We start from the raw sequence: 54,183 nt of genomic DNA, 5'->3' as shown, positions 1-54,183 counted from the left end.
GTCGCGGCGCAGGTTCTCCGCCTGCGAGGCCAGCCCGCCGGCCGCACCCAGCACCTGATGGGCGGCGGCCCCGGTGGTGCCGGCGGCCTCCGTCACCTGGGCGATGTTGCTGGACACCTCGCGCGTGCCGATCGCCGCCTGCTGGACGTTGCGCGAGATCTCGTTGGTCGCGGCGGACTGCTCCTCGATCGCGGCGGCGATGGAGGTGGAGATCTCGTTGATCGCCGCGATGGTGCGGCCGATCCCCTCGATGGCGCCGACCGAGCCGGCGGTGGCCTCCTGGATCGCCTGGATCTGAGAGGCGATCTCGTCCGTCGCGCGGGCGGTCTGGTTGGCGAGCTGCTTCACCTCCGACGCGACGACGGCGAAGCCCTTGCCGGCCTCACCGGCGCGGGCCGCCTCGATGGTGGCGTTGAGCGCCAGCAGGTTGGTCTGGCCGGCGATGTTGGTGATCAGCTGCACCACGGCGCCGATGCGGTGCGCGGCGTCGGCGAGCCCGCGCACGGAGTCGGTGGTGCGCCCGGCCTCCTGCACCGCCTGTCCGGCGATGCCGGTGGAGCGGGTGACCTGCGAGCCGATTTCCCCGATGGAGCTGGACATCTCCTCCGCGGCGCTGGCCACCGTCTGCACGTTGGCGCTGGTCTGCTCCGCGGCGGCGGCGGCGTTGGCCGCCTGGTCGTTGGTCTGGCGGGCGGTGACCGCCATGCTCTGGGCGGTGGTGTCCAGCTCGGTCGCGGCGGCGGCGACGTTGCGCAGCGCGTCGGCGACCTGCTCCTCGAAGGAGGCGATCAGCCGCTCGACCGCCTCGGTCCGCCGCAGCTTGGCGGCCTGCTCGGCGGCCTGTTCGGCGGCCAGCCGCTCGGCCTCGATCAGCCCGTCCTTGAAGACCTGGACGGCGGTGGCCATGGCGCCGATCTCGTCGCCGCGGCTGGCGAAGGGGATCGCCGTCGTCTTGTCGCCGCCGGCCAGCCGGCGCATCGCCTCGGTCATCGCGCCGATCGGGGAGGAGACGCCGCGGATCATCATCAGCGCGCCGCCCAGGCAGACGGCGACGCCGATGAGCAGCGCGACGATGAGCATCGTGCTGGATTGGGCGTAGACGGCGTCGGCGTCGTCGCTCGCCTTGGCGGCTCCGCGGTTGTTGTGGTCGATCATGGAGTCGAGCGTCCGCCCGACCTCCTGGAAGCTCTTGTCGGCCGCGTCGCGGAACAGGGCGTTGGCGGCGGCGTTCTCGCTGCGGCGCGACAGGGCGACGATCTGGCGGTGCAGGGTGAGATACTGCCCCCACTGCTGTTCGAATTGGGCGAACAGCCCGCGCCCCTCGGCGGTGCGCAGCGTCGCCTCGTAGGTCCGGCGGGCGTTGACGATGCTGGCTTCCATATCGTCCATCCGCTTCTCCACCGCGGCCATCTCCGTCTCGGTGGCGCTGAGGATGTGGGCGCCCTGCAGGATGCGGAAGTTCGACACGGCGTCGTTCACGGTGTTGACCTGAACGACCCGCGGCATCCAGAAGCTGGCGATTTCCGTCGATCTGTCGTTGACCACCGACAAACGGTTGATTCCCAAGGCACCGATACCAGCGAGAAGCAGGGATAGAAACGCAAAAACAGCGAACGTTTTTGTTCTGACGCTGATGTCATTCATGACGTTTTTCACTTTTCTGTTGTTTTGGTGGTCGGTTTCCTCGCGTGCTCACCAAAGAACGATTTTTATTTTTTCTTGTCTTCGTCGCGAATTACGATTCTGGCAATGAACCGGTTGCGGCAAAATTGTTCATTGTGTGACAGTGAGGCGATGCCTCACACGCTCCGCGCGGCCGGCCGCATGGGCGCGCGGATGGGCAATGCAAAAGCCCATATGTTCTGCGATAAGTTGAAGAATTGGTCGGCGGCCATGGGGCGACCATGCGGAGGGATTCGCGGGACGCTTCCGAAGATGTCGGTCCGGAAGGAATTGGCGTCCCACAGTCATTATGGCCGCCGTGCTCCCGCGGGCGGTGAAGGAGACTTCGCTACTCTACCGATGCAGAACCTGAACGCCTTTCGGGCATACACGGTTTCTAGTGTCGCGTGCAGGCGCTGACCGGCGGCCCCGCGGAGCCCGGACCAAAGGTGGAATGAATGGAGCGCACACCGAGAATGGCCATGTCGTATCCATGCGTAAAAGTGCTGCGCACCGCGTATCCCAGTGTTTTCTACACGATAATACGTATCGTCGCAACATGAGAAAACGTGCAACCGACGATCGGCCTCGTCGCGAGCGGGGCGCCGTGGGAAGCAAATTCACCTTGGAAATGGAGGCTTCCTCTCCAGGCCTGGGAGAAACCGGCGTGGTGCAGCTCGGGGATCGGCTCAAAACCGTGCGCGAATTTCTTGGTGAGACACAAAAAACAATGTCTCGCCGATTCCGTCTCGGGGAGAACACATGGCAGTCCTATGAGTTGAACGGCAAGCTGCCGAAGGGGGAGACCCTGTCGGAACTGGCCGCCCTCGGCATCGACATGAACTGGCTGCTGACGGGACGGGGCAACATGCGGACGGCGGCCGGCCGGCCGGAGTCCGGCGATGGTGACCCTCCGTCACCGCCGCGGGAGGCCGCCGCCTCCCGGCCGGTGCTCGATCTCGCGCTGCTGAGCGAGGCGACCGCCCTTGTCGAGCAGGGACTGGCCGACCGGGGGCGCCGGCTGTCACCCCGCGCCAAGGGCCATCTGGTGGCGGCCCTGTACGGCCTGACGGTGGAGAGTGGGGGCGGTTCCCGTCCGGCCGGTGTCAGCCCGGCCGCGGCGGCTCATCTGCTCTGGCTCGCCCTGCAGATGGAGGATGGGGCGCAACAGGCGCTGAGCGGCGATGGGGCGGTCAGGCCGCCGTGATGGCGGCCGGCCGGTCCGCGCCGATGCGCGAGAGGTCGAAGGGCGTCGTCTGGTAGATCTGGTTGATCCAGTTGGCGAACAGCAGATGGGCGTGGCTCCGCCACCGGTTCTCGGGTGGGCGGCTCGGGTTGTCGTCGGGGAAATAGCCCTGGGGAACCGGCGTGGCCGCGTCCTTGGCGACGTCCCGGACATACTCGTTGCGCAGGGTATCCGTGTCGTACTCGATGTGGTTGAACATGTGCAGCGAGCGGTGGGCGGCATCCTCCAGCAGGCAGGGGCCGGTCTCCGGGGAATCCAGGAGCACGCGCAGGCCGCTTTCGGGGGGGATGTCCTCCTCGCGCACCTCGGTCCAGCGCGAGACCGGGATGGGCACGCCGTCGGACAGGCCGCACAGGTAGGGCGAGGCGGGGGCACGGTTGCGGTGCCGGTACACGCCGGATGCCTTGCGCGACAGAAGATGCTTCGGCACGCCGTGGAAATGATGGACGGCGGCCTGCGCCGCCCAGCAGATGTTCAGGCAGGCATGGACGTGGCTCTGCGTCCAGTCGAAGACCGAACACAGCTCGTCCCAGTAGGAGACCTCCTCGAAGGGCATCGTCTCGACCGGGGCGCCGGTGATGATGAAGCCGTCGAACGTCTCACGGCGCGCGTCCTCCCACGACCGGTAGAAGGCGCTCATGTGGTCCGCCGCGGTGTTGCGCGGCACATGGTTGGTGATCCGGATCAGCGACAGTTCGACCTGGAGCGGGGTGTTGCCCAGCAGGCGGGCGATCTGCGTCTCGGTCCGGATCTTGTCGGGCATCAGGTTGAGCAGGCCGAAGCGCAGGGGCCGGATGTCCTGCCGGATGGCGTCGGCCTCCTGCATGACCATGACGCCCTCGGACTGGAGGGCGGTGAAGGCGGGAAGATCGTTGGGGATCCTGATGGGCATGACTCGTCCGGCTCCGCTGTCGGTGCATCGGTCGGAACAGACGTCATGGCGAACCCCGTTTGATTGCCGGTCCGGCCACATCCCCCTTCGGGACGCCACCTTGCTCGGGTAAGCAGGTTGGCGTTGAGCGTCCGCTCAACTCTTGATGCGCGGTGCACATTATACGGGCAGCGGCGGCTTGGCAACAGCGGCGGGTCCGTGGTGACGGGGCCGCGATTCCGTCAGGCGGGAGGGGCCGGGTAGAACCACGTGTTGAGCAGGAGCAGGAACGCCCAGAAGCCGATCTCCAGCGTCTCGGTGATCGGCTGGATGCGCCGTATGGCGCCGTAGACATGGACCGCCAGCATCAGCCCGAACACGGCGAACAGGACGTCGAAGGCGTAGGCGGTCGCTTCCACCGTCGTCGCGCCGCGCAGCATCAGGAACTCAACGATCAGGATGAACGCCCCGAGGCAGCGGCCGAAATAGACGGCGAGGTCGGTGTCCTGCGGGATGCGCCACAGCATCAGTCGTGCCCAGGCGAGCGGCGCGATGAAAATCGGCAGGGCAAAGAAAAGCGTCGTGCTTGTCATCAGGACAAGCAAATAGGTCTGCGCGTGCTGCGCGTAGAGGCCCAGCATGGCGACTCCTCCATTTTGTACTTTTGATGAGACAGTGACCGGTGACGGCCATGGAGTGCCGGGACAGCCGCCGGTTGTCAAACCGATTGCCGCGCGCTTCTTCGAAAGTATGAGGGGACGCGGGATGCCGTAGCCCATGCCGCGGCGGGGCTGCCGGTGGACGGTCCCGCTACCGCCCACCGGTCCTGTCTTGCGGCCCTCAGGCGGCCTTGATGGCGACGAGGAAGTTTTCCACCTCGCTCTTCAGGCGCATCGCCCCCTGGTTCAGGTCGCCGGAGGCCGACATCACTTGGCTCGCGGCGCTGCCGGTCTCGGTCGCGGCCTGCGACACGCGGCCGATGTTGCTGGTCACCTCCTGGGTGCTCTGCGCCGCCTGCTGGACGTTGCGGCTGATCTCCTGGGTCGCCGCACCCTGCTCCTCGATGGCGGCGGCGATGGAGGAGGAGATGTCGTTGATCGAGGAGATGGTCGCCCCGATCCCGCGGATAGCGCCGACCGCCCCGCCGGTGGCCGCCTGGATGGCGCCGATCTGCTGGGCGATCTCCTCCGTCGCCTTGGAGGTCTGGTTGGCGAGGCTCTTGACCTCGCTCGCCACGACGGCGAAGCCCTTGCCGGCCTCGCCGGCGCGGGCGGCCTCGATGGTGGCGTTCAGCGCCAGCAGGTTGGTCTGGGCGGCGATGTTCTGGATCAGGTCCACCACGTCGCCGATGCGCTGGGCCGCTTCCGACAACCCCTGCACGGTGGCGTTGGTGCGGTCGGCCTCGTCCACGGCCTTGCCGGCGATGTTGGCCGACTGGGACACTTGCTGGGAGATTTCGGTGATGGAGGCGGCCATCTCCTCCGACGCGGCGGCGACGGTCTGCACGTTGGCGGAGGTCAGTTCGGCCGCCGCCGCCGCGCTGCCGGCCTCGGCGCGGGTGTGCTCGGCGATGTCGGTCATGCTGCGGGCGGTGGTGTCGAGCTGCGACGCCGCGGCGCCCACGGTTTGCAGGACGCTGTGCACCGCGCCGTCGAAGTTGCGGATCAGCGAATCGATCCGCTCGGTGCGGCGGCGCTTGTTCTCCTCCTCCGCGGCCTGGGCGGCGGTCAGACGCTCCGCCTCGATCAGCCCGTCCTTGAAGACCTGCACCGCGCGGGCCATGGCTCCGATCTCGTCCTGGCGGTCCCCGCCCTCCACGGCGACGCCGAGGTCGCGCTTGGCCAAGCGGTCCATGATGGCGGTCAGGGCGACGATGGGCCGGGCGACCGACTTGGTCATGGCGATGCCGGCGAACAGGCAGAGGACCGCGACGAAGGCGATGGCACCGAGGATCCAGCTCTGCGCCCCGACGTAGGTGGCCCGCCCCGAGTCCGCCGCCTTCGTCGCGTTCTCGACGTTGGATGCGGTCAGCTCGTTGACGAGCGCGCTGCTCTCCTCATAGGCCTTGCGCGACTGCTCCCGGTAGATGCCGGTGGCCTTCTCGTTCTCGTTGGCGCGGGACGGGGGAAGAAGCGTGTCCCGGCTGATCGTCATGTAGCGGTCCCACGAGGCTTCCCAGCGCTTGAAGGTCTGGGTTTCCCAGCCGGTGGTCAGCAGAGGCGCGTACTTCCGCTTGGCCTCCGCCAGCCGATTCTGGACGGCCGCCATCTCCTTTTCGACCTCGGCCATCTCCGCGGGGTAGAGGGCCAGGATGTGGGAGGCCTCCAGGATGCGGTAGTCGCTCATCGCGCCGTCGATCTCGCCGATGGCGGTGACGCTGGGCAGCCAGTTGGAGCGGATGTCCTCGGCGGCCCGGTTGACGGTGCTCAGCCGGTCGACGGCGAACAGTCCCAAGGCGATCGACATCAGCAGGACCGCAACGGTGGCGGCGACCACCTTGGTCCGGATGGTCATGGAACTCAGCATGGACATGGCGCGTATCTCTTTCCCCCGAAACGATGCGGCGGCGATTGATTGTTTTGAGTCTGAACGAAAGGAAGCGGCAGACCAGCCGCCCGTGCGGTGGGCGTTGGATTTGCCGTGATCAAATGATTGAACAACAGATATTAAGAAAGACGCAAGAATGACGCAGGGAGGGCTGCCTCCCGTTTTTCAAATGGTTTCTTTCTTTTAAGAAAGATGAATGTCTGAAGAGGCGAATGCGACCGGACGACCGCAAGCCAAGGTTCAGAGGGGCGGCGCGTAGGTGGCCAGCAGGAAGGACAGGGTGACCACGCTGGCGATGGTGGACATCAGGATGGCGGCGGAGGTGCGCTCCACATAGACGCGGTACTGGCTGGCCACCACGAAGGTCAGGGCGCCGGTGGGAAGGCCGGCGAGGATGATGGCCGACCCGGCCCAGAAGGGGTCCAGCGGGAACAGCGTCTGGATGAGGAACCAGGCCAGCGCCGGCTGAACCACCAGCTTGCACGCGCTGATCCAGCCGGCCTCCATCAGGTTGGCCTTCAGGCTCTGGGTCGCCAGGAACAGGCCGATGGCGAACAGGGCGCAGGGTCCTGCGGAGGCGCCCATCAGGTCGCAGTAGATGGCGATCGGGCGCGGCACCGGCACGCCGGACAGGAAGACCGACCAGGCGAGCCCAAGGGCCGTGGAGATGATCAGCGGGTTCTTGACCAGCGCCCGGCCGACGTCGCGCAGCGCCTTGCCGATGCCGCCGCCCTGGCTGTTGGCGAACTCCAGCCAGATCACGGCGATGCCGACCATGATCGCGCTCATGATGACGGTGGCGAGGATCGCCGGGGCCAGACGGTCCGGGCCGAAGGCCGCCAGGAACAGCGGAATGCCCATGTAGCCGGTGTTGGAGAAGCAGGCGTTCAGCCCCTGCATGCACTGGATCTGCGTGCGCTCGCGGTGGATCAGCCAGCCGAGCAGGGCGCCCAGCGCGTAGACCGCCAGCATTGAGCCGAGGAAGGCGCCGATGAAGGGGCCGTTGAAGATCTCCGGCAGCGAGCGCTTCGCGGTGCCGAGGAACAGCACCGGCGGCAGGGCCATCCAGTAGACGAACTTGTTCAGCGCCTCCGACGAGGCGGGACCGAGAAGCTTCGCCTTACCGGAAAGGACGCCCGCCAGGATGATGGCGAAGACCGGGAGCGCCACATTGAAGACCACCGACATGGGGGCCGACCTTAAGGGGCAACCCGTCCCCTGTCGAGGGACCCACCCGTCCGCCCCGGGCATAGCTCCCTTGACGGCGCTCCCTCCCTTGACGGCGCGCGGGGGGCGGGCAAGATTGGGCGGGGCCCTTTTTCCGCAGGAGTTTCGATGATCAACCATCACAGCGCGCTCATCTACGTCATGGTGCTGGTGTCGGCGTGCGACGGCGACATGACGGACGCGGAGCTTGAGGCCATCGGCGAGAACGTCCGCTATCTGCCGATCTTCAAGGATTTCGACATCGACCGGCTGACCGACGTGACCCGCGAATGCTCCGGCCTGCTGGCCGACGCTGACGGGCTGGAGACGACGCTCCAGATCGTCAAGGAGGCGATTCCGTCCAAGCTGTCCGAGACCGCCTACGCGCTCGCCTGCGACATCGCCGCGGCGGACCCCGCGGCCTCGCAGGAGGAACTGCGGATGCTGGAGCTGATCCGGCACAAGCTGGGCGTGGACCGGCTGTGCGCCGCCGCCATCGAACGCGGCGCGCGGGCGCGCCACACCCGCCTGTGACGGCCGGTGACATGACCGGACAGACAGGTCTGGCGGGGCGGACGGTCGGCGTCATCGGGCTGGGCCTGATGGGCCGGCCGATGGCCCGCAATCTGGCGAAGGCCGGTGCTGCCCTGGTGATCAGCAGCCGCAGTCCCGGCCCGGTCGAGGAACTGGCGGCCGAGGGCATGAGCCCGGCCGCCAACCCCGCCGAGGTCGCGGCCCGCGCCGATTCCATCGTTCTGATGCTGTCGGACACGGTGGCGGTGGAGGCGGTGGCCACCGCGCTGATCGACGCGCTGCGGCCCGGCCATCTCGTCATCGACATGGGCACCACGGCGGTCGGGGCGACCCGCAAGCTGGCCGAGGCCGTCCGCGCCAAGGGTGCCGACTGGGTCGACGCCCCGGTGTCGGGCGGCACGGTGGCGGCGGAGGCCGGCACCCTGACCATCATGGCCGGCGGCACGGAGGAAGCCTTCGCCCGCGCCCTGCCGCTGTTCCAGGCGATGGGCCAGCGCATCACCCATGTCGGCGACAGCGGGGCTGGGCAGGTCGCCAAGATGGCCAATCAGGTGATCGTCGCGCTGAGCATCGGCGCGGTGGCCGAGGCGCTGGCGCTGGCCAAGGCGGCGGGGGTGGAGCCGGGCAAGGTCCGCGACGCCATCCGCGGCGGCTTCGCCGAGTCGCGCATCCTGGAGCTACACGGCCAGCGCATGGTCTCCGGCGACTTCACGCCGGGCGGCCGCGTGGTCACCCAGATCAAGGATCTGAAGCAGGCGGAGGAGTTGGCGGAGCAGTCCAGCATGCAGCTTCCCGCGCTGGGCCTCAGCCTGGAGCTGTTCGAACTGCTGGCCGAGCAGGGCGACGGTGGGTTGGACCACTCCGCCTTGTACCGGCTGTTCGTCAAGTAAGCCCTTCAGGCGCCGGTCGGGTCGCCTTGGCCGGCGCCATCGAGGGCCAGATGCAGCAAGGGGAACGGGCGGCCGCTGTCGTCCAGCGCGGAGCGCCCGACATCCCGGAAGCCGAGGCGCCGATAGAAGGCCCGGGCGGCGTTGTTCTGCTCGTTCACGTCGACCGTCAGCTCCGGCCCGCCCTCCAGGGCGCGGGCGACCAGGGCGCGGCCGATCCCCCGGCCGTGCCACGCCGGATCGACGAACAGCGTGTCGATCTTGGACCCGGTCATGCCCAGGAAGCCGACCGGCCGGTCGTCGCCGTCCACCGCGACCAGCAGCGCCGCCGCCGGAAGATACTGGTCGCGCACGAGGCCGGCGTAGAAGCCGATGTCCTCCTCGTTCAGGAAGTCGTGCGTGCTGCGCACCGCGGCGAGCCAGACCTCAAAGAGGACCGGGGCGTCGTCCGGGCGGGAGGGACGAAGCGGGATCACGCGTCCAGATACTCCTTCACCAGCAGCTCGGCGATCTGCACGGCGTTGAGCGCGGCGCCCTTGCGCAGGTTGTCGGTGGCGGCCCAGAAGGACAGGCCGTTGTCCACCGTGTAGTCCTCGCGGATGCGGCTGACGAAGACCGGGTCGTCGCCGGCGACCTCGACCGGGGTGATGTAGCCGTCGTTCTCCTGCTGGTCGATCACCTGCATGCCCGGCGCCTTGCGCAGGATGCGGCGGGCCTCCTCGGCGGTCACCGGCTCCACGCATTCGACGGTGATCGCGGCGGAGTGACCGATGAAGACGGGGACGCGGACGCAGGTCGCGCTCACCTTGATCTTGGGGTCGAGGATCTTTTTCGTCTCGACGTTCAGCGCCCATTCGTCCCGCGTCGTGCCGTCCTCCATGAAGGGGCCGACGTGGGGAATGACGTTGAAGGCGATCTGCTTGGAGAAGACGGACTTCTGCACCGGATCGTTCACGTAGATGGCGCGGGTCTGGCCGAACAGCTCGTCCATACCCTCCTTGCCGGCGTCCGAAGCCGCCTGGTAGGTGGAGACGACGACGCGGCTCACCGTGACCTGCTCGTGCAGGGGCTTCAGCGCCATGGCCAGCAGGATGGCGGCGCCGCCGGGGCTGGCGACGATGTTCTTCTTCGCGTAGCCGGCGAGCGCGTCGCCGTTGACCTCGGGAATCACCAGCGGGACGTCGGGGTCCATGCGGAACTGCGGGCTGGCGTCGATCACCACGGCGCCCGCGGCGGCGGCGCGAGGCGCATGGGCCGCCGAAACCTTGGCGTCCGCGGCGAACAGCGCGATGTCCACGCCCTTGAAGTCGAAGCGGCCGACGTCCTCGACCTTCAGCACCGCGTCCTCGCCGAAGGACACCTCCTTGCCGACCGCGCTGTCGGCGGCCAGGGCGATCACCGCGTCGGCCGGGAACCGGCGGTCGGCGAGGGTGGTCAGCATTTCCCGTCCGACGTTGCCGGTGGCGCCGACGACCGCGACTGTGTAGCCCATGGCGGTTAATCCCTGTGATCTGCGGTGCGAAGAGGGCTTGAGGTATGCGGTTCCCATTGGAATTGCAACAGCGCCCGCGTTGTGACACCGTGTCCGCCCTATCACGAACGACCGCGACCGGCACACCGGGGCATGGCCACTCCGCTCGAAGACATCATCGCCAAGGCGATCAAGGACGCGGACAAGTCCTTCTTCAACGAGGACTACACCAAGCAGGCCCGTTCGGTGATGAACGCGCTGAAGAAGGCCGGCTACGAGGTCGCGCCGGTCCGCCCGCCCGAGGGGCTGGTGGAGTGGGCCAAGGAGAACATCCCCTTCGGCCGGCTGCGTCCGGCGGAGCTGATTACCCAGATGTATTCGATGATGGTGGAGAATGTTCGCCGCTTCGACAAGTAATAGGCTGAACGGCAAAACCGCGTTTTGGCCCTGGTAATACCAGCTGCAGCAAAGCCCGTTAGTTTTCAGGCACTTCCCGCGGTGCGCCATTTTGGCCACGGCCAAGTCCCTGCCGTTGACTCGTGTGCGGTAGAGGCGTAATTCAATCGCCAAACACAGCAGGGCTTAAAACTTTCGGTCTCGCATCACCCGCCGTCGCGGCAACAGCCCTCCTTGCCGCGACCGGTCGCCGAACTGAGGACGACGCAATGGCAAACGGCAGCGGTCGGCCGCTCTCTCCGCATCTGCAAGTCTACAAACTCCCCAGGACCGCGCTCCTGTCCATCACGCACCGCATCACGGGCGTGGGGCTGGCCGTCGGGACCCTTCTGCTGACCTGGTGGCTGGTCGCCGCCGCCACCAGCCCCGCCGCGTACGAACGCGCGCAGCACTTCATCGGCTCGTTCTTCGGGCTGCTGCTGATGTTCGGCTGGTCGCTGGCGCTCTACTATCACCTGTGCAACGGCATCCGGCACCTGGTGTGGGACGCCGGCAAGGCGTTCGAGCTGAGCGAGGCCGACCGCGGCAACCAGATCGTCATCGGTGCGGCGGCCGTGCTGACCGTGCTGACCTGGGTCATCGGCCTGGCCGTGTGGTGAGGAGAGAAGACATGGCGTCCAACAGCAAGACCCTCCGCTCGCCGCTGCAGATCGCGCGCGGCCTGGGCTCCGCCAAGCACGGCACCGAGCATTGGTGGCACCAGCGCGTCACCGCCATCGCCCTGGTTCCGCTGACCATCTGGTTCGTCTTCGGGGTGATCCGCCATCTGGGCGCCGACCACGCGGCCTTCGTCGCGTGGCTGCAGTCGCCCTTCTCGGCGCTGATGATGGTGCTGACCGCCGTGGTCACCTTCCACCACGCCCAGGCCGGGCTGCAGGTGGTGATCGAGGACTACGTGCACAACGAGATGGCGAAGATCCTGAGCATCCTGGCCGTGAAAGCCCTGTGCTTCGTGCTGGGTGCCGCCTGCGTCATCGCCGTCCTCAAGATTTCGTTCGGAGCCTGACGAGCCATGGCCGCCTACGATATTATCGATCATTCCTATGACGTCGTCGTCGTCGGTGCCGGCGGTGCGGGCCTGCGCGCCACCTTCGGCATGGCCGAGAAGGGCCTGAAGACGGCGTGCATCACCAAGGTCTTCCCGACCCGCTCGCACACCGTGGCCGCCCAGGGCGGCATCTCGGCGGCGCTCGGCAACATGAGCGAGGACGACTGGCGCTTCCACATGTACGACACCGTCAAGGGGTCGGACTGGCTGGGCGACCAGGACGCCATCGAGTACATGTGCCGCGAGGCCATCCCGGCGATCATCGAGCTGGAGCACTATGGCGTGCCCTTCTCGCGCACGCCGGAAGGCAAGATCTACCAGCGCGCCTTCGGCGGCATGACCGCCCATTACGGCAAGCAGCAGGCCTACCGCACCTGCGCCGCCGCCGACCGCACCGGCCACGCCATCCTGCACACCCTCTACCAGCAGTCGCTGAAGCACGAGGCGGAGTTCTTCGTCGAGTATTTCGCGCTGGACCTCATTATGGAGGACGGCGTCTGCAAGGGCGTGGTGGCCTGGAACCTCGACGACGGCACCATCCACCGCTTCCGCGCCCAGCTCGTCGTTCTGGCGACGGGCGGCTACGGCCGCGCCTACTTCTCCGCCACCTCGGCCCACACTTGCACGGGCGACGGCGGCGGCATGGTGCTGCGCGCCGGCCTGCCGCTGCAGGACATGGAGTTCGTGCAGTTCCACCCGACCGGCATCTACGGCTCCGGCTGCCTCATCACCGAGGGCGTGCGCGGCGAGGGCGGCTACCTCACCAACTCCAACGGCGAGCGCTTCATGGAGCGCTACGCGCCGTCGGCCAAGGACCTCGCCTCGCGCGACGTGGTGTCCCGCTCGATGACCATCGAGATCCGCGAGGGCCGCGGCGTCGGTGAGCACAAGGACCACATCCACCTGCACCTGGAGCATCTCCCGCCGGAGATCATCCACCAGCGCCTGCCCGGCATCGCCGAGACGGCCAAGATCTTCGCCGGCGTGGACGTCACCAAGGAGCCGATCCCGGTTCTACCGACGGTGCACTACAACATGGGCGGCATCCCCACCAACTTCCGTTGCGAGGTGGTCAACCCGACCGCCGAGGACCCGGATCGCGTGGTGCCCGGCCTGATGGCCATCGGCGAGGCGGCCTGCGTGTCGGTGCATGGCGCGAACCGCCTGGGCTCCAACTCGCTGCTCGACCTCGTGGTGTTCGGCCGGTCGGCGGCCATCCGCGCCGCCGAGATCGTCGAGAAGGGCAAGTCGGTGTCGTCGTCCGCCGCCGCGACCGACGTCGCCCTGGAGCGCTTCGACCGCATCCGCAACGCCAAGGGCTCCATCAAGTCGTCGGAGCTTCGCCTGGAAATGCAGCGGACCATGCAGAACAACTGCGCGGTCTTCCGCACCGGCGAGGTGCTGGAGGAGGGCGTCAAGCTCATCGACCAGACCTTCGCGAAGAAGAGCGACATGGCGATCAGCGACCGTTCGCTGGTCTGGAACTCCGACCTCGTCGAAGCCATCGAGTTGGACAACCTGCTGTACCAGGCTGTCGCCACGCTCCACTCGGCGAAGAACCGGCCGGAGAGCCGCGGCGCCCACGCCCGCGAGGATTATCCGGACCGCGACGACGAGAACTGGATGAAACACACCGTCATCGAGGTGTCGGACAAGGGCGAGACGAAGATCGGGTACCGCCCGGTCCATCTCTACACCCTGACCGACGAGGTGCAGGTGTTTCCGCCCAAGGCCCGCGTCTACTAAGGCGGCAAGAGCAAGGCAAGGATACGAACCATGGTCGAATTCAACCTGCCCGCCAATTCCAAGGTGGGCGTCGGCAAGACCATCAACGCCGCCAGCGGCGCCAAGCGGGCGAAGACCTTCAAGATCTACCGCTGGTCGCCGGATGACGGGCAGAACCCGCGGGTCGACACCTACGTCGTCGACCTCGACAAGTTCGGCCCGATGATCCTGGACGCGATCATCTACATCAAGAACAACATCGACTCGACCCTGACCTTCCGGCGCTCCTGCCGCGAGGGCATCTGCGGGTCCTGCGCGATGAACATCGACGGCACCAACACGCTGGCCTGCCTGAAGGCCATCGAGGAGGTGAAGGGCGACGTCAAGATCTACCCGCTGCCGCACATGCCGGTGGTCAAGGATCTCGTCCCCGACCTGAAGCACATCTACGCCCAACTCGCCTCGATCAAGCCGTGGCTGCAGTCGCAGTCGCCGGCCCCGAGCCGCGAGCGCCTGCAGTCGCCGGAGGACCGCGCCAAGCTGGACGGCCTCTACGAGTGCATCCTGTGCTTCTGCTGCTCGACCTCCTGCCCCAGCTACTGGTGGAACGGCGACCGCTACCTCGGCCCGTCGATCCTGCTCCAGGCCTACCGCTGGATCGTCGACAGCCGCGATGAGATGACGGGCGAGCGCCTCGACAACCTCGAGGACCCGTTCCGTCTCTACCGCTGCCACACCATCATGAACTGCACCAAGGCGTGCCCGAAGGGCCTGAACCCGGCCAAGGCCATCGCCGAGATCAAGAAGCTGATGGTTCAGCGCCGCTGATCCGTCCGTTTCGGTTCACCGATGAAGAACGGGGCGCCTCCGCAAGGGGGCGCCCCGTTTTCTTTGGCCGTTCGGCGGCGTCGCGGCTCAGGCGAAGTCCGGGTCGGTGGGCCGGGACGGCGGCAGGTCGTCGTTGGGCAGGGGGGAGGGTATGTCCTCCTGCGGGCCGGGGGTCGGCAGGTCCGGGTTGTCGGTCAGGGGGCCCGGGGTGGGAACGTCCTGGCCCGGCGGCGGGAAGGGCGGGGCCGCGCGCAGCGGCTGCGGAAAGGCGCTCGAATAGGTCCAGCCCATGGGTCGGTCGCTCCCGGTGTGGTGAGGGTGTCCTGCATCAACCGTCCGGCTGGCCCGTCTGCGCAGGTTGACCGGCGGCGATGAGGGGGTATGCTTTTCGAGGGAGCGAACCATCCGGATAGAACCAACCCGAAGCCAAAAAGGGAGAAGATCATGGGCAGCACGGCCGGTCAGGCGTTGAGCTACATCCAGGGCGAATGGATCGCGGGCAACCCCGCCATCGTCGGCCCGATGACTCACGCGCTCTGGCTGTCTTCGGTCGTTTTCGACGGCGCCCGCGCCTTCCAGGGCGTGGCCCCCGACCTCGACCGCCACTGCGCCCGCGTCGTGCGCTCCGCCCAGGTGATGGGCCTCGCCCCCATGCTGACCGCCGGGGAGATCGAGGAGCTGTGCTGGGACGGCATCCGCCGCTTCCCCAAGGAGGCCGAGCTGTACATTCGGCCGATGTTCTACGCGGAGGAGGGCTTCGTCGCGCCCGACGCCGAGAGCACGCGCTTCGTCCTGTCGGTCTACGAGGCGCCGCTGCCCAGCGCCGCGGGCTTCACCGCCGGACTGTCCAGCCGCCGCCGCCCGGTGCCGGACATGGCGCCGACCGAGGCCAAGGCCGCCTGCCTCTACCCCAACGCCGGGCTGGCGCTGAAGGAGGCGCGGGAGCGCGGTTTCGACAACGCCATCATGCTCGACCCCATCGGCAACGTGGCGGAGTTCGCGACGGCCAACCTGTTCATCGCCAAGGACGGGGTGGTGCGCACGCCGGTGCACAACGGCACCTTCCTCAACGGCATCACCCGCCAGCGCGTGATCGCCCTGCTGCGCGACGACGGCGTGGCGGTGGAGGAGGCTAGCCTAAGCCCCCGCGACGTGCTGGAGGCGGACGAGGTGTTCTCGACCGGCAACTACGCGAAGGTGGTGCCGGTCACCCGCGTCGAGAAGCGTACTCTGCAGCCCGGTCCCCTGGCGGCGCGGGCGCGGGCGCTCTATTGGGAGTTCGCCTTCCGCTGATCCGCTTCGGATGACCCGGAACGCCGGTTTTTGGGCGGTATGCGGCCCGAAAACCGGCTTGATAGGCGGTCCGTTCCGCGGCATGATTCCTTCGAAACGGTGAATCGGTCCATCGAAGGACTCATGTTGAGGGGGGAGATGATGCAATTCCGCGAACGGCGCCGCGTGATCCAGGTGATCCGCACCGTCTACGATCCGGAGCTGAAGCGCGGCCGCTCGGAGCTGGTCGGGAAGATCGACAAGGCCGCGCCCGCGGTCACCGACAAGCTTCAGAAAAGCTGCACGCCGGAGGAGCTGTCGGACATCCTCACCTATCTGGACGAGCGCCACAACCGCCTGCGCAACGAGGCGGTGCGCGCCGGGGCGGAAACCCTGCCAGCCCAGATGCGCGCGGCGGCGGAGTATTTCCGCACCCACCGCGACGGCGACGCGCGGGCCTTCGCCACGGACATTCGCTTGGCGTGGGAAGAGTTGAAGACGGCCCTGCGCGAGGCCGGCTTTTCAAAGGGCAAGGTGCTGAAGAAGGCCGCGGAGCGGGCGGAGACGCCGGCACCCTCCGAGTCTTTGGCCGCGGAGGACACGGCTGCGCCGGCGGTGTCCCCGTCTGCCGCTGCACCGGTTCGCAAGCCGCGCGCAAGGAAGGCGCGGACCGCGCCCGCCGCCATGGAGGGCGCCGTGGACGGGGCGGTCTCGGCTCCCGGCGGGACCGGCACTCCTCCGGCGACCTGAGAGCCGCGCCGCCGGTTCACCCCAGGCTCAACCGCCGTCGCGGACCAGCGCGCTGGCGGCGTTGCGGTGATGGGTCAGCGACGCGGCGAGGCGGGCCAGCCAGACGTCGCTGGCGGTCCGGCCGGCGGGCAGGGTGCGGCGGCGTTGTGCCGTGCCGCGGCGGGCCTCCGCGGCCAGACGGTCGTGCAGGCGAAGCGCGGCGGCGTGGGTCAGCGTGGCGCAGCGCTCCACCCCATGGAGAACCGCCGTCCGCAGCGCACCACGGGGCGGTGCGTCGTCGTGACGGCGTTCCAGCTCTTCCAGAAGCGACGGACGAGGATGTGATCTTGCGATTCCGGTCATGGCCGGACGCTAAACCCTTCCGCCAATGCTGTAAAGGAAAAGTATCCTAGGACGGTGTGCCGCGCGGCTGGCTCTTACTGGCTCGCCCAGACGATGCGGGCCATCCAGGCGACCTCGGCGCGCGGGATGCTGCGGTCCGGATGGGCGCGGTTGATGGAGATCAGCTCGATCTTCGTGGCGGTTTCGCGGACGAGTTGCTTCGCCATCACCTCGCCGCCCTTGGTGCGGACGACGACGCGGTCGTTGCGCCGGATCTGTGCGGCGGGCGAGACGATGATGGTGTCGCCGTCGCGGTAGACGGGGTCCATGCTGTCCCCGGCGATCTCCAGCGCGTAGGCGTGCGGATCGCCGATGCTGGGGAACAGAAGCTCGTCCCAGCCCACGCCCGAGGGGAAGCCGGCATCGTCGAAGAAGCCGGCGTTGCCCGCCTGCGCGTAGCCGATGACCGGCACCCGCTGCAGCGAACCCGCGCCGGCGGAATCGCCGACCAAGCTGACGAATTCCGACAGCGACGCGCCGGTCGCCTCCAGAACCTTGGACACGCTCTCCGTCGAGGGCCAGCGGAGCTTGCCGTCGCCGGTGGTCCGCTTGCTCTTGTTGAAGGTCGTCGGGTCCAGCCCCGCGCGCCGCGCGAGCCCGGAGGCCGACAGCCCGTGCTGGGCCGCGAGGCGGTCGATCGCCCGCCAGATGTCCGCATGTTTCAGCATGGGAGGATAATCACATAATCACGGAAAGCCGTCCCTAGGAACCTATTCATATTTTCCTTGACGAAGGACTTCAATCAGTACATAACGTGAACATGTGTTCGCCAGCCGCGCGCGCCGCGGCCCATCCGGCGCTCCGCCCGAGAGCGAAGCTGCGCCCGCGAACGCAAAAGCTGCAATTCCGAGGGAGGCCCGCGCATGGTCCAACGCCGCAACATGTCCATGGTCCTGTCCGACGCCGTCGGGGAACCGTTCGGCAGCGCGGAGGAGGCGTGGTTCTGGTCGGTCCAGGCGCAGGACGCCAAGGCCGCCGGGGCGCGCATCGCCGCCGGGAAGGGGCTGGTCCAGCGCCCGTGCGAGCCCGGCGACGTGCTGAGCGCGGTGGACCGGCTGTACCGCCGCCGTCTGCTGATCCGCGATCACCTGCATGTGCTGGTCCATTACGGGCGTCGCCTGATGGCGCCGGACCCGGCGCGGTATCGCGAACAGCGCGCCCACACCCTGTGGCGGGAGGCGTTCGAGCGGCTCCGCCCGGTGCTGCGCGAGAAGGGCATCGTCCAGTGAGCACGCCGATGCCGCCGTCGTGCCATATGGGGCCCTGCCGGACGCAAGGGGACTCGCCGCGCGCCTGGGTGGTCTTCCGTGGCGAGGCGGAGCTGTGGTGGCTGCGCCTTCTGAAACCGGGATTCCGCCACTGCTTCGCGCTGCTGCACGACGGGCGCCGCTGGGTGATCGTCGATCCGCTGTCGCCCTTCACCGACGTGTCGGTCCTCGACCTCCCCGCCGCCTTCGACCTGCCGGGCTGGTACCGCGGGCTGGGCATGGCGGTGACCCCGGCGCCGGTGCGGCGCGGCCTGACCCGCCCGGCCCCCTGGGGGCCCTTCACCTGCGTTGAGGCGGTCAAGCGCCTGCTGGGTCTCCACGCACCCGGCGTCCTGACGCCCTGGCAGCTCTACCGGCGGCTGACACGGCCCGCCGCATCCTGATCCGCGCCGCCGCGTCCTGCTTCCCGCCGCCCCGTCCCGTCACGACCGAGGAACCCCCGCCCATGGCGAACCTGTTCAAGGCGCCGCGGCCATCCGCGCCGTCCGCCCCTGCTCCGGAGCCCGCTCCCGTCGTCGCCGCTCCACCCCCGCCGGCGCCCGCCCCCGAGCCCGCACCGACCCCGGCCCCGCCTCCCGTGGAGACGCCGGCGCCCGTCACGACGCCCTGGTGGAACACGGCTCCGCTTCCCGAACCCGCCGCCCCGGTGGCGGAAGTGCCCGCCCCCCCGCCGCCCCCCGTCGTCGAGCCGGCCGACCCGGCTCCGGCGACGGAGGAGGAAAAGGACCCGGCCAAGGCCGCCGAGGCGCTGATCCAGCGGCGCAACCGGGGACGGGCGGGGACGGTCCAGACCTCCTGGCGGGGCGCGCTCGACGTCGGCGCGCTGGTCCCGCTGCGCAAGCGCCTGCTGGGGGAGTGATGGGATGAGCGACACCCTGAATGACAGTGTGAGCGGCCGGCGGCGCGGCAAGACCTCCGCCCCGCCGAACGGGCCGGAGCGGTTGCTGGAGCGCTACCGGGCGGCGCGGGAGCGCCGGTCGGTCTGGGAAAGCCACTGGCAGGATTGCTACGACCACGCCCTGCCCAACGGGCAGCCCTTCCGCGGCGGCGGTACCCCCGGCGAGCGGCGGGTGGACCGGCTGTTCGACGGGACCGCGCCGGACGCCGTGGAGCAGCTCGCCGCCAGCCTGCTGGCCGAGCTGACCCCGCCCTGGTCGCGCTGGTTCGGGCTGCAGCCCGGCCCGTCGCTGCCGGACGGGGAGCGCGACCGCGTGGCCCCGATGCTCGACCGCGCCGCCGGCATCCTGCAGGCGCATGTCGACCGCTCCAACTTCGCCGTCGAAATCCATCAAGCCTTCCTCGATCTGGTGACGGTGGGCACCGCCTGCCTGCTGATGGAGGAGGCGCCGCCCGGCGGTGCGTCCAGCCTGCGCTTCACCGCGGTGCCGCTGGCCGAGGCGGTGCTGGAGGAGGGGGCGGACGGGCGGCTGGACGGCACCTTCCGGCGCAGCGAGGCGACGCTGGCCCAGATCGAACGCCGCTTTCCCGGAGCCGCCCTGCCGGACGAGGTGCGGGAACGCGGCGCCGCGGAGCCGGACAGCCGCTTTCCGCTCGTCGAGGCGGTGCTGCCGGACGGGCTGGCCTACCGCTGGACGGTGGTGCTGGACAGCGGGCTGGCCGATCCCGCCACGCTGGCCGAGGGGCGCTTCGCGCAATCGCCGTTCATCAACTTCCGTTGGTTGAAGGCACCGGGGGAGACCTATGGCCGGTCGCCGGTGATGAAGGCGCTGCCCGACATCAAGACCGCCAACAAGGTGGTCGAGCTGGTGCTGAAGAACGCCTCGGTCGCCGTCACCGGCATCTGGCAGGCCGACGACGACGGCGTGCTGAACCCCGCCACCATCCGGCTGGTGCCGGGGACGATCATCCCCAAGGCGGTGGGCTCGGCCGGGCTGACGCCGCTCGCCAACCCCGGGCGGTTCGATGTGTCGCAGCTCGTGCTCGACGACTTGCGGGCGCGCATCCGCCACGCGCTGCTCACCGACCGGCTGGGGCCGCTGGACCAGCCGCGGATGACCGCCACGGAGGTCGTCGAACGCTCCGCCGAGATGGCCCGGCTGCTCGGCGCGACCTACGGGCGGCTGCAGGCGGAGCTGCTGACCCCGCTGGTGCTGCGCGCCGTCGGCATTCTGCGCCGCCGTGGCGAAATCCCGGACATCGCGGTGGACGGGCGCACGGTCGCGCTGCAGCACCGCTCCCCGCTGGCCCAGGCGCAGGCGCAGCGGGACGTCCAGGCGACGCTGCGCTGGCTGGACACCGCGCGGCAGCTCGGTCCGGAGGCGCTGTCCACGGTCGACGTCGCGGCGACCGCGCGCTGGCTGGGCGAGGCCTTCGGCGTGCCCGCCAAGCTGGTGCGGGCGGAGGCGTCCCATGGCTGATCCGGCGGACTGGAACACCGGCGGGTGGGGCTGGCTGGAGGGCGTGCCGCCCGCCGGGGCCGTCCCGGCCGGCGACCCGGCGCCCAGCTTCGCCCGCTGCTTCGCCGGGCCGGACGGGGCGCGGGTGCTGGACACGCTGAAAGCCATGACGCTGGACCGCACGCTCGGCCCCGACGCCTCCGACGCCGCGCTGCGCGACCTGGAGGGCCAGCGCCGTCTGGTCGCCCTGATCCTCGCCCTGGCCGCCCGCGGGCAGGGCGCCTGAGTCTTTCATCGATAAGGAGCTATCCATGGCCGACAATTTGCTGACCTCGCCCGTTCCCGGCGCCTTACCCGCCGCTCCGGCGGTGCCTGAGAAGTTCCGCGATCCGGGGACCGGTGCGGTGCGCGTCGAAGCGCTTCTGAAGTCTTATCTGGAGCTGGAGCGCAAGCTGTCCGCCCCCGCTTCCGGTGATGACGAGCGGCCCGACCTGCTGAGGGCGCCGGGCGTGCCGGATGGGCCGGAGGGTTATTGCATCGCCTGCGACCACGGGCTGTTCGAGCCGGATCCGGCGATCAACGGCCGCCTGCATGGCGCCGGCTTCACGCCGGAGCAGGCGCAGCTCGTCTACGACCTCGCCGCCGAGCGGCTGGTCCCGCTGATCCAGGAACTGGCCGCCGAGTTCCAGGCGGAGCGCGAGGTCGAACGGCTGTCCGCCCAGTTCGGCGGAGCCGAGCGTTGGCGGGAGGTGTCGCGGCAGCTCCACGCCTGGGCGGTGAAGAACCTGCCGCCGGCCGCGGTGGAGGGGCTGTCGACCACCTATGAGGGGGTGATGGCGCTGCACCGGATGATGACCGGCGGCGAGCCCGCCGCCCTGTCCATGCCGGCCGGCGCACCCTCCGCCGGCGGGGAGGCGGAACTGCAGGCGCTGATGCGGGACCCCCGCTATTGGCGTGACCGCGATCCGGCGGTGGTGTCGCGGGTGACCGACGGGTTCCGGCGTTTGTATCCGACGGCCTGATTGTTGGGCCGGCGGCGCGGCGTGGCTTCGCGGAAGGACCGTCGAGGCCATGCCGCGTCGGATGGGCGAAATGTCGCAGCCGGTTTCAAACTGGTCGGGGAGGGCGGGGACGGCCAACTTGGACGTTGCGTGTTTGAAATAAAAAAGCGACGCTTTCGCGCAGAATGACCGCCGCCCGGAAGAAGCCGGGTGCGACGACTGCCGCCGGGACCGTGATGACGCTGCGCCGCAAGATCCGCTGGCTGACCTGGATCGGCCTGATCGGCTGCCTCATGGCGGCAATACCGGCGCTTTACCTGCTGCGCAGCGGTTTGATCACGGAGCGGGAACGGCTGACCCACGCGCTGGTCGGGTCGGCGCACGCCATGCTTGGCGAGATCAACGCGTCCATCGAGGCCGGTGCCCTGGCGCGGGACGAGGGGCAGGGACAGGCGCGGCTGGCGCTGCGGGCGCTGGGGCGCGATCCCTTCCATGTCAGCGTGTTCACCGACGGGCGCGTGCCCGAGGGGTGGATGGGCGAGGGCCGTTCGGTCCGCGCCAGCCTGACCTTCGAGCCCTGGGGCTGGACCATCGCGGCGGCCAGCGGGACCGACGACCTCGATCGCGAGTTCGCCATGGAGGCCCTGGCCTTCATGCTGTTCATCGCCGTCCTTCTGGTGCTGAGCTGGCCGCTCTCGGTGTTCCTGTCGCAGCATGTGCTGGGTCCCATCGAGGCGCTGTCAGAGCGGATGGAGCGGCTGACCGAAGGGCAGACCGGCATCGACATCCCCGGCCGCGACCGCAAGGACGAGTTCGGCGCGATGGCCCGCGCCATGGACTATTTCCGGCAGGCCGCCGAGGCGTTGATCGTGCGCGACGAGCGGCTGTTCGGCATCATGAACAACATCGGCGAAGCCATCGTGCTGGTCGGCGAGGACGGTCTGGTCGAGGAGCACAACCCCGCCGCCGTCGCGCTGTTCGGCGTGCCCGCGGAGCGGCTCGACGGCCATCGCTTCGCCGACCTGTTCGCCGAGGAGGACCGCGAGCGCGTCGCCCGGCTGCTGGGGTTGGGGGCGCCGGCCGACGGTGCCGTCGCGGGGGTGGGAACCGGCGGCCGCAGGGAACGTGCCGAGGAGCTGGTGATCGAGCGGGCGGACGGGCGGATCGACGCCTCGCTCTCCCTGTCCTGCCTGGACGTGCAGGGGCGGCGCAGCTACGTCTGCGCGCTGGCCGACATGACGGAGCGGCTGCGCCACGAGCGGGAACTGCTGCGGCTGGCCACGCGCGACCGGCTGACCGGCCTGCCGAACCGCGCCCTCATCGAATCGCTGCTCGACACCTCGATCGAGCGGGCGCGGCGCCACGGCCGCCGCTTCGCGGTGCTGTGCCTGGACCTGTCGCGCTTCAAGCTGATCACCGACACGCTGGGCCACCACGCCGGGGACCTGCTGCTGCAGGAGGTCGCCTCGCGGATCGTCCTCACGGTCCGGGCGAGCGACACGGTGGGGCGCATCGGCACCGACGACTTCGCGGTGATCCTCGACGAGGTCGGCGAGGCGCAGGAGGTGGAGATCGCCGCCCAGCGGATCCTGGCCGCCTTCGACGAGCCGGTGCTGCTGATGGGGACCGAGCATTACGTCCGCCCGTCGATCGGCATCGCCCTTTTCCCCGACCACGCCGATAGCGCGCAGGAGCTGGTCCGCTCCGCCGACACGGCGCTCTACGCGGCCAAGCGGGCCGGCGGCAAGCGCCACGCCTTCTTCCGCAAGGAGCTGGCCGACCAGGCGCACCGCCATCTGGCGCTGGACCGCGACCTGCGCGCGGCGCTGGCGCGCGGCGAGTTCCAGCTTCACTACCAGCCCAAGGTGTCGCTGATCGACCAGTCGCTGGAGGGGTTCGAGGCGCTGCTGCGCTGGGACAAGCCCGGCTTCGGCATGATCCCGCCCGGCGAGTTCATCCCGGTCGCCGAGGACACCGGCTTCATCGTGCCGCTCGGTGACTGGGTTCTGGACGAGGCGTGCCGACAGTTGCGGGAATGGATCGACCATGGGCTGGAGCCCGTGCCGGTGGCCGTCAACATCTCGCCGCGCCACCTGCGCCAGCGCTCCGCCGAGGACTTCCGCCGCATCATCGACCGCCACCGCCTGTCGCCCGATCTGGTCGAGCTGGAAATCACCGAGGGTGCGGTGATGCAGGACATGGACCACGCCCTGTCGGTGCTCGCGGCGCTGAAGGCCATGGGCATCCGCGTGGCGGTGGACGATTTCGGCACCGGCCATTCCTCGCTGAGCTACCTGAAGCGGCTGCCGGTGACGACTCTGAAGATCGACCGCTCCTTCGTGAACGGCGTGCCGAGCGCGCGGGAGGACAACGGCATCGTCTCCACCATCATCGCCATGGCCGACATGCTGGGGCTCGACGTGGTGGCGGAGGGGGTGGAGAAGCAGGAACAGGCCAATTTCCTGCGCCACCACAATTGCACCCTGGTCCAGGGCTGGCTGACCGGGCGTCCGGTCCCCGCCGGGCAGGCCGCCGACCTGCTGGCCGTGCGCCTGCGCCGGACGGCGTGAGATTCAAAAGGTCCGGGGGCCGTCGCCCCCGGACCGTCCCGATCCAGGCGTCAGCGCAGCGCGCCCTTGACGTCCTCGTACTTGTCCTTCTGCCAGGACTCCAGACCCTTAAGGTCGTTCTCCGTCATGTCGACGGTCAGGCGCTTGCCCTTCATGTGCAGCCGCTCCAGCGGCAGGACGACGTCCTTGTCGCTCATGTCGGCGATGTGGTCGACGTCGATCACCGCGAAGGTCTGGCCACCCTTGCGGACGATGCCCTCGATCTCGGCGATGTCCTTGCCGTCGCTGCCGTAGACGTCCTTGCCCTTGAGCTGGGCCGCGGTCATCTTCGCGACCGCCGGGTCGAGCGAGCCGTGGGTGGCCGCGACCTGCCCGGTCGCCTTGTTGCTCGGGACCTCCTTGGCGGTTCCGGACATGCTTTCGGCCATGGCGGGCGTGGCGAGCAGAAGCGCGGCGACGCCACAGGCGGTGATGATCGTCTTCATGAAGCGTATTCCTTTTTTATGCCGTGTTTTCGGGCCGTTGAGGCCAACCGTTCAACAGCGCGGTTCCGGGGAATATTCCCTGCCACAAGGGAGTACCGCGCCTAGGGGATGGCTCCGGCATAAAGGAAAATATTCTTGACATGAAAGGCCGGATGTCCTAGAAACGGTCTTGCCAACGCCCGTTCTGCGTCCCCTCACAGGATGGGCCGCGGCATCCCGAACCTCCCCTCCATGCCTGTCCTGAAAGAGGCTGGCCGGACAACCGAAAGGCCCGGCCAGCCTCTTTCTTTTTCGCGCTTCGCCCGCGGCCGGGCGCGCGTCCCCCCGTCCTGTCCGGGGATCGGGCGCGCCTGACAACCGGGTGGCGGAATGCTTCCCGCCGGACGGGACCCCGCAGAACGCGAAAGGAAAACAGTCCGATGTCCACCTCGGTCGCCCAGGCTTTCGTCAAGCAGTTCGAGCGCGAAGTGCACGACGCCTACCAGCGCATGGGCTCCAAGTTGCGCAACACGGTGCGCACCAAGAACAACGTCCAGGGCGCCTCCACCGTCTTCCAGAAGGTCGGCAAGGGCACCGCCTCGACCAAGGCGCGCCACGGCGCCGTTCCGGTGATGAACCTGGACCACACGCCGGTCGAATGCACCCTCTACGACTTCTACGCCGGCGACTGGGTCGACCGGCTGGACGAGCTGAAGACCAACATCGACGAGCGGCAGATCATCGCCAGCGCCGGCGCCTACGCGCTGGGCCGCAAGACCGACGAGCTCATCCTCGGTGAGCTGAACAAATCCACCAATTACGCGGGTGGCCCCGGCGACGGGCTGACCAAGGCGAAGGTGCTGGCGGCCTTCGAGAAACTGGGCGAGTCCGACGTGCCGGACGACGGCCAGCGCTACGCCGTCGTCGGCTGGAAGCAGTGGAGCCAGCTCCTCGGCATCGACGAGTTCGCCAGCACCGAATATGTCGGCGCCGACGAGCTGCCCTGGCGCGGCACCCAGGCCAAGCGCTGGCTGGGCACGCTGTGGATGCCCCATTCCGGCCTGAAGGCGGAGGGCGGCGTGCGGCTGTGCCACTGGTACCACAAGACGGCCGTCGGCCACGCCTCCGGCGCCGACGTGAAGACGGACATCTCGTGGCACGGCGACCGTGCCGCGCACTTCGTCAACAATATGATGTCGCAGGGCGCCGGCCTGATCGACGCGGCGGGCGTCGTGACCATGCGCTGCCTGGAAGCCTGACCCCGGACACCTGACGCTCCCCGCCGACGACCGATCTGGAGTTTTCCCCATGCCCTATCTTCCGAAGGACCTGAGCGTCCTCGCCTACGCCAACGGCTTCACCCTGTGGCACTACACGACGCCGGACGCCGCCACGCTGGTGGACAACAGCGGCTATTTCAACGGCGCGTCCGACCTGCTGCGCAGCGGCGACATGATCCTGGCCAACACCGGCACCGCCGGGGCGCCCGCCGCCGGCGTCCTCGTCGTCGCCGCCAACGCGGCGGGGGTGGTGGACGTCGCCAACCTGTCGCCCTTCGGCGCGTCCAACACCGACTGACGATCCCTTTCCCACCCACATTCTGGAGACAGCATCATGACCGTTTCCTCCGGTTGCTGCTGGCTGGTTCCCACCGGCGCCGTTCTCGCGTTCGGCGGCGCCAGCGCCCCCGACGGCTATCTGTTCTGCGACGGCAGCCTGCTCGACGACGCCAGCCACCCCGCCCTTGCGGCGATCCTGGGCCGGGCGTTCAGCAACGCCTCCGACGCCACCGGCACCTTTCGTGTTCCCGACCTGCGCGGCCGCGTGCCCGCCGGCCTGGACAGCATGGGCGGCACCGCGGCCAACCGTGTGACCTCCGCCGGAGCCGGCATCGACGGCACGACCCTCGGTGCGGCGGGCGGCGAGCAGGTCCACACCCTGACCATCGAGGAGATGCCGAACCACAGCCACGATGTGATGTGGTTCAAGATGGGAAACAACTTCGCGGGCGGCAACGGCGCCATTCCCCAGCGTCAGCAAACCTCGAGCGTCGGCGGCGGCCAGCCGCACAACACCGTGCAGCCGACCCTGATCCTGAATTACGTCATCAAGACCTGATCACGGCTCACGCCAAGCCGGGGCGTTCAGGCGCCCCGGCATCCTTCCTCTGTTTCGAAGGATCGAACCCATGGCATTGACGGCCATCGGGCTGTGCAGCCGCGCGCTCCTCAAGATCGGGGCGACGGCGATCACCGCCTTCGACGAGGGCACCGCCGAGGCGGAGGTCGCGGCGGGCCTCTACGAACCGGCGCGCGACGCGCTGCTCTCCGCCAACGCCTGGAGCTTCGCCACCCGGCAGGCCCGGCTGGCGCGGCTGGCCGACGACCCGGTCGCCGATTACGGCGTGGCCTTCCAGCTTCCCGCCGATTTCCTGCGCGCGCTCGGCGCCGGGGCGGGCGGGCGGGGCCGCGGGCTGGACTATCGCATCGCCGGACGGGCGCTGCAGGCGGCGTCCGACGCGGTGGTGCTGACCTATGTCGGGCGCCCGGCGGAGGAGGACTTCCCGGCCTTCTTCGATCAGGCGCTGATCGCCCGGCTGGCCGCGGAGTTCTGCATTCCGCTGACCGAGAGCACGAGCCGGGCGGAGCTTCTGCAGCGGCTGGCCGAGAGCGAGTTCCGCCGCGCCCGCCAGATCGACGCCCTGCAGGACAGCCAGCCGGGCTTCGAGGATTTCACCCTGATCGACGCGAGGGGCTGATGGCGCGGATTCGTCAGGTGAAGACCAACTTCACGGCGGGGGAGATTTCCCGCCGGCTGCTCGGGCGCGGCGACCTGCGCGCCTACGACAACGGGGCGCTGGCGCTGCGCAACCTGTTCATCCACCCGACCGGCGGGGTGACGCGCCGCTCCGGCCTCGCCTTCGTCGATCCGGCCCGCGGCGACGGGCGGCTGGTCGCCTTCGAGTTCAACACCGAGCAGACCTATCTGCTGGTCTTTTCCGACGGCCGGATCGACGTCTACGGCGACGACGCGCCCATCGCCAGCGTCGCGGCGCCCTGGACCGCCGCCCAGCTTTCCCAGATCACCTGGACGCAGAGCGCCGACACGCTGCTGGTCTGCCACCCCGACGTGCCGCCGCGCAAGCTGACCCGCAGCGGCGCCGACGCCTGGGCGCTGAGCGGCTGGAGCTACGTTGCGGAGGGGGAGCGGGTGGCGATGCCCTTCTACCGCTTCGCCGATCCCGCTGTGACGCTGACCCCGTCGGGCACGGACGGGCTGGTGACAGTGACGGCCTCCGCCGCGGTCTTCGACCCGAAGCAGGAGGGCACGCGTCTGCGCATCCAGGGCAAGCAGCTCCGCGTCGAGGGGGTGGTGTCGGGGACGCAGGTCACCGCGACGGTGCTGGAGACGCTGGCCGGCACCGCCGCCACGACGGCCTGGGACGAGCAGTCCTTCTCGCCGCTGCGCGGCTGGCCGGTGTCGGCGGCCTTCCACCAGGACCGGCTGGTCATCGGCGGCTCGCGCGATCTGCCCAACCGGCTGTGGCTGTCGCGCTCCGCCGACCTGTGGAACTTCGACCTCGGCACCGGGCAGGACGACGAGGCCATCGAGTTCGGCATCCTGTCCGATCAGGTGAACGCGGTGCGCGCCGTCTTCTCCGGGCGGCATCTCCAGGTCTTCACCTCTGGCGCGGAGTACATGGTGTCGGGCGACCCGCTGACCCCGCAGAACATCCAGGTCCACCGGCAGACCCGCATCGGCTCTCCCGTCGACCGCTCCGTCCCGCCGCGCGACGTGGACGGGGCCACCCTGTTCGTGTCGCGCAACGGGCGGGAAATCCGCGAATTCCTCTACACCGACACCGAGGCCGCCTATCAGGCCAACGATCTGGCGCTGCTCGCCCGCCATCTGGTGGTGAAGCCGCGCGACCAGGATTACGACCAGGGCCGCCGGCTGATGTTCGTGGTTATGGAGGACGGCGCGCTGTGCGCCCTGACCGTCTACCGGCTGGAGCAGGTGACCGCCTGGACCCGGCTGGAGACCGACGGGGCGGTGCGCTCCGTCGCGGTGGTCGGGGACGAGGTCTACGCGCTGGTCGACCGCGCCGGGCGGTGGAGCGTGGAGCGCTTCGACGACGCCCTGAACCTCGACGCCGCCCTGGTCGGCGACCACGACTCCCCGACCGCGGTGTGGAGCGGGCTGGATCATCTGGAGGGGCGGACCCTCGCGGTGGTCGCCGACGGCACGGTCCGCGCCGACGCCACCGTCGCCGCCGGCAAGATCGTGCTCGACCCGCCGGCCCGCCATGTCGAGGCCGGGCTGCCCTACAGCCACCGCATCGACCCGCTGCCGGTCAGCCTGCTCGGCCAGGCGGGCGGAACCGACGCGGTGCGGCTGGTGTCCGTCGGCTTCCGGCTGGAGGAGACGGCAGCGCTCCACGCCGACCTGGGGCGCGGCCTTCAGGAACTGCCGCTGCACCGGACGGGGCCGCAGCCCGTGGGCGGCGTCCCGGCGCTGGTCTCCGGCGACCGCAGGCTGCGGGCACTGGGCTGGCGGCGCGACAGCGACCGGCCGCTGTGGAGCATCCGGCAGGACGCACCGCTGCCCTTCACGCTTTTGTCCGTAACCATGGAATTGAGGGTGAACGACTGATGGGCGGAATCACGACCCTGGCCACCGCGGCGCTGCCGCTGGTCAACTCCGTTGCCGACACGGTGGACCGCGTCTCCGGCACCTCGGACAGCGCGCGCCGGCAGCAGGCCGCCGACGAGCGCCGCTACGCCCAGCAGGCGGAGCAGCAGCGGCTGCAATGGCAGCGCGAGGACGAGTTGCGCCGCCAGGACCAGGAGCTTCAGCGCCAGAAGGACGAGCAGGCCCGCATCGAGGCGGAGCGGCAGCGCGCCCGCGAGATGGACTGGCTGGCGCAGAGCCAGAATCTGGCCGCCGGGCAGCTCCGCGCCGGGCAGGCCGCCACGCTGGCGGACAAGGAGGGGGACGCCCGCACACGGCTGGCCCAGATCTCGGCCGCCGCGCAGTCCGACGAGCGGCGGCGGGTGGACGCCCTGCGCCGCACCGTGGCGCGCACCCGCGCGACGCTCGGCTCCAACGGGGTCAGCGCGGCGGATGGGTCCGGCGAAGCGATCCTGCTCGGCGTCGTCAAGGACAGCGCCGCGGAGCGCGGGGAGGCCGAAGGCACCGACCGGCTGAAGCGCGAGGCCATCCAGCAGGAGGTCGACAGCGTGCGCCGCCGCAACCTGCTGGAGCAGGCGCAGCTCGCCGAGCGGCAACGGCTGGAGTTCATGAGCCGCTTTTACTGACACCCCCGGTCAACCCACGCAGGAGAAGGGGCGCCCCCCAATGCCCAGCGCATTCGACGTTCCGCGCGGCAACCCGCGCGTCCAGTATCTTGCCGACGGCGTGCAGACCGACTTCGTCTTTCCGTTTCCGATCTTCGAGGACGGCGACCTTCAGATCTTCCTGGGCGCGGCGCGGCAGACCACCGGTTACGCGGTGACCGGAGCCGGGGAGACGGCGGGCGGCACGGTGGGCTTCGCAACACCGCCGGAGGCCGGGACGCCCGTCCTGCTGCGCCGCCGCCTGCCCATCGAGCGGATGAGCGACTTCCTGGAAAGCGGGCCGCTCCCGGCCGCCAGCCTGAACCGCGAATTCGACCAGCTCACCGCCGCGCTCCAGCAGGTGGCCGGGGATCAGGAACTGATGCTGCGCTACACCGACACCGACCTGCCGGCCTCCAACCGCTTGCCGGAACGGACGGTGCGGGCCGGCCAGCTCCTCGCCTTCGATACGGTGGGAAACCCGATCGCCCGCAAGCCGGTGGACGAGGAGGCGCTGTCCACCTTCGTCGCCCCCGGCGCCGGCGCGGTGCGCCGCCCGGTGCGCGAGAAGCTGGCCGACGCCCTGTCGGTGAGGGATTTCGGTGCGGTCGGCGACGGCGTCGTCGACGACACGCGGGCGATCCAGGCCGCGCTGACCAGCGCGGACGCCGTCCATGTGCCGCCGGGCACCTACCGGATCACCAACACGCTGACCGTCGGCTACGGCCAGACTCTGTATGGCGCCGGGCAGAGGTCGGTCATCGCCGGCGCCTCGGCCGCGTTCGACCTGATCCATCTGCCGGACGGCTACGCCACGGTGAGCGGCCTGCGGCTGGAGCGGGGCGACGCCGCGGTGAGGCTGTTCGGGCGGGACGGACCCTGCGTGCACAACACGCTGAGCGACCTGACCATCTGGGACCCGCGGGTCGGGCTGCTGTTCGACGGCTACGCCGACCCCAATTGGCCCTGCTACTGGAACATGGTGTCGCGCGTGCTGGTGGCCCGCCCGTCGCTGCACGGGGTGTGGCTGACCCGGACGGGGGAGGGCGACACGCCCAACGCCAACCGCTTCTCCATGGTGCGCGTCTATTCCCTGTCGGCGCCGATCGCCGGCTGCGGCTTCTTCGTGGAGCAGGGCAAGTACAACAACAGTTTCCAGGACTGCGAGGCCAACCTGTCGACGATGGCTCTGGCCTGCTTCCGCGTCGGCGCCAACACCGACAAGACGCTGATCCTGAACTTCTACGCGGAATCCTTGGGCGGCGTGCCCAACGTGCAGCTCGACGCCGGGTCGGTCGAGACGGCCATCGTCAATCTGCTGTCGATGTCCGCCGGGCCGGCCATCTACGACCAGTCCGGGGGCCGCTACACGGCGGTGAACGCCGGCTATCCGGAAAAGAACCGGCTGGCGCGCAGCCGTGTCTCCGAGCTGGTCGTCGAGGCCCTGCGCTACGACACCGAATATGTGGAGCCGCAGGCCGGTGGGGTGGTCGCGCTGGACCTGACCAGCTCCGTCTATCTGGCGAGTGCCTACAGCGGCGACGTGGAGCTTCGGCTGCCGGCGGCGGAGGCGGCCAACGGCCACGCGGTGACGGTGAAGCGGACCGACGCCTCCCTCCACCGCCTGACCATTACCGAGGAGGGCGGGCCGGGGCCGGACGGCCGGACGGCGGCGCTGGGCAACCGCTACGACTTCGTGACCGTCGTGTCGAACGGGGCCGGCTGGTGGGTGGTGGCCGGCAACAACCGGCCGGACAACGCCCATTTCCACGACCAGCCGGGCCTGTTCGAGCCGGACCTGAACCAGGCGCTGTATCTGGTGAGCGCCTTCAGTGGTGCCGTCACGGTGCGGCTGCCACCGCCGGGGGCGCTGCACGCGGTCGGGCGCACGGTGACGGTCAAGAAGGCCGATGTCTCGGGCAACCCGATCACCGTCACCGTGCAGGGCGGCGGCGGGCCGGACAACGCCCCGGTGACCCTGGCCGCCACCGGCAGCGCGGTCACGGCGATGTCCAACGGCGCCGGCTGGCACATCCTGGGGCGGGTGGCGTGATGGAGGCGGCGGACACGCGCAAGAAGGGCTTCTTCGCCTTCGTCCAGGACTGGAACCGGCAATCGGATCTGACCACCCCGCGCCACCATCTCCAGATCGCCGCGTGGCTGGAGCGGCAGGCGGCCGGCGTCGGGCCCTTCGGCATCGGGTCCTTTGGAATGGGGCCGCGCCTGCTGCTGATGGCCTTCCGCGGGGCGGGCAAGTCGTCCATCGTCGGGCTGTTCGCAGCCTGGATGCTCTACCAGGACCCCAACCGGCGGCTGCTCGTCCTGGCGGCGGACCTGAAGCTGGCCAAGAAGATGGTGCGCAACGTCAAGCGCATCATCGAGCGCCACCCCGACACCCGCGGCCTGAAGCCCCCGGCGAAGGAGCGCGACCAGTGGGCCGCCGACCAGTTCACCGTGGTCCGCGCGCAGGAGTTGCGCGACCCCTCCATGGTGGCGGCGGGCGTGGGCGGCAACATCACGGGTAGCCGCGCCGACGTGGTGATCTGCGACGACGTCGAGGTGCCGCGCACCTCCGGCAGTCCGGGCAAGCGCGCCGACCTGCGCGAGAGGCTGGCGGAGATCGACTATCTGCTGGTGCCGGGCGGGGTGCAGCTCTATGTCGGGACGCCGCACAGCTACTACTCCATCTACGCGGAGGAGCCGCGGACGGAGGCGGGGGAAACGCGGCCCTTTCTGGACGGTTTCGCGCGGCTGGTTTTGCCCGTCTACACCGACGGCCCGGACGGCCGGCGCCGCTACGCCTGGCCGCAGCGCTTCGGCGAGGCCCACGTCAACCGCATCCGCAAGGCGACCGGCCCCAACAAATTCACCAGCCAGATGCTGCTGCAGCCAGTCAACGAGGCGGAGGGCTTCCTCGACCCCGACCGGCTGGGCCGCTACGACGGCGAACTGGACTATCGGGAGTCGGCGGGGCGGGCGGTGCTGACGCTGAACGGCCTGCGCATGGCCTCGGCCTCCTGCTGGTGGGACCCGGCCTTCGCGCGGCCGGCGGCGGAGGGCGGCAAGCCCGGCGATTCTAGCGTCGTCGCCGCCCTGTTCGGCGGGGCGGATGGGCGTTTCTACCTGCACCGCGTGCTCTACCTGTCGGTGGACCCCGGCGATCCGGACACCGAGGCGGAGCAGCAGTGCCTCCAGGTCGCCCGCTTCCTGGACCGGCACCATCTGCCGGCGGTCCATGTGGAGATCAACGGCATCGGGCGCTTCCTGCCCGGCCTGCTGCGCAAGGCGCTGCGCACGGAGAAGGTCGGCGCCGCCGTGGTCGAGGAGGCGAGCCGCCGCGCCAAGGCGCTGCGCATCCGCGAGGCGTTCGACGCCCTGCTGGCCGACCGCCGTCTGCTGGCCCACGCCACGGTGTGGGAGACGCCCTTCATCCGCGAAATGCGCGAGTGGTCGCCGGACGGGCGCTACACGGGCCGCGACGACGGGCTGGACGCGGTGGCCGGCGCGCTGTCCTGCGAGCCGTTCCGCTTCGACCGCCAGCCGGCGCCGGGGCGGAAGCCGGACTGGCGCGCCGCGACGGCGCCGACCCCGGTGGAGGATTGGGGCGTGTGATCCGGTCCGCAAAGCCTCTTGGTCCCTCGGGCCGCCATCCCTGACCGGATGGCGGCCTTTTCTTTTGCCTTTTTCCTTGGAGAACGGAGATGCAGGAGTCCATCGACCTGTCCTGGTGGATCACGGCGGTCGAACTGCCGGTGATGGGCGGGCTGTTCTGGCTGATCGCCCGGCTGCGCCGGGACGCCGAGTCCGCGCTGGAAACGGTGCGGGCCCGCGCCGAGACCGCCCAGGCGCAGGTGCGCGAGAGCCTGGCCGCCTACAAGCTGGAGGTCGCCAAGACCTACGTCTCGGTGGCGACGCTGAAGGATGTGGAGCGGCGGCTGACCGACCATCTGCTGCGCATCGAGACCAAGCTGGAGAACGGCTGCGCGCCGTTCGCCCCGCCCTACGGCGACGGAGGCCGCCGATGAGAACGTCGGCAAGAACCCCGGCAAGAGCGCCGATGAGGGCGCGCGTCCTCAAGCCGGAGCCGGGACCGGGCGTTCCGCCGCTGGGTCCGTCCGCCGATGGTTCCGGCCAAGCCGTCGACACGCTCGCCCGCACCCTGTGGGGGGAGGCGCGCGGCGAATCGGTTCGGGCCATGGAGGCGGTGGCGGCGGTCGTGATGAACCGCGTCGACCGGGCGCACAACCAGGGAGGGTGTTGGTGGGGCGGCGACGTGGTCGCCGTCTGCCGTCTGCCGGGACAATTCCCCTGCTGGGACCCGGACGCGCCGGGACGGCTGGGGCTGCTGTCGGTGACCGCCGCGGACCCGGTCTTCGCCGCCGCTCAACGGATTGCCCGCCGCGCGGTGGCCGGCCTGCTCGACGACCCGACCAGCGGCGCGACCCACCTGCACCGGGCGGGGGAAAACCCGCAATGGGCGCAAGGGCGCAGCGTCTGTGCCGAGATCGGCGGGTTCCAGTTCTACAACGACGTCGAATGACGCCGCGTCACGCACCGGCGCCTCCCTGCGGCGTTCCGGCGGGCCGGACATCCGCATCCGGTCCGCCGCCGCGGAAGGAGAGGGTGGAACGGACCGGTCAGGCGGCTTCCTTGATCATCGCCAGATAGATCTTCCAGGCGGTCTCGACCGAGACGCCGCCGGCGCGCGACCCGGCGGCCAGCATCGCCGCCGAGGGCTTCAGCGGGACGGGCGTGCTGCTGGGCTCCGCCAGGGCGGCCAGGGGGGCGCTGTCCACGCTGGACACGATCACCCCATGGATGCGCGAGTCGAGCGCGTGTTCCACCGGGTGCCGTTCCTTCACAACATTCATCGCAATCGCGTTCATGGGGCATCTCCTTGCTTGCCCTTCTCTCAGCAATCCCGATGCCAATTCCGATTGGTTGCCGCCGAGACGGCGGGCGCCCTTGGGAATCCTTGATTCTGCGGCTTTTCCGTGTGGTCGGCGGGGGGCGGCGCGGCGGAACGGCGAATTTTCCTTCTGCAAAATGCCGCGGGATTCCCAAAGCCACATTTGCAAATTGCGAAGCAAACAGCGCAACGTCCCATTCTGAAGTTATCAACGGTCCGCCGATCCTCCCAAATTTGCCACGGCTGGCTTTGGCGGGCGGCTTTGCGCTAAGGTCCCGTGCCATGACTGAACGGATCATCTTTCATATGTGCCGCGCCGCGGAGTGGGAGAAGGCGCTCGCCGCCGGGGCCTACCACGGCTCGTCGCAGGACGCGGCGGACGGCTTCATCCACTTCTCCACCGGCGCCCAGGTCGAGGAAAGTGCCGCCAAGCACCGCGCCGGGCAGGACGGCCTCGTCCTGCTGACGGTGGACGGCGCCGCGCTGGGTGACGCGCTCCGCTGGGAGCCGTCGCGCGGCGGCCAGCTCTTTCCCCATCTCTACGGCCCGCTGCCGCCCGCGGCGGTGCTGCGCGCCGACCCGCTGCCGCTGGGGCCGGACGGCCGCCACCTCTTCCCGGCGACCTTCCGGGATGCCGCCCTCTCTTGAGTCTCTGAGGATACCACGCCGTGATCGACCTCTTTCCCATCGTCGGCCCCGTCCTGCGCAGCTTCGATCCGGAGACCGCGCACGGGCTGACCATCAAGGCCCTGTCGAGCGGGCTGATGCCGCCGGTGCGGGAGAAGGACGATCCCATCCTGCGGACCACGGTGTTCGGCCTGGAGTTCGCCAACCCGGTCGGCCTCGCCGCCGGCTTCGACAAGAACGCCGAGGTGGTCGACGCCATGCTGCGGCTGGGCTTCGGCTTCGTGGAGGCCGGCAGCGTCACGCCCCGGCCGCAGCCCGGCAACCCCAGGCCGCGCCTGTTCCGCGCCCCGGAGCAGGGAGCCGTCATCAACCGCATGGGCTTCAACAACGAGGGGCTGGAGCCCTTCGCCCAAAGACTGGAGCGACGTCTGTCCGGCGGGCGCAAGGCGCCGGGACTCGTCGGCGCCAACCTCGGCAAGAACAAGGACACGGTGGAGGCGGCGGACGATTACGTCCTCGGCGTCACCCGGGTGGCCGCCCTGGCCGACTATCTGGTCGTCAACGTTTCCTCCCCCAACACGCCGGGCCTGCGCGCGCTCCAGGGGCGCGAGCCGCTGCGCACCCTGCTGGGCCGCGTTCTGGACGCCCGGTCCGCCTGCCGGCTGGCCAAGGCGCCGCCGGTCCTGCTGAAGATCGCGCCCGACCTGACCGACGAGGACAAGGCGGACATCGCCGCGGTCGCGCTCGAGTCGGGCATCGACGGGCTGATCGTGTCCAACACCACCATCGCCCGGCCCGCGGACATCCCCGAGCCGCTGCGCGCGGAGGCCGGCGGCCTGTCCGGCAAGCCGCTGTTCGCGCCCTCGACCGCCGTCCTGGGCGAGATGTACCGGCTGACCGGCGGCAAAATGCCGCTGGTCGGAGTCGGCGGCATCGCGTCGGGCGCCGATGCCTACGCCAAGATCCGCGCCGGCGCGTCGCTGGTGCAGCTCTATTCCGCGCTGGTCTACGCCGGGCCGGCGCTGGTGCTGGCGATCCGGCGCGACCTCGCCGCCCTGCTGCGCCGCGACGGCTTCGCCTCGCTGAGCGACGCGGTGGGGGCGGATCACCGCTGAGCGGGCGCATGGCGGCCCTGGCGGCCTTCCTTCACGGGCTGGCCGTCGCCGCGGCGGCGGTCTCGGTCGCCCTCGGCCTGCCGGAACTGCGGCCCGGCACCGACCCGGCGATGGGCTGGATCGGCGGCGGTCTGATCCTTCTGGCCGGCGCCGCCGTGGACCTGCACCGCCGGCTGGCCCGCCGGCAGCGCGACACCCTGGAGCGCCTGGACCGTCTGCAGAAGAGTGTGGACGCGCTGGCCGAACGGCTGGAGCCGCGCGTCGCACCGGAGGCGGAGGCCGGCGACGCCGATCGCTCCGCGGCCACCCACGAGGCCGTCCTTCAGGAGGTCAGGCTCCTCCACGCGCTGGTCGCGCGGCTCGGCGAAGTCCGGCCGGCGGAGGAACGCGAAGCGCCGCCGCCATCCGGCCCGGGGGCGGCCTTCCCGGACTCGCGCCGTCCGGACCCGCAGCCTGCGGCCAAAGCCGAAGCCCGGCTGATGGACGGGGCCGGCGTTCTGGAGGTGGTGCGCGACGCGCTGGCCGCCGACCGGATCGACGTCCACCTCCAGCCCATCGTCAGCCTGCCCCAGCGCAAGCACCGCTTCTTCGAAGTGTTCTCGCGGGTGCGCGCCGCCGACGGGGCGCTGATCCTGCCCGACCGCTATCTGGAGATCGCGGAGCGCGCCGGGCTGATGGCCACCATCGACAATCTGCTGCTGGTCCGCTGCATCCAGCTGATCCGTGAGACGGAGCGGCGCCAGCACGCCATCGGCTTCTTCTGCAACATGTCCGCCGCCACGCTCAGCGACGCGGCCTTCATGCGGCAGTTCCTGGACCTGATGGTGCGCAACCAGACGCTGGTGCCCAAGCTGGCCTTCGAGTTGAGCCAGCAGGAGCTGCGGGCGGGCGGGGCGGTGACGATGGGCATCCTGTCGCAGCTCGCCCGCATCGGCTTCCGCTTCTCCATGGACCGGGTGACCGACCTGGACATCGACGTGGACGCCCTGCTGCGGCACGAGATCCGCTATGTGAAGCTGGATTGCGGCCTGCTGCTCGACCCGGTCCTGGCGCCGCGCATCGAGGATCTGCGCCACCGCCTGGACGGCACGGGCATTGACCTCATCGCCGAGAAGATCGAAACGGAGGCGCAGCTCGACGCGATCCAGCGCAGCGGCATCGATTTCGGCCAGGGCTACCTGTTCGGCGAGCCCCGCCCGGCGCGCAAACCGTCCTGAGATCATTTTGCCGTGAATTAATTTTGCAAGAAAATTCGCCGTTCGGGCGGCGGATTCGCGCCGGAAATGCCCCCGGCGCCCTTGACAGAAAGCCCGCCCGCATTAGAGATTTCGCCTCCCGGCATCCGCCGGGTGCGATGCAAACAGTCAAATGGTGACTTCGGTGACGTCCAACATCGCCATCACGCTGCCCGACGGCAGCGTGCGGGAGTTCGACCGGCCGGTGACGGGGCTTGAGATTGCCCAGTCGATCGGACCGCGCCTTGCCAAGGATGCGCTTGCCGTCAAGCTCGACGGCGAGGTGAAGGACCTCACCACCACCGTCACCACCAACGCCAAGATCGAGATCGTCACGCGCAGTCATCCGGACGCGCTCGAGGTCATCCGTCACGACGCCGCCCACGTCCTCGCCGACGCCGTGCAGAAGCTCTATCCGGGCACGCAGGTGACCATCGGTCCGGCGATCGCCAACGGCTTCTATTACGACTTCGCGCGCGAGGAGCCCTTCACGCCCGACGATCTGGCGAAGATCGAGGCGAAGATGCGCGAGATCGTCGCCAAGGACGTTCCCATCGTGCGCGAGGTCTGGACCCGCGACGATGCGGTCGCCTACTTCAAGAAGCTCGGCGAGCATTACAAGGCCGAGCTGATCGAGGCGATCCCGGCGGACCAGGACATCAGCGTCTACCGCCAGGACGACTGGCTGGACCTGTGCCGCGGTCCGCACGCCCCGACGACGGGCAGGGTCGGCAACGGCTTCAAGCTGATGAAGGTGGCCGGCGCCTATTGGCGCGGCGACAGCCGCAACCCGATGCTCCAGCGCATCTACGGCACCGCCTGGCGCGACGAGAAGGAGCTGAAGGCCTACCTGCACCAACTGGAGGAGGCGGAGAAGCGCGACCACCGCCGGCTGGGCAAGGAGCTGGACCTGTTCCACGTGCAGGAGGAGGCCGTCGGCTCGGTCTTCTGGCACCCGAAGGGCTGGACGCTGTTCCGCACGCTGGAGACCTACATCCGCACCAAGCTGAGCCAGGCGGACTATGTCGAGGTCAAGACGCCGCAGCTCATCGACAGCTCGCTGTTCAAGGCGTCGGGCCACTGGGACATGTATGGCGACAACATGTTCAAGGTCTCGGCCGACGACGGCGAGAAGATGCTCGGCATCAAGCCGATGAACTGTCCGGGCCATGTGCAGATCTTCAAGCACGGCTTGCGCTCCTACCGCGACCTGCCGATCCGCATGGCGGAGTTCGGGGCCTGCCACCGCAACGAGCCGTCGGGCGCGCTGCACGGCATCCTGCGCGTGCGCGCCTTCACCCAGGACGACGCCCACATCTTCTGCACGGAAGATCAGGTGCCGACCGAGGCGGCGGACTATTTCAAGCTCCAGCTCGGCGTCTACCGGGACCTCGGCTTCGACAAGATCGCGGTGAAGCTGGCCCTGCGCCCCGACGTGCGCGCCGGCAACGACGCGGTGTGGGACCGCGCGGAGGAGGGGCTGCGCACCGCGCTGCGCTCCGCCGGCCTGGAGTTCGAGGAGCTGCCGGGCGAGGGCGCCTTCTACGGCCCGAAGGTGGAGTTCCACCTGACCGACGCCATCGGGCGCACCTGGCAGTGCGGCACGCTGCAGCTCGATTTTGTGCTGCCCGAGCGGCTCGACGCCTCCTACATCGGCGAGGACGGCGCCCGCCACCGTCCGGTGATGCTGCACCGGGCCATCCTGGGCTCGCTGGAACGCTTCATCGGCATGCTGATCGAGCATTACGCCGGCAAGTTCCCGATGTGGCTCTCCCCGGTCCAGGCGGTGGTCTGCACCATCACCAACGAGGCCGACGGCTATGGGCAGGAGGTCGTCAGCCTGCTGAAGCGCCGCGGCATCCGTGCCGAACTCGACACCCGGAATGAGAAGATCAACCTGAAGGTCCGCGAACACAGCCTTCAGAAGGTTCCCGTCCTGGTGGTTGTGGGCAAGCGCGAGGCGGAGGAGCGGACGGTCGCGCTGCGTACCCTCGGTGGTAAGGACCAGGAAGTTCTTGCCCTCGACGCCGCTCTCAATAAACTGAGTGAGGAGGCGCGGTCCCCCGCGGGCGTCGCCGCCTTCGATTCGCCGTTCTAACCGACCGCACCGGCCGGGCGGGCCTTCCTCCGGGAGGTCGCGCCCCGGTGGGTTTCCAGTCATGGAGAAGCGTCCATAGCCAGGATACCGTCCGAAGCCGCTCCGACCCGCGATGGACCGCGGGTTAACCGGGAGATCACGGCTCGCTCGATCCGTCTCGTCGGTGCCGACGGCGAGATGGTGGGCGTCGTTTCGCTGCGCGATGCGTTGCTGGCCGCTGAGGATGCGGGCCTCGACCTCGTCGAGATCGCTCCTCAGGCAGAGCCTCCTGTCTGCAAGATTCTCGACTATGGCAAGTACAAGTACGAGGCGCAGAAGAAGGCCGCCGAGGCGCGCAAGAAGCAGAAGATCATCGAGGTGAAGGAGATCAAGCTCCGACCCAACATCGATGACAACGACTACGACGTGAAGATGCGCTCGGCCCGCCGCTTCCTTGAGGAGGGCGACAAGGTCAAGGTGACCATGCGCTTCCGCGGGCGCGAGATGGCGCACCAGGATCTTGGCATGAACGTGCTGGTCCGCGTGCGCAACGAGTTGGACGAGTTGGCAAAGGTCGAACAGATGCCGAAGCTCGAAGGCCGCCAGATGGTCATGGTTTTGGCGCCGAGGTGACCCTTCGGCGCGAAGGCCCGACCGCCTTCGGCAGAGCACACGCGTCCCCCAAAAGGCCCGCCGGTTCCGGCGGGCTTTTTTGTTGAACGGCAGGGCCGTTTTGCAATTACGGGGTAGCGGCATTGCGCAAGCGGGGCGGCGCGCCGACGTGAGGCTCGTTCCGCCTCCACCATACGGCCGATGCCCCGACCCTCCCTGTTCCGCCGCGCCGCCCTGGCTGTGACGCTCGCGCTGCCGCTGCTGTCCGGCCTGTCCGCCCCGCCCTCCGCCAGGGCCATGGACCTGTTCGGGGACGAATTCCGCACCGTCGACGACGTGCTGTCCTACAACCGCGGCCACGGCGTGCGCTTCCTCGACCGCCAGGGACGCTTCATCGGGTCGATCGGCGAGACGTACGGCGACACGCTGACCCTGGAGAAGCTGCCGAAGCACCTGATCCAGGCGCTGATCGCCAAGGAGGACCGGCGCTATCTGGAGCATGACGGAATCGACTTCCAGGGGTTGGCCCGCGCGCTGGCCGTGGCGGTGACCTCCGGCCGCTTCAGCCAGGGTGGCAGCACGCTGACCCAGCAGACGATGAAGCTGATCTTTCTCAACCGCTACAACCGCTGGTCCCGCAAGGCGTACGAGCTGTACAGCGCCAGCGACTTCGAGGAGCAGCTCGGCAAGAAGAACGTGCTGTACCTGTACCTCAACCGCGCCTATTTCGGTTTCGGCGCGTACGGCGTGGACGCCGCGGCCCGCGTCTTCTTCGGCAAGCCGGCGGGCAAGCTGTCGCTGAAGGAATCGGCGATGCTCATCGGCGCGCTGCCCGCCCCCTCCCGCCTGAACCCCTTCGCCGACCTGGAGAAGGCGGAGGCGAAGGCCGCCCTCGTGCTCGACGCCATGGCCGACGCCGGCTTCATCACCGAGCGCACGGCGGAGCAGACCAAGCGCCAGCGCCCGATGCTGGCCGCCGCCAACAAGGCGGCGGTCCTGTCCACCGGCCATTTCCGCGAGACGGCCAAGGCCCGCTTCGACCGCTTCGCCGCCGACCGCTACGGCGGCGACCTTCCGGGGCCGACCTTCACCGCGCGGACCACGCTCGACCGCGACCTTCAGGCCGCCGCATTGCGCAGCGTGGAGACCACCCTGAAGCGCCACGCCAAGAGCCTGGGCGACGCGGAGGTCGCGCTGGTCGCTCTGGACGGCGACGGCGCCATCCTGGCGATGATCGGCGGGCGCGACGCGGCGGCCCGACGCGACCATTTCAACCGCGCGCTCCAGGCGCGCCGCCAGCCCGGTTCCGCCTTCAAGCTGTTCGTCTTCCTCGCGGCGCTGGAGCGCGGGTTGACTCCGGCGTCGCTGGTGGACGGCTCGCGCATGGAGTTCACCGACGGGCGGGCCATCCGCAACTTCGACAACCGCTACCCGTCGTCGCTGACTCTGGCCGAGGCTTTCGCCCATTCGACCAACACGGCATCGGCCCGGCTGACCCGCGGCCACGCCGAGGAGGTCGCCGACGCCGCCCGCCGTCTCGGCGTCGAGTCGCCGCTGGAGCCGGATCTCGGCCTCGCGCTGGGGGTCAGCGAGGTGTCGCTGCTGGAGATCACCCAGGCCTACGCCGTGGTCGCCAACGGCGGCAGCAAAGTCAGCGGCCACCTGTTCCAGCGCATCGGCGATCCTGCCGGGCGGACCATTTACAGCTATACCCCGCCGAAGGCGGACCGGGTGATCGATCCGCAGACCGCCGCCACCCTGAAAGCCATGCTGGGCGAGGTGATGCGGGACGGCACCGGCAGGACGGCCCGCCTGCCGGCGGCGCTCGCCAAGCGCGGGACCGGGGGCAAGACCGGCACCACCAACGACTACCGGGACGCTTGGTTCATCGGCTTCGCCGACGGCGTGGCCGGGCGTGCGCTGACGGTGGGGGTATGGGTCGGCAATGACGGCAACACGCCGATGAAGGGGGTGACCGGCGGTTCCGTCCCGGCGGAAATCTGGCGCCGCTTCATGGTCGAGGCGGCGCGGGTGAAAGGCTAACGGCCCTTCGCCCCGGCGAGCAGGGACGCGCCGACGAAGCCCAGCGACCGCCCGTTCCGCCCGACCTCGTACCAGGACCCGAAGGCGGCCATCACGGTGACCGTCTCTCCTTTTTCCAGGACGTCCGCCACCTTGGCGTCGCAGAAGGGGGCGACGCGCAGGTTCGCGGCGGCGCGGATGCGCACCCTTGTCCCCGCGGCGATGGCCGGGCGGCGCGTGTCGGCGCCGCGTTCTTCGGTGATATGGCCGGGCAGGGCGCAGCCGCGGTCCTCCTTCGACGCCTTGGCGTAGCCGCCCTTGAAGCGGTTCGCAGGCGCGCTTTCCGCGACTGCCGGGAGGGTGGGGGCGGGGGCAGCTGGCTTGCGGGCAGGCAGAGGGGCGGCGATGGGGGCGGGGGCGGTCGGCACCAGAGGCTCCGCCGCGGGAGCGGCGGCGGTGGCCGGTTCCGCCGTTGCTGCCGCCGGCGTCGCTGTTGACGGCGCGGGCGCGGTCAGCGCCGGTACGGGAAGCAACGGCGCCAGCCCCTGCGGCGCCGCTTTCCCCACCATTCCCAAAGGGGTCAACCGGGGCAGCACGGCGGTCGGCGGCGAGCGCGGCGTGACGGTCGGTTCGGCCTCGTCCGCCCGCGCCGAAGGGCCGCCGAACAGCGCCAGCAGGCCGAGGAGGCAAAGGACGATCCGGCGCATCCGCCGCCTCAATCCACGACGACGCGGGCGACGAGCGCGGGCAGGGTCTGGCAGCGGAACAGCCCGTCCAGGGTCTGCTGCTCGGTCAGGCGCAGCGACAGGGCGCAGCCGTAGGCGTTCACCGTCAGGGTGGTCTGGGCCAGCGCGCCAATGGCGGCGGAGGGCTTGGCGATGCTGTAGCCGGGGGCGCCCAGCCGCCCGGCGAACGCGCCGTTGACCGGATTGACGGAATCGATCTCCAGCGTCAGCGGACCCAGGTTGTTCAGCACCGTTTCCGAATGCGGGTCCTCCTTCGTCGCGTAGAGCTGCACCGGCACCGCCTTGCTGCGGGCGATCCAGTCCTTCAGCGCCAGATTGCCCAGCACCGGGTCGCGGCTCTGCAGCGCCGCTTCCAGGGCGATCTGGCGCAGCGACGGGTCGTTGCCGCCCAGCGCGGCTTCGAAGGCGGCGATCCGCGCCGGGCGGTCGGGGCCGGCGATCCGGGCGCGCAGCTCGGCGATCCGCGCGGCGCGCGCCTCCTCCTGCCGCCGTTCGGCGGCGGCGCGCTCCTCCTCGACCTTGGTCGCGGCGGCCTGCCGGGCGAGCAGATCCTCCTCGCGGCGGCGGCGGGCGTCCTCTTCGGCGCCGCGGGCCTCGGCGTCGCGGGCGATCTGCTCGCGCAGGCGGTTGGCCTCGGCGGAGCCGGCCAGCACCGGGCGGCCGGGAAGCTCCTCCAGCGGCTGGCCGATGCCCTCCAGCACCTCCGGGTTGCGCAGCTCGATGCGCGCGCTCCAGCCGTTGGGGCCGAGCGTGGCGAGCGCGGTGGCGGCGAGCGTCTTCTCCAGCCCGGCCTCGGCGACGGGGCGGATGAAGGTCACGGCGCCGTCGCGGCTTTCCACCGCGTAGGTCGGCTGGGCGAGCCGCAGCTTGGCCGCGATGCGGACGGCGGCGCGCGAGTCGGCGGATTTCGCGGCGGTCTTGCCGTCGAGGGCTTTACCGTCGAGGGACTTGCCGTCCGGGGCCGGGGCGGGAACCGGCTCCGCCGTCACGTCCTCGACGGTCCAGAGCGGCGGGACGAGGCGCGACACCTCGGCGCGGATGCGGTCGATCGGCGGGTCGGACGCGCGGGCGGCCGGAACGGGAGCCAACACGGGCGCCAGCCCGACCATCAGCGTCGCCGCGATCCCCCATGCCGCCGGTCGTACCATCGCTCGTTCTCCACCGGAAGTGACCACCACTGCTTGTGCCGGTTCGTCCAGGCACTGGTACAGCGAAGCCGGCGACGAAGGGAAGCGGCTTTTGCCCCGGCCGGCGCCGCGCGCGATGGCGGGAACGGTGAACCCCGAACCGGGATCGCGACCCCCGGTCGAAATTGGCTTTGTGCCCACACGCCGCTTGCAATATCATCATACAAGTGAATGTATATTCGCCGGAAACGCGAGCGCCTTTCCGCAACGGCAGGGGACCAGGGCAACGATATGGCGGGCAGACAGGGGAACAAGGAAGGGCCGGTCCTGGTCTGTCGCAACGTCAAGGTTTCCGGCCGACGCACCAGTCTTCGGATGGAGCCCTATATTTGGGACTCCTTGAAGGAAATCTGCGAACGTGAGGGGCTGTCGCTCAACGACATCTGCACGCAGATTGATCAAAGGCGCGGCGAAGCGAACCTGACCGCCTCCATCCGCGTCTTCATTGTCAGCTATTTCCGCAACGCCATCGGAAGCCGCGGTTTTTCCGAGGACGGACCGTCCAGCATCCTGCGCAAGGCGATGGACGACGCGATCCCGCCCTTCGACTGAGAGGCGGGTGGCGCTCGCCCCCGCTCACCAGCGCAGGCTGGGGAGGGCGTAGGTCGGCCGGTGGCCGGACGCGGCGGCCGCCGCGGCCAGCTTGGCCGGGTCGACGGCATCGCCCCAGGCGCCGCCCAGCTCTTCCCGATGGATGCCGAAGGTGACCAGCGCCACGTCGATCCCGGCGGCGTTGGCCCCGGCCACGTCGGTGCGCAGGCTGTCGCCCACCGCCAGGATGCGCCGCTTGTCCTCGACGCCCATCAGCGACAGGCAGCGGTCGTAGACCGGGGCGTGCGGCTTGCCGTGCCAGAACACGTCGCCGCCCATCTCCTCGTAGCGCTGGGCCAGCGTGCCGGCGCAGATGACCATCTGCTCGCCGACCATCACGATCAGGTCGGGGTTGGCGCAGACCATCGGCAGGTTGCGGCGGCGGCAGGCCTCCAGCGCCGGCTCGTAGACCGCCAGCGATTCCCCGAAATCGACGATGCCGGTGTTCACCACGAAATCGGCCTCGTCCGGCGACGCGACGGGCGTGTAGTCCAGCCCCTCATACACGTCCATGTCGCGGTCCGGGCCGATGTGGTGCAGCCGCCGGCCCAGTGCCGCGTGCCACGGGTCCTCGCGGTCGCGCAGCGCCTCGTAGGTGGCCTCGCCCGAGGTCATGACGTGGTGATAGCGCTCGCGCCCGATCCCCATGCCCTCCAGCTTGGCGATGGCGCCGCCGGTGCGGCGCGGCGCGTTGGACAGCAGACAGATCACCTTGCCCGCCGCGCGCAGCCGGTCCAGACACTCCGGCACGCCGGGATAGGGCCGCTCGCCGTCGTGCAGGACGCCCCACAGGTCGAGGATGACCCCGTCGTAACGGTCGATGACGGGGGCGATGCCGGAAAGCTGGACGATGTCGGTCATGGGGTCCGGTGGTGTGTCGGGCGGGGAAGGCGGGGCGGCGGCTCAGCGGCCTTGCGGGCCGCGCCCGGGCCCAGCGTGTTTGGGCTCGGCGAGAAGCTCCGCGTAGACGGCCAGCGTGTCGGCGCACATGCGCTGCTTGGTGTAGCGCTCGGCGACGAAGGCGCGGGCGCGGGCGCCGATGGCGTCGCGCTGCTCCGTCGTCAGGGACAGCGCCTCGTCCAGCGCCTTGGCCAGCGCGTCGGGATCGGCGGGCGGCACCACCCAGGCGGTCTCGCCGGGAATCACCGTCTCCTGGTAGGCGCCGATGGCGGAGACGATCACCGGGCGGCCCATGGCCTGCGCTTCGACGATCACCCGCCCGAAGGCTTCCGGCTCCTGCGAGGCGGAGACGACGACGGTCGACAGCCGGTAGGCGGCGGCCATGTCGTTGCAATGGTCGGTCATCGTGACGACGCCTTCCAGGCCGGCGCGGCGCACCTGCTCCTCCAGCTCCTGCCGGTAGCCGGTGCGGCCCTGGTCGGACCCGACGAGCAGCGCGCAGACGTCCTTGCGCCCCAGCTTCGCCAGCGCGTCGATCAGCACCGTCTGGCCCTTCCAGCGGGTCAGGCGGCCGGGCAGCAGGATCACCGGCTTGTCGTCGGGCAGCCGCCATTTCTGGGCGAGCTGGATCATGCGGGCGGGGCTGACCCGTTCCGGCGCGAAGGACAGCGGGTCGATGCCGCGGTGGATGGTGCGGATCACCGCCGGATCGACCGCGTAATTCTCCAGGATGTGGCGGCGGATGAAGCCGGAGATGGCGATGATCCGCTCGCCCCGCGCCATCACCGAATTGTACCAGCGCTTCAGCCCGTTCTTGTAATTGTACGGGGCGTGGAAGGTGGTCATGTAGCGCGCGCCGGTCGCCTGGCAGGCCAGCCAGGCGCTCCAGGCCGGGGCGCGAGAGCGGGCGTGCACGATGTCCACGCCGTTCTCCCGGATGATCGCCTCCAGCTTGCGCGCGTTGCGGCGGATAACCAGCGGGTTCTTGGAGGCCAGCGGCAGGGTGATGTGGCGGATGCCGGCGCGGTCCAGCTCCGCGGCCATCGGCCCGCCTTCGGACGCCACCAGCGGCAGCGCGCCGGCCTGGGCCAGCGCCAGCGCCACGTCGATGCAGCCGCGCTCGGCCCCGCCGGTGACCAGCGCCGGCAGCACCTGGAGAACGACGGGCCGGCGTCCGGCGGCCGCGAAGGCGCCCTTCGCGAAGGCGTCGGCCGGGTTGCGCGGGTCCTCGCCGGTGCTAAGCTGGGATTCGACGTCCATAGTCACAGATTCCTAAAGTCCTGGCCCACAGAGGTGTCCGAAATGACCGAACCCGCAGCCGGCCCCGTCCCGTCGCCGGGCGGCGCGCACCATAGCCTGAAGCGCGGCGCCGCGACCATAGCCTATCGTCACACCCCCGGGCGCGACCCGGAAGGTCTGGCCCCCGGCGTGATGTTCCTCGGCGGCTTCATGTCGGACATGACCGGCACCAAGGCGCTCGCCCTGGAGGAATGGGCGGCGGGCGAGGGGCTGTCCTTCACCCGCTTCGACTACCAGGGCCACGGCGCCTCCAGCGGGCGGTTCGACGAGGGCACCATCGGGCTGTGGGCCGACGACGCGCTGGCCGTCCTGGACCGCGTCACGGTGGGGCCGCAGATCCTCGTCGGCTCCTCGATGGGCGGCTGGATGATGCTGCTGACCGCGCTGCGCCGCCCGGAGCGGGTGGCCGGTCTGGTCGGCATCGCCGCCGCCCCGGACTTCACCGAGGACCTGATGTGGGACCTCTTCGACGAGTCCGTCCGCCGCGAGATCCTGGAGACGGGCCGCTGGCTGCGCCCCTCCGACTACGGGCCGGAGCCGCAGCCGATCACCCGCGCCCTGATCGAGGACGGGCGCGACCACCTGCTGCTGCGCCAGCCGATCGCCTTCGACAAGCCGGTGCGCCTGCTGCATGGCATGGCCGATCCCGACGTGCCCTGGCAGGTCAGCCTGACGCTCGCCGACCGTCTGAGCAGCGCGGACGTGCGGGTGACGTTGGTGAAGGACGGCGACCATCGCCTGTCGCGCAACCAGGACATCGATCTGCTGTGCCGTACGGTGGCCGATCTGGTCCGCAGTCTCGGCTGAGTGCGGTCTCGGCTGAGAGGGGAGGTTTCGCTCCGCCCGGCGGATCATCCATAAGGCGGTGCAAGATTTTTCCAAAAAGTGATTTCAGGGGCTTGCGCACCGCCTTCGGGCTGGATATAAACGCGGCCTCTGCGGAGGGGTGGCCGAGTGGTCGAAGGCGCACGCCTGGAAAGTGTGTATACCCCAAAAGGGTATCGAGGGTTCGAATCCCTCTCCCTCCGCCAGTTTTTCCTGCTGACTTTTCTGTGGCGTCAGCAGAAGTGAGATACCGCCGTACTTCCGGGCGGTTAGCCTTATACTTCCCCAGACATCGACCCTGTAATGGGCCATAAGCCGCGCTGTTTGGCCGGTCTGTGCCCGTTTTTCTCCGCCGGTCCGTAACCGACTTCCCTTTCGGGCGCGAAAGGTTACTCGCCTGCCGTGGCGCTGTCTCCCGGTTCGGGAAAACTCCGCGCATGACCGGAACTGTCGCGTTTCCGCCAAGACCACGATCGCCCGACAGCGCTGCCCAAGGTTGGGTGAGTGGCCCTGACGAAAGAGCGCGGCGCCCCGAGGGGACGCCGCGCTCTTTCCCGGATCGGGATATGATCAGCGGGAAGGGAAGCCGAGGAGCCGGCGCTGCTCGTTCCAGGCCAGCGGGATGTCGGTTTCCAGCATCGTGGCCAGAGTGAGGCGGCGCGGCTGCTCCCCGCGCAGGATGGCGTCGACGAGGTCGGGGGCGAGAAAGGCCAGCCTCAGGATCTGGCGGATGTAGGCCTTGGTGCGGCCGGCTTCGGTGGCCAGATCCGACACCGACGCCACCTGCCCCGAGGCGAGTCGCCGGCACCAGCGATGCGCCCGGGCCAGCGCCTTGACCAGCGCCTCGTCGACACGCGGCCGGGCGGTCAGGTCCTGGCCGTCGGGACCGACGATCACCCGAACACCTCGATAGACTGCTCCTGAGCGCGGGTTGATGCCGATGAAAGAGCCGCACGGACGGGAAGGCGGCGTTCTTTGGGGGGCTGAACTGTGGATTTTGGCTGAAAAGGCGGAAATATGCGGCGGTTTTGTCGCTATCCGGGCGCAGTTCGCCCCTCAGGCCGATCAGACGCCGGAAGTTGTAGGCGAGGGTGGCGAGACCGATCTTCACCGTCGCGCGACCCAGGCCGATGGTGCGGATGAACAGCGCCATGCGCACCTTCCGGTCGGCGAACACGTGCTCGACGGCCGAGCGCACCGCCGAGCGGGCACGGTTGGCACGCTGGTGTGGCTCCGGCATCGGTCGGCCCTTCGGCTTGTGGAAATGCACCATGCTGCGGCGCCCCGCCGCCGCGATGGCCGCCTCGTTGGCCTTCGAGCGGTAGGCGCTGTCCGCCCACACCCGGCTGTCGAAGGCGTCGGGGTTGAGCCGGCCCGGCAACTGCGCGCCGTCGTGCCGCGCCGCGCCGGTGACGATGAAGCGCCGGATCAGACCGAACCGGCAGTCGATGGCGATGTGCGACTTGTAGCCAAACGCCAGGATCAGAAGCCCCTCCACCACGCGCGCCTGCGTGTCCTTCTGGCGCGCCTTCCGGCGGCCAGGGTAAGGGGGCTCACCGTCACGGATCTGGCGCTTCTCCTCCCGGGTCAGCCGCTGCCGGGGCGCTTCCACGATGGAGGCGTCGATGATCTGGCCATGCTCCCTCCAGATCCCACTTCAAACCAAGGGAATCACGGGAACACCGACAGCGCTACTGTTTTTCGAGGCGTCCAGCGGGGTGTTGTCAGGTTGGTGGTGAACGGTCCGGCATGGCAGGGTGTTGGGCATGTCCACCACCCCGTACCGCGGTGTCCGTTTTCCCGCTGGGATCATCGGCGAGGCGGTCTGGGTGTCCCGTTGCTCCAACCTGAGCCTACCGAGGTCGCACTGATCCGTGCGACGCCCGGCATCCTGATCGGCGACGAGGCCATCGCGGAACGGTGGCTACACTTTGGCCGTCCGTCCGCCGGCGCGCTCAGGCGCCTCGGGTGTACGCCCGGCGCCGGTGTGACAAGCGGGCCGCGTGCGCCGACACGCAACCAGCTCAGGACGTACGATGTCGAGCCCGTCCAGCTCACCACCGAAACGCTGCGGTCCAATGGGGCGGCTTTCTGTCGGCAAGGCTGATTCATCGCAGTTTGGCGGTCAAAGAAAAAATCACGGGGTCTTAAGCGAAGCCAAGCAGTAGATTTACTTCGCAGATGCAAATTCGCAATCGCAAAATAAACACCTTCACGCATAGGCCTTTTTCTCTAATTCGATCAAAGTCATTGGCCGAGATACCGTAACACCAGCCAATTTTCAGGGCGGCTTTGGCCCTTCCCGTATTGCCAGGATCCTATGAAACGCCGCAGCCGATGCAGTGGCGATGCGGAAACCGTATCGAACTTATGTAACGGCTCGCCAATCCGTCAAGCTTGGGACTTCCGTTCCTGGTCCCCATTCCTTCAACGGCATTCAACGAATGTGACCAATGAACGCTGGAGCGGAAGATGCCCCACCTCATCGCCCCGCCTCATTGGAGGGAATCCTGACGGCAGGGAGACGAGGATAGCGGAGAGACGGCGATGACGACGGCTGACGTGAACGATCTCGTGTCGGTGAAAAACGCTGGCGTGGCGCAGACCCAGAAGTCGGACAAGCTGACCTTGCTCCCACTCGTTGCGCTCGTTGTCGGCTCGATGATCGGCGGCGGCGTTTTCAATCTTCCATCGGACATGTCCAAGGGAGCGTCGCCCGGCGCCATCCTGATCGGCTGGATGATCACCGGCATCGGCATGATGATGCTCGCCTTCGTGTACCAAAACCTGGCCGTGCGCAAACCGAACCTGAACGCAGGCCCCTATGCCTATGCCAAGGCCGGCTTCGGACCGTTCGTCGGCTTCAACAGCGCCTGGGGTTATTGGCTGAGCGCCTTTCTTGGAAACGTGGCCTACGCGGTGGCCATCTTCTCGGCCCTGTCCCACTTTTTCCCCATCTTCGGCGACGGCAACAACCTGCCGTCCATCGTCGGCGCGTCGCTGTGCCTGTGGCTGATCCACGCGCTCGTGCTCAGCGGCATCAAACAGGCGGCCTTCGTGAACGTCGTCACCTCGATCGCCAAGCTGGTGCCGCTGTTCCTGTTCGTCCTGGTGGCCATCGTCGGCTTCCATTGGGATCGCTTCACGGTGGATCTCTGGGGAACCGGCGCCGGGTCCGGCACGGGCGGCCTCGGCTCGGTCATGGAGCAGGTGAAGAGCACCATGCTGGTGACTCTGTGGGTGTTCATTGGCATCGAGGGCGCCAGCGTCTATTCCGCCCGCGCGGCCCGCCGCTCCGACGTCGGGCGGGCGACCGTGATCGGCTTTGTCGGCGCGTTGGGAATCTACGTGCTGGTCTCGCTGCTGGCGACGGGCATCCTGCGGCAACCCGAACTCGCCGACCTCAAGGTGCCGTCCATGGCGGGCGTGTTCGAGTCCCTCGTCGGCCCGTGGGGCGCCGCCCTGATCAACATCGGCTTGGTGATCTCGGTCGGCGGCGCCTTCCTCTCCTGGACGCTGCTGTGCGCGGAGATCCCCTACACCTGCGGCCGCGACGGGACTTTCCCGAAATGGTTCGCCGCGGAGAACGCCAACGGGTCGCCCGTGAACGCGCTGTGGGCGACCAATCTCCTGATCCAGCTCTTCCTCGCGCTCAGCTTCTTTTCGCGCAGCGCGTACCAGTTCTTCTACTTCATCGCCTCGGTCGCGATTCTTCCCCCCTACGTCCTGTCCGGCGCCTACGCGTTGAAACTGGCCCTGACCGGCGAGGGCTACGGTGCCGAATCGCGGACGAAGGGCATCCTCGTCGGTGCCTTGGCGACGGCCTACGGCCTCTGGCTCGTCTACGCGGCCGGCCTTCAGTACCTGCTGATGTGCGCGGTCCTCTTCGCGCCGGGAATTCTCGTCTATGTCCGGGCCCGACGCGAGCACGGGGAGCCCGCCTTCACCGGCGTGGAGGTGGCCATCGCGGCGGTCATCGCCGTCCTCGCCGTCCTCGCCGCCTGGCTCATGTGGACCGGCACGATCAGCCCGCTGTGACGGCCGCCGCGCCGTCACAAGACAAGCCGTCACGAGACAACAAGGGCCCGCGCGCAATCCCGGGCCATCGAAGCAGGGAGATGCGTCATGTCTGAAGTCGGCGTGCATTCGGAAGTCGGCAAGCTGCGGACCGTCCTGGTTTGCCGGCCGTCGCTGGCGCACCAGCGCCTCACCCCCGGCAACTGCCACGACCTTCTGTTCGATGACGTCATCTGGGTGCACGAGGCGCAGAAGGACCACCACGACCTCGTGCTGAAGATGGAGGAGCGCGGGGTCGAGGTGCTGGACCTGCACGACCTGCTGGCGCAAACGCTCGACGATCCTCAGGCGCGCGGGTTCGTGCTCGACCGCCGGGTCACCGCCAACACCGTCGGGGTCGCCGCCGTGGAGGTCATGCGCCCCTGGCTGGACGAGATGCCGTCCAGGGACCTCGCCGTCCATCTCATCGGCGGCATCGCCATATCGGACCTGCCGGACAACACCGTGAGCGTGCTGTTGAACGAGGCGTTCGGCGGCACCGATTTCGTGCTGCCGCCGATCCCCAACACGCTGTTCCAGCGGGACCCGTCCTGCTGGATCTACAACGGTGTGACCTGCAACCCGATGTTCTGGCCGGCCCGCAAGCCGGAGACGCTGCTGCAGCGGGCGGTCTACAAGTTCCATCCCCGCTTCCGGGACGGCGGCTTCACGATCTGGTGGGGCGATTCGGACGAGGACTTCACCGGCGCCTCCCTGGAGGGCGGCGACGTGATGCCGATCGGCAAGGGCATCGTCCTCATCGGCATGGGGGAGCGCACCAACCGCCAAGCGGTCGGCCAAGTGACCCGCGCGCTGTTCCGCAACAACGCGGCGTCGCGGGTCATCGCCTGCCTGATGCCGAAAAGCCGCGCGGCCATGCATCTGGACACGGTGTTTTCGTTCTGCGACCGCGATCTGGTGACGGTCTTCCGGGAAGTCGTCGACCAGATCCGCTGCTACAGCGCCTACCCCCTGGACGACGAGGGGCGCTTCGAGGTGCGGCCCGAGGCGAGGCCGCTGCTGGAGGTCGTGGCCGATGCGCTGGGCTACTCCAGGCTCCGCGTCGTCGGAACCGGCGGAAACGCCTACGAGGCGGAGCGCGAGCAGTGGGACGACGGCAACAACGTCGTCGCCCTCGAACCCGGCGTGGTCGTGGCCTACGACCGCAACACCTACACCAACACGCTGCTGCGCAAGGCCGGCGTCGAGGTCATCACCGTCCGCGGGGCCGAACTCGGCCGCGGACGGGGCGGCGGCCACTGCATGACCTGCCCGATCTGGCGGGAGCCCGCCTACTGACGACCCGCGGCGGACAACGAACCCGGAGGGAACCCCAGGAGGAAAAGATGAGCTTCAATCTGCGCAACCGGTCGCTGCTCACCGTCCAGGATTACACGCCGCGGGAATTCCGCTATGTGCTCGACCTCGCGCGCGACCTCAAGCGTGCCAAGTACGCCAGGACCGAGCAGCAGCACCTGCGCGGCAAGGAGATCTGCCTGATCTTCGAAAAGACGTCGACGCGGACCCGCTGCGCCTTCGAGGTCGCCTGCCACGACCAGGGCGCCAACGTCACCTACCTCGATCCCGCCGGCTCGCAGATCGGCCATAAGGAATCCTTCAAGGACACCGCGCGCGTCCTCGGCCGGATGTACGACGCCATCGAATACCGCGGCGCCGCGCAGGGCGGCGTGGAGCAGTTGGCGAAGTACGCGGGTGTACCGGTCTACAACGGGCTCACCGACGAATACCACCCGACCCAGATGCTCGCCGACGTCATGACGATGCGCGAGCACAGCGACAAGCCGATCACCGACATCACGTACGCCTATGTCGGTGACACCCGGTCCAACATGGGCCATTCGCTGATGATCGTCGGCTGCCTGATGGGCATGGACGTACGCATCTGCGGGCCGCAGAGCCTGTGGCCGTCGGAGGAGTACACCGCCATCGCCCGGAAGCTGGCGGCGGCCTCGGGCGCACGGCTGACCATCACCGACAACACCGCCGAAGCGGTGGCCGGGGTCGATTTCATCCACACCGACGTTTGGGTTTCGATGGGCGAGCCCAAGGATGTCTGGCGGGAGCGGATCGCGTTGCTCAAG

Annotated in this window: 55 protein-coding genes, 1 tRNA gene, 1 pseudogene and 1 riboswitch (2 of these 58 running past the window's edge); of the genes and pseudogenes, 39 read left to right on the top strand and 18 right to left on the bottom strand. The window is 69.2% G+C overall.

Translation table 11 applies throughout. From position 1 onward, the window contains the following. Positions 1–1,644, bottom strand: partial view of a methyl-accepting chemotaxis protein gene (locus FBZ83_RS10325; protein ID WP_145682361.1) — the 5' portion only. Its footprint begins 36 nt before the window's first position; only the first 1,644 of its 1,680 coding nucleotides appear in the window; the start codon lies at positions 1,642–1,644; its stop codon lies off the left edge, out of view. A 748-nt stretch (positions 1,645–2,392) separates the two neighbouring features. On the opposite strand from FBZ83_RS10325, the gene FBZ83_RS10320 reads away from it, so the two are divergent. Then, positions 2,393–2,869, top strand: a complete 477-nt coding sequence (locus FBZ83_RS10320; protein ID WP_247888250.1) for a hypothetical protein — start codon at positions 2,393–2,395, stop codon at positions 2,867–2,869. Here FBZ83_RS10320 and FBZ83_RS10315 read toward each other — a convergent pair. The 4 genes from FBZ83_RS10315 to FBZ83_RS10300 form a co-directional block, all read right to left on the bottom strand. Further along, positions 2,856–3,800 carry a homoserine O-succinyltransferase gene (locus tag FBZ83_RS10315; RefSeq protein WP_145682359.1) on the bottom strand — a complete coding sequence of 315 codons (945 nt, stop codon included), beginning with the start codon at positions 3,798–3,800 and terminating at the stop codon, positions 2,856–2,858. The two genes, FBZ83_RS10320 and FBZ83_RS10315, sit on opposite strands and share 14 nt — an antisense overlap. A gap of 49 nt (positions 3,801–3,849) precedes the next feature. Continuing rightward, a riboswitch (SAM-I-IV-variant riboswitch) is annotated at positions 3,850–3,954 on the bottom strand. Between the two features lie 67 nt (positions 3,955–4,021). Further along, positions 4,022–4,420, bottom strand: coding sequence for a hypothetical protein (locus tag FBZ83_RS10310; RefSeq protein WP_145682358.1), 399 nt, complete (start codon positions 4,418–4,420; stop codon positions 4,022–4,024). Between the two features lie 199 nt (positions 4,421–4,619). Next, on the bottom strand, positions 4,620–6,311 hold the full coding sequence (locus FBZ83_RS10305; protein WP_145682357.1) for a methyl-accepting chemotaxis protein: 1,692 nt from the start codon (positions 6,309–6,311) through the stop codon (positions 4,620–4,622). A 255-nt stretch (positions 6,312–6,566) separates the two neighbouring features. Next, positions 6,567–7,514: an AEC family transporter gene (locus FBZ83_RS10300; RefSeq protein WP_145682356.1), complete on the bottom strand. Its 948-nt coding sequence runs from the start codon at positions 7,512–7,514 to the stop codon at positions 6,567–6,569. A gap of 147 nt (positions 7,515–7,661) precedes the next feature. On the opposite strand from FBZ83_RS10300, the gene FBZ83_RS10295 reads away from it, so the two are divergent. Together FBZ83_RS10295 and FBZ83_RS10290 are read left to right on the top strand one after the other, a co-directional pair. Then, entirely contained in the window at positions 7,662–8,066 is a 405-nt protein-coding gene (locus tag FBZ83_RS10295; protein ID WP_038529588.1) for a tellurite resistance TerB family protein, read from the top strand. 11 nt (positions 8,067–8,077) lie between these two features. After that, a complete protein-coding gene (locus FBZ83_RS10290) occupies positions 8,078–8,956 on the top strand; it encodes an NAD(P)-dependent oxidoreductase (RefSeq protein WP_145682355.1) in 879 nt (292 codons plus the stop codon). Between the two features lie 5 nt (positions 8,957–8,961). Here FBZ83_RS10290 and FBZ83_RS10285 read toward each other — a convergent pair whose 3' ends face one another. Together FBZ83_RS10285 and FBZ83_RS10280 are read right to left on the bottom strand one after the other, a co-directional pair. Next, entirely contained in the window at positions 8,962–9,429 is a 468-nt protein-coding gene (locus tag FBZ83_RS10285) for an acetyltransferase (RefSeq protein ID WP_145682354.1), read from the bottom strand. Then, the gene (locus FBZ83_RS10280) at positions 9,426–10,445 is read right to left on the bottom strand and encodes an aspartate-semialdehyde dehydrogenase (protein ID WP_145682353.1); all 1,020 of its coding nucleotides are present in this window, start codon (positions 10,443–10,445) and stop codon (positions 9,426–9,428) included. Before FBZ83_RS10280 ends, FBZ83_RS10285 begins: the two co-directional genes overlap by 4 nt. A 132-nt stretch (positions 10,446–10,577) precedes the next feature. Between FBZ83_RS10280 and FBZ83_RS10275 the strand changes: the two genes are divergently transcribed. The 5 genes from FBZ83_RS10275 (at position 10,578) to FBZ83_RS10255 (ending at position 14,481) form a co-directional block, all read left to right on the top strand. Continuing rightward, a complete protein-coding gene (locus tag FBZ83_RS10275; RefSeq protein WP_014241604.1) occupies positions 10,578–10,841 on the top strand; it encodes a hypothetical protein in 264 nt (87 codons plus the stop codon). A gap of 248 nt (positions 10,842–11,089) precedes the next feature. Continuing rightward, positions 11,090–11,479, top strand: a complete 390-nt coding sequence (sdhC, locus tag FBZ83_RS10270; protein ID WP_145682352.1) for a succinate dehydrogenase, cytochrome b556 subunit — start codon at positions 11,090–11,092, stop codon at positions 11,477–11,479. An 11-nt stretch (positions 11,480–11,490) separates the two neighbouring features. After that, the gene (sdhD, locus tag FBZ83_RS10265) at positions 11,491–11,886 is read left to right on the top strand and encodes a succinate dehydrogenase, hydrophobic membrane anchor protein (protein ID WP_035675804.1); all 396 of its coding nucleotides are present in this window, start codon (positions 11,491–11,493) and stop codon (positions 11,884–11,886) included. A gap of 6 nt (positions 11,887–11,892) precedes the next feature. Next, positions 11,893–13,674, top strand: a complete 1,782-nt coding sequence (sdhA, locus tag FBZ83_RS10260) for a succinate dehydrogenase flavoprotein subunit (protein WP_035675802.1) — start codon at positions 11,893–11,895, stop codon at positions 13,672–13,674. 30 nt (positions 13,675–13,704) lie between these two features. Further along, positions 13,705–14,481, top strand: coding sequence for a succinate dehydrogenase iron-sulfur subunit (locus FBZ83_RS10255; protein WP_014241601.1), 777 nt, complete (start codon positions 13,705–13,707; stop codon positions 14,479–14,481). Between the two features lie 87 nt (positions 14,482–14,568). Here the strand turns inward: FBZ83_RS10255 and FBZ83_RS10250 are convergent, their stop codons facing one another. Continuing rightward, positions 14,569–14,772, bottom strand: coding sequence for a hypothetical protein (locus tag FBZ83_RS10250; protein ID WP_145682351.1), 204 nt, complete (start codon positions 14,770–14,772; stop codon positions 14,569–14,571). A 153-nt stretch (positions 14,773–14,925) separates the two neighbouring features. On the opposite strand from FBZ83_RS10250, the gene FBZ83_RS10245 reads away from it, so the two are divergent. Together FBZ83_RS10245 and FBZ83_RS10240 are read left to right on the top strand one after the other, a co-directional pair. After that, positions 14,926–15,774 (top strand): branched-chain amino acid aminotransferase, encoded by an 849-nt coding sequence (locus FBZ83_RS10245; protein WP_145682350.1) that lies wholly within the window; start codon positions 14,926–14,928, stop codon positions 15,772–15,774. A gap of 138 nt (positions 15,775–15,912) precedes the next feature. Further along, entirely contained in the window at positions 15,913–16,503 is a 591-nt protein-coding gene (locus FBZ83_RS10240) for a hypothetical protein (protein ID WP_145682349.1), read from the top strand. Positions 16,504–16,530: 27 nt separating this feature from the next. Here the strand turns inward: FBZ83_RS10240 and FBZ83_RS10235 are convergent, their stop codons facing one another. Together FBZ83_RS10235 and FBZ83_RS10230 are read right to left on the bottom strand one after the other, a co-directional pair. Then, on the bottom strand, positions 16,531–16,845 hold the full coding sequence (locus tag FBZ83_RS10235; RefSeq protein WP_145682348.1) for a hypothetical protein: 315 nt from the start codon (positions 16,843–16,845) through the stop codon (positions 16,531–16,533). A 74-nt stretch (positions 16,846–16,919) separates the two neighbouring features. Further along, positions 16,920–17,552, bottom strand: coding sequence for a S24 family peptidase (locus tag FBZ83_RS10230; RefSeq protein WP_145677380.1), 633 nt, complete (start codon positions 17,550–17,552; stop codon positions 16,920–16,922). 195 nt (positions 17,553–17,747) lie between these two features. On the opposite strand from FBZ83_RS10230, the gene FBZ83_RS10225 reads away from it, so the two are divergent. The 7 genes from FBZ83_RS10225 to FBZ83_RS10195 all read left to right on the top strand — a co-directional run bounded on the left by FBZ83_RS10225 (position 17,748) and on the right by FBZ83_RS10195 (position 24,080). Then, positions 17,748–18,113, top strand: coding sequence for a hypothetical protein (locus tag FBZ83_RS10225; RefSeq protein ID WP_145682347.1), 366 nt, complete (start codon positions 17,748–17,750; stop codon positions 18,111–18,113). Continuing rightward, a complete protein-coding gene (locus tag FBZ83_RS10220; protein ID WP_247888249.1) occupies positions 18,110–18,535 on the top strand; it encodes a hypothetical protein in 426 nt (141 codons plus the stop codon). Before FBZ83_RS10225 ends, FBZ83_RS10220 begins: the two co-directional genes overlap by 4 nt. 62 nt (positions 18,536–18,597) lie before the next feature. Continuing rightward, the gene (locus FBZ83_RS10215) at positions 18,598–19,011 is read left to right on the top strand and encodes a hypothetical protein (protein WP_145682346.1); all 414 of its coding nucleotides are present in this window, start codon (positions 18,598–18,600) and stop codon (positions 19,009–19,011) included. 4 nt (positions 19,012–19,015) lie between these two features. Further along, positions 19,016–20,530 (top strand): portal protein, encoded by a 1,515-nt coding sequence (locus FBZ83_RS10210; protein ID WP_145682345.1) that lies wholly within the window; start codon positions 19,016–19,018, stop codon positions 20,528–20,530. After that, a complete protein-coding gene (locus FBZ83_RS10205; RefSeq protein WP_145682344.1) occupies positions 20,523–20,795 on the top strand; it encodes a hypothetical protein in 273 nt (90 codons plus the stop codon). Before FBZ83_RS10210 ends, FBZ83_RS10205 begins: the two co-directional genes overlap by 8 nt. Before the next feature lie 25 nt (positions 20,796–20,820). Continuing rightward, positions 20,821–21,531, top strand: coding sequence for a capsid assembly protein (locus tag FBZ83_RS10200; protein WP_145682343.1), 711 nt, complete (start codon positions 20,821–20,823; stop codon positions 21,529–21,531). 164 nt (positions 21,532–21,695) lie between these two features. Further along, a complete protein-coding gene (locus tag FBZ83_RS10195; protein ID WP_145682342.1) occupies positions 21,696–24,080 on the top strand; it encodes a putative bifunctional diguanylate cyclase/phosphodiesterase in 2,385 nt (794 codons plus the stop codon). Positions 24,081–24,130: 50 nt separating this feature from the next. Here FBZ83_RS10195 and FBZ83_RS10190 read toward each other — a convergent pair whose 3' ends face one another. Next, positions 24,131–24,565, bottom strand: coding sequence for a PRC-barrel domain-containing protein (locus FBZ83_RS10190; protein WP_145682341.1), 435 nt, complete (start codon positions 24,563–24,565; stop codon positions 24,131–24,133). A 419-nt stretch (positions 24,566–24,984) separates the two neighbouring features. Between FBZ83_RS10190 and FBZ83_RS10185 the strand changes: the two genes are divergently transcribed. From FBZ83_RS10185 to FBZ83_RS10140, 10 genes are all read left to right on the top strand, one after another. Then, positions 24,985–25,803 (top strand): phage capsid protein, encoded by an 819-nt coding sequence (locus FBZ83_RS10185; RefSeq protein WP_145682340.1) that lies wholly within the window; start codon positions 24,985–24,987, stop codon positions 25,801–25,803. A gap of 49 nt (positions 25,804–25,852) precedes the next feature. Next, the gene (locus FBZ83_RS10180; RefSeq protein WP_145682339.1) at positions 25,853–26,122 is read left to right on the top strand and encodes a hypothetical protein; all 270 of its coding nucleotides are present in this window, start codon (positions 25,853–25,855) and stop codon (positions 26,120–26,122) included. Between the two features lie 36 nt (positions 26,123–26,158). Further along, positions 26,159–26,662, top strand: coding sequence for a phage tail protein (locus tag FBZ83_RS10175; protein ID WP_145682338.1), 504 nt, complete (start codon positions 26,159–26,161; stop codon positions 26,660–26,662). A gap of 70 nt (positions 26,663–26,732) precedes the next feature. Next, positions 26,733–27,302: a hypothetical protein gene (locus FBZ83_RS10170; protein ID WP_145682337.1), complete on the top strand. Its 570-nt coding sequence runs from the start codon at positions 26,733–26,735 to the stop codon at positions 27,300–27,302. Beyond that, a complete protein-coding gene (locus FBZ83_RS10165) occupies positions 27,302–29,197 on the top strand; it encodes a hypothetical protein (protein WP_145682336.1) in 1,896 nt (631 codons plus the stop codon). Before FBZ83_RS10170 ends, FBZ83_RS10165 begins: the two co-directional genes overlap by 1 nt. Then, the gene (locus FBZ83_RS10160) at positions 29,197–29,862 is read left to right on the top strand and encodes a hypothetical protein (protein WP_145682335.1); all 666 of its coding nucleotides are present in this window, start codon (positions 29,197–29,199) and stop codon (positions 29,860–29,862) included. The genes FBZ83_RS10165 and FBZ83_RS10160 overlap by 1 nt, the downstream gene beginning before the upstream one ends. A 40-nt stretch (positions 29,863–29,902) precedes the next feature. Then, positions 29,903–31,933 carry a glycosyl hydrolase family 28-related protein gene (locus FBZ83_RS10155; RefSeq protein ID WP_145682334.1) on the top strand — a complete coding sequence of 677 codons (2,031 nt, stop codon included), beginning with the start codon at positions 29,903–29,905 and terminating at the stop codon, positions 31,931–31,933. Continuing rightward, on the top strand, positions 31,933–33,492 hold the full coding sequence (terL, locus tag FBZ83_RS10150) for a phage terminase large subunit (protein WP_145682333.1): 1,560 nt from the start codon (positions 31,933–31,935) through the stop codon (positions 33,490–33,492). The genes FBZ83_RS10155 and terL overlap by 1 nt, the downstream gene beginning before the upstream one ends. A gap of 89 nt (positions 33,493–33,581) precedes the next feature. Beyond that, positions 33,582–33,905 (top strand): hypothetical protein, encoded by a 324-nt coding sequence (locus FBZ83_RS10145; protein WP_145677420.1) that lies wholly within the window; start codon positions 33,582–33,584, stop codon positions 33,903–33,905. 32 nt (positions 33,906–33,937) lie between these two features. Then, a complete protein-coding gene (locus tag FBZ83_RS10140) occupies positions 33,938–34,420 on the top strand; it encodes a cell wall hydrolase (RefSeq protein WP_145682332.1) in 483 nt (160 codons plus the stop codon). Between the two features lie 97 nt (positions 34,421–34,517). On the opposite strand, the gene FBZ83_RS10135 is transcribed toward FBZ83_RS10140, so the two are convergent. After that, on the bottom strand, positions 34,518–34,766 hold the full coding sequence (locus FBZ83_RS10135) for a hypothetical protein (protein ID WP_114861265.1): 249 nt from the start codon (positions 34,764–34,766) through the stop codon (positions 34,518–34,520). 305 nt (positions 34,767–35,071) lie between these two features. Here FBZ83_RS10135 and FBZ83_RS10130 point away from each other — a divergent pair, with 305 nt between their 5' ends. The 6 genes from FBZ83_RS10130 to FBZ83_RS10105 all read left to right on the top strand — a co-directional run bounded on the left by FBZ83_RS10130 (position 35,072) and on the right by FBZ83_RS10105 (position 42,498). Beyond that, positions 35,072–35,437 carry a DUF952 domain-containing protein gene (locus FBZ83_RS10130; protein WP_145682331.1) on the top strand — a complete coding sequence of 122 codons (366 nt, stop codon included), beginning with the start codon at positions 35,072–35,074 and terminating at the stop codon, positions 35,435–35,437. A gap of 20 nt (positions 35,438–35,457) precedes the next feature. Next, entirely contained in the window at positions 35,458–36,531 is a 1,074-nt protein-coding gene (locus FBZ83_RS10125; protein ID WP_145682330.1) for a quinone-dependent dihydroorotate dehydrogenase, read from the top strand. A gap of 8 nt (positions 36,532–36,539) precedes the next feature. Beyond that, positions 36,540–37,748: an EAL domain-containing protein gene (locus tag FBZ83_RS10120; RefSeq protein WP_145682329.1), complete on the top strand. Its 1,209-nt coding sequence runs from the start codon at positions 36,540–36,542 to the stop codon at positions 37,746–37,748. A 151-nt stretch (positions 37,749–37,899) separates the two neighbouring features. Beyond that, complete coding sequence (thrS, locus tag FBZ83_RS10115) at positions 37,900–39,864, top strand: threonine--tRNA ligase (protein ID WP_145682328.1); 1,965 nt, start codon at positions 37,900–37,902, stop codon at positions 39,862–39,864. Between the two features lie 84 nt (positions 39,865–39,948). Then, a complete protein-coding gene (gene infC / locus FBZ83_RS10110) occupies positions 39,949–40,476 on the top strand; it encodes a translation initiation factor IF-3 (RefSeq protein WP_038529535.1) in 528 nt (175 codons plus the stop codon). Between the two features lie 180 nt (positions 40,477–40,656). After that, entirely contained in the window at positions 40,657–42,498 is a 1,842-nt protein-coding gene (locus FBZ83_RS10105) for a transglycosylase domain-containing protein (RefSeq protein ID WP_145682327.1), read from the top strand. Here the strand turns inward: FBZ83_RS10105 and FBZ83_RS10100 are convergent. Both FBZ83_RS10100 and FBZ83_RS10095 read right to left on the bottom strand, forming a co-directional pair. Then, entirely contained in the window at positions 42,495–43,184 is a 690-nt protein-coding gene (locus FBZ83_RS10100; protein ID WP_145682326.1) for an SH3 domain-containing protein, read from the bottom strand. The two genes, FBZ83_RS10105 and FBZ83_RS10100, sit on opposite strands and share 4 nt — an antisense overlap. A gap of 8 nt (positions 43,185–43,192) precedes the next feature. Continuing rightward, positions 43,193–44,371, bottom strand: coding sequence for a hypothetical protein (locus tag FBZ83_RS10095; RefSeq protein ID WP_145682325.1), 1,179 nt, complete (start codon positions 44,369–44,371; stop codon positions 43,193–43,195). A gap of 270 nt (positions 44,372–44,641) precedes the next feature. Between FBZ83_RS10095 and FBZ83_RS10090 the strand changes: the two genes are divergently transcribed. After that, on the top strand, positions 44,642–44,962 hold the full coding sequence (locus FBZ83_RS10090; protein WP_145682324.1) for a ribbon-helix-helix domain-containing protein: 321 nt from the start codon (positions 44,642–44,644) through the stop codon (positions 44,960–44,962). A 24-nt stretch (positions 44,963–44,986) separates the two neighbouring features. On the opposite strand, the gene FBZ83_RS10085 is transcribed toward FBZ83_RS10090, so the two are convergent. Continuing rightward, entirely contained in the window at positions 44,987–45,862 is an 876-nt protein-coding gene (locus FBZ83_RS10085) for a TIGR01459 family HAD-type hydrolase (protein WP_145682323.1), read from the bottom strand. Positions 45,863–45,904: 42 nt separating this feature from the next. Then, positions 45,905–47,161 carry a glycosyltransferase family 4 protein gene (locus tag FBZ83_RS10080; protein ID WP_145682322.1) on the bottom strand — a complete coding sequence of 419 codons (1,257 nt, stop codon included), beginning with the start codon at positions 47,159–47,161 and terminating at the stop codon, positions 45,905–45,907. Positions 47,162–47,203: 42 nt separating this feature from the next. Here FBZ83_RS10080 and FBZ83_RS10075 point away from each other — a divergent pair, with 42 nt between their 5' ends. Together FBZ83_RS10075 and FBZ83_RS10070 are read left to right on the top strand one after the other, a co-directional pair. After that, a complete protein-coding gene (locus tag FBZ83_RS10075) occupies positions 47,204–48,007 on the top strand; it encodes an alpha/beta hydrolase (RefSeq protein WP_145682321.1) in 804 nt (267 codons plus the stop codon). Between the two features lie 133 nt (positions 48,008–48,140). Further along, a tRNA-Ser gene (locus tag FBZ83_RS10070) sits at positions 48,141–48,231 on the top strand. A 364-nt stretch (positions 48,232–48,595) separates the two neighbouring features. On the opposite strand, the gene FBZ83_RS10065 is transcribed toward FBZ83_RS10070, so the two are convergent. Together FBZ83_RS10065 and FBZ83_RS32530 are read right to left on the bottom strand one after the other, a co-directional pair. Then, complete coding sequence (locus FBZ83_RS10065) at positions 48,596–48,922, bottom strand: hypothetical protein (RefSeq protein WP_211101647.1); 327 nt, start codon at positions 48,920–48,922, stop codon at positions 48,596–48,598. Positions 48,923–49,160: 238 nt separating this feature from the next. After that, positions 49,161–49,637: pseudogene (locus FBZ83_RS32530) on the bottom strand (transposase); the annotation flags it as partial. 935 nt (positions 49,638–50,572) lie between these two features. On the opposite strand from FBZ83_RS32530, the gene arcD reads away from it, so the two are divergent. From arcD to FBZ83_RS10045, 3 genes are all read left to right on the top strand, one after another. Then, positions 50,573–52,063, top strand: coding sequence for an arginine-ornithine antiporter (gene arcD, locus FBZ83_RS10055; RefSeq protein ID WP_211101646.1), 1,491 nt, complete (start codon positions 50,573–50,575; stop codon positions 52,061–52,063). Between the two features lie 87 nt (positions 52,064–52,150). Next, positions 52,151–53,380, top strand: a complete 1,230-nt coding sequence (locus FBZ83_RS10050; protein ID WP_145682320.1) for an arginine deiminase — start codon at positions 52,151–52,153, stop codon at positions 53,378–53,380. 47 nt (positions 53,381–53,427) lie between these two features. Then, positions 53,428–54,183 carry the 5' portion of an ornithine carbamoyltransferase gene (locus FBZ83_RS10045; RefSeq protein WP_145682319.1) on the top strand. 249 nt of this gene lie beyond the right edge of the window, so only the first 756 of its 1,005 coding nucleotides appear in the window; its start codon is at positions 53,428–53,430; the stop codon falls past the right edge of the window.

Origin of the sequence: Azospirillum brasilense, assembly GCF_007827815.1 — a bacterium.
GTDB classification, from domain to species: Bacteria; Pseudomonadota; Alphaproteobacteria; order Azospirillales; family Azospirillaceae; genus Azospirillum; species Azospirillum brasilense_C.
Note: the sequence above shows the minus strand (reverse complement) of the source record. Positions and strands in the feature narration are given on the sequence as shown.

Bases quoted from the DNA above. Each gene is read 5' to 3' on its own strand.
- FBZ83_RS10080 (WP_145682322.1), bottom strand. From the start codon at position 47,161: ATGGACGTCGAATCCCAGCTTAGCACCGGCGAGGACCCGCGCAACCCG.
- FBZ83_RS10170 (WP_145682337.1), top strand. From the start codon at position 26,733: ATGGCATTGACGGCCATCGGGCTGTGCAGCCGCGCGCTCCTCAAGATC.
- FBZ83_RS10185 (WP_145682340.1), top strand. From the start codon at position 24,985: ATGTCCACCTCGGTCGCCCAGGCTTTCGTCAAGCAGTTCGAGCGCGAA.
- FBZ83_RS10305 (WP_145682357.1), bottom strand. From the start codon at position 6,311: ATGTCCATGCTGAGTTCCATGACCATCCGGACCAAGGTGGTCGCCGCC.
- FBZ83_RS10300 (WP_145682356.1), bottom strand. From the start codon at position 7,514: ATGTCGGTGGTCTTCAATGTGGCGCTCCCGGTCTTCGCCATCATCCTG.
- sdhD (WP_035675804.1), top strand. From the start codon at position 11,491: ATGGCGTCCAACAGCAAGACCCTCCGCTCGCCGCTGCAGATCGCGCGC.
- sdhA (WP_035675802.1), top strand. From the start codon at position 11,893: ATGGCCGCCTACGATATTATCGATCATTCCTATGACGTCGTCGTCGTC.
- FBZ83_RS10120 (WP_145682329.1), top strand. From the start codon at position 36,540: ATGGCGGCCCTGGCGGCCTTCCTTCACGGGCTGGCCGTCGCCGCGGCG.
- FBZ83_RS10190 (WP_145682341.1), bottom strand. From the start codon at position 24,565: ATGAAGACGATCATCACCGCCTGTGGCGTCGCCGCGCTTCTGCTCGCC.
- FBZ83_RS10135 (WP_114861265.1), bottom strand. From the start codon at position 34,766: ATGAACGCGATTGCGATGAATGTTGTGAAGGAACGGCACCCGGTGGAA.
- FBZ83_RS10255 (WP_014241601.1), top strand. From the start codon at position 13,705: ATGGTCGAATTCAACCTGCCCGCCAATTCCAAGGTGGGCGTCGGCAAG.
- FBZ83_RS10130 (WP_145682331.1), top strand. From the start codon at position 35,072: ATGACTGAACGGATCATCTTTCATATGTGCCGCGCCGCGGAGTGGGAG.
- FBZ83_RS10090 (WP_145682324.1), top strand. From the start codon at position 44,642: ATGGCGGGCAGACAGGGGAACAAGGAAGGGCCGGTCCTGGTCTGTCGC.
- FBZ83_RS10085 (WP_145682323.1), bottom strand. From the start codon at position 45,862: ATGACCGACATCGTCCAGCTTTCCGGCATCGCCCCCGTCATCGACCGT.
- arcD (WP_211101646.1), top strand. From the start codon at position 50,573: ATGACGACGGCTGACGTGAACGATCTCGTGTCGGTGAAAAACGCTGGC.
- FBZ83_RS10095 (WP_145682325.1), bottom strand. From the start codon at position 44,371: ATGGTACGACCGGCGGCATGGGGGATCGCGGCGACGCTGATGGTCGGG.
- FBZ83_RS10140 (WP_145682332.1), top strand. From the start codon at position 33,938: ATGAGGGCGCGCGTCCTCAAGCCGGAGCCGGGACCGGGCGTTCCGCCG.
- FBZ83_RS10145 (WP_145677420.1), top strand. From the start codon at position 33,582: ATGCAGGAGTCCATCGACCTGTCCTGGTGGATCACGGCGGTCGAACTG.
- FBZ83_RS10075 (WP_145682321.1), top strand. From the start codon at position 47,204: ATGACCGAACCCGCAGCCGGCCCCGTCCCGTCGCCGGGCGGCGCGCAC.
- FBZ83_RS10205 (WP_145682344.1), top strand. From the start codon at position 20,523: ATGGCTGATCCGGCGGACTGGAACACCGGCGGGTGGGGCTGGCTGGAG.
- sdhC (WP_145682352.1), top strand. From the start codon at position 11,090: ATGGCAAACGGCAGCGGTCGGCCGCTCTCTCCGCATCTGCAAGTCTAC.
- FBZ83_RS10280 (WP_145682353.1), bottom strand. From the start codon at position 10,445: ATGGGCTACACAGTCGCGGTCGTCGGCGCCACCGGCAACGTCGGACGG.
- FBZ83_RS10100 (WP_145682326.1), bottom strand. From the start codon at position 43,184: ATGCGCCGGATCGTCCTTTGCCTCCTCGGCCTGCTGGCGCTGTTCGGC.
- FBZ83_RS10210 (WP_145682345.1), top strand. From the start codon at position 19,016: ATGAGCGACACCCTGAATGACAGTGTGAGCGGCCGGCGGCGCGGCAAG.
- FBZ83_RS10290 (WP_145682355.1), top strand. From the start codon at position 8,078: ATGACCGGACAGACAGGTCTGGCGGGGCGGACGGTCGGCGTCATCGGG.
- FBZ83_RS10195 (WP_145682342.1), top strand. From the start codon at position 21,696: ATGACCGCCGCCCGGAAGAAGCCGGGTGCGACGACTGCCGCCGGGACC.
- FBZ83_RS10245 (WP_145682350.1), top strand. From the start codon at position 14,926: ATGGGCAGCACGGCCGGTCAGGCGTTGAGCTACATCCAGGGCGAATGG.
- FBZ83_RS10275 (WP_014241604.1), top strand. From the start codon at position 10,578: ATGGCCACTCCGCTCGAAGACATCATCGCCAAGGCGATCAAGGACGCG.
- FBZ83_RS10155 (WP_145682334.1), top strand. From the start codon at position 29,903: ATGCCCAGCGCATTCGACGTTCCGCGCGGCAACCCGCGCGTCCAGTAT.
- FBZ83_RS10240 (WP_145682349.1), top strand. From the start codon at position 15,913: ATGATGCAATTCCGCGAACGGCGCCGCGTGATCCAGGTGATCCGCACC.
- FBZ83_RS10175 (WP_145682338.1), top strand. From the start codon at position 26,159: ATGACCGTTTCCTCCGGTTGCTGCTGGCTGGTTCCCACCGGCGCCGTT.
- FBZ83_RS10315 (WP_145682359.1), bottom strand. From the start codon at position 3,800: ATGCCCATCAGGATCCCCAACGATCTTCCCGCCTTCACCGCCCTCCAG.
- FBZ83_RS10200 (WP_145682343.1), top strand. From the start codon at position 20,821: ATGGCCGACAATTTGCTGACCTCGCCCGTTCCCGGCGCCTTACCCGCC.
- FBZ83_RS10165 (WP_145682336.1), top strand. From the start codon at position 27,302: ATGGCGCGGATTCGTCAGGTGAAGACCAACTTCACGGCGGGGGAGATT.
- FBZ83_RS10310 (WP_145682358.1), bottom strand. From the start codon at position 4,420: ATGCTGGGCCTCTACGCGCAGCACGCGCAGACCTATTTGCTTGTCCTG.
- FBZ83_RS10215 (WP_145682346.1), top strand. From the start codon at position 18,598: ATGGCGAACCTGTTCAAGGCGCCGCGGCCATCCGCGCCGTCCGCCCCT.
- FBZ83_RS10180 (WP_145682339.1), top strand. From the start codon at position 25,853: ATGCCCTATCTTCCGAAGGACCTGAGCGTCCTCGCCTACGCCAACGGC.
- terL (WP_145682333.1), top strand. From the start codon at position 31,933: ATGGAGGCGGCGGACACGCGCAAGAAGGGCTTCTTCGCCTTCGTCCAG.
- FBZ83_RS10235 (WP_145682348.1), bottom strand. From the start codon at position 16,845: ATGACCGGAATCGCAAGATCACATCCTCGTCCGTCGCTTCTGGAAGAG.
- FBZ83_RS10230 (WP_145677380.1), bottom strand. From the start codon at position 17,552: ATGCTGAAACATGCGGACATCTGGCGGGCGATCGACCGCCTCGCGGCC.
- FBZ83_RS10050 (WP_145682320.1), top strand. From the start codon at position 52,151: ATGTCTGAAGTCGGCGTGCATTCGGAAGTCGGCAAGCTGCGGACCGTC.
- thrS (WP_145682328.1), top strand. From the start codon at position 37,900: ATGGTGACTTCGGTGACGTCCAACATCGCCATCACGCTGCCCGACGGC.
- FBZ83_RS10225 (WP_145682347.1), top strand. From the start codon at position 17,748: ATGGTCCAACGCCGCAACATGTCCATGGTCCTGTCCGACGCCGTCGGG.
- FBZ83_RS10250 (WP_145682351.1), bottom strand. From the start codon at position 14,772: ATGGGCTGGACCTATTCGAGCGCCTTTCCGCAGCCGCTGCGCGCGGCC.
- FBZ83_RS10320 (WP_247888250.1), top strand. From the start codon at position 2,393: ATGTCTCGCCGATTCCGTCTCGGGGAGAACACATGGCAGTCCTATGAG.
- FBZ83_RS10295 (WP_038529588.1), top strand. From the start codon at position 7,662: ATGATCAACCATCACAGCGCGCTCATCTACGTCATGGTGCTGGTGTCG.
- FBZ83_RS10160 (WP_145682335.1), top strand. From the start codon at position 29,197: ATGGGCGGAATCACGACCCTGGCCACCGCGGCGCTGCCGCTGGTCAAC.
- FBZ83_RS10105 (WP_145682327.1), top strand. From the start codon at position 40,657: ATGCCCCGACCCTCCCTGTTCCGCCGCGCCGCCCTGGCTGTGACGCTC.